The sequence below is a fragment of the Streptomyces alboniger genome, assembly GCF_008704395.1.
Lineage (GTDB): Bacteria > Actinomycetota > Actinomycetes > Streptomycetales > Streptomycetaceae > Streptomyces > Streptomyces alboniger.
On the sequence record NZ_CP023695.1, the window covers coordinates 457962 to 514321 of the forward strand.

The 56360-nt window shown below is 72.4% G+C and carries 49 protein-coding genes (1 of these 49 only partly in view); 28 read left to right on the plus strand and 21 right to left on the minus strand.

Annotation, left to right across the window (positions count from 1 at the left end; genetic code table 11):
- Positions 1 to 442 precede the first annotated feature (442 nt).
- Positions 443 to 1300: a SigB/SigF/SigG family RNA polymerase sigma factor gene (locus CP975_RS02000; protein ID WP_150476504.1), complete on the minus strand. Its 858-nt coding sequence runs from the start codon at positions 1298 to 1300 to the stop codon at positions 443 to 445.
- Positions 1301 to 1414: 114 nt separating this feature from the next.
- On the minus strand, positions 1415 to 1852 hold the full coding sequence (locus tag CP975_RS02005; RefSeq protein WP_070321155.1) for an ATP-binding protein: 438 nt from the start codon (positions 1850 to 1852) through the stop codon (positions 1415 to 1417).
- 266 nt (positions 1853 to 2118) lie between these two features.
- Here CP975_RS02005 and CP975_RS02010 point away from each other — a divergent pair, with 266 nt between their 5' ends.
- The 3 genes from CP975_RS02010 (at position 2119) to CP975_RS35635 (ending at position 3723) form a co-directional block, all read left to right on the plus strand.
- A complete protein-coding gene (locus tag CP975_RS02010; RefSeq protein ID WP_055528169.1) occupies positions 2119 to 3072 on the plus strand; it encodes a hypothetical protein in 954 nt (317 codons plus the stop codon).
- Positions 3073 to 3099: 27 nt separating this feature from the next.
- The gene (locus tag CP975_RS02015; protein ID WP_055528167.1) at positions 3100 to 3390 is read left to right on the plus strand and encodes a hypothetical protein; all 291 of its coding nucleotides are present in this window, start codon (positions 3100 to 3102) and stop codon (positions 3388 to 3390) included.
- Between the two features lie 195 nt (positions 3391 to 3585).
- The gene (locus CP975_RS35635; protein WP_246201371.1) at positions 3586 to 3723 is read left to right on the plus strand and encodes a hypothetical protein; all 138 of its coding nucleotides are present in this window, start codon (positions 3586 to 3588) and stop codon (positions 3721 to 3723) included.
- Positions 3724 to 3955: 232 nt separating this feature from the next.
- On the opposite strand, the gene CP975_RS02025 is transcribed toward CP975_RS35635, so the two are convergent.
- The 3 genes from CP975_RS02025 to CP975_RS02035 all read right to left on the minus strand — a co-directional run bounded on the left by CP975_RS02025 (position 3956) and on the right by CP975_RS02035 (position 8881).
- A complete protein-coding gene (locus CP975_RS02025; RefSeq protein WP_055528165.1) occupies positions 3956 to 7000 on the minus strand; it encodes an AAA family ATPase in 3045 nt (1014 codons plus the stop codon).
- Positions 6997 to 8160, minus strand: coding sequence for an exonuclease SbcCD subunit D (locus CP975_RS02030; protein ID WP_055528164.1), 1164 nt, complete (start codon positions 8158 to 8160; stop codon positions 6997 to 6999). Before CP975_RS02030 ends, CP975_RS02025 begins: the two co-directional genes overlap by 4 nt.
- 94 nt (positions 8161 to 8254) lie before the next feature.
- A complete protein-coding gene (locus tag CP975_RS02035; RefSeq protein WP_055528163.1) occupies positions 8255 to 8881 on the minus strand; it encodes a YigZ family protein in 627 nt (208 codons plus the stop codon).
- A 160-nt stretch (positions 8882 to 9041) separates the two neighbouring features.
- On the opposite strand from CP975_RS02035, the gene CP975_RS02040 reads away from it, so the two are divergent.
- The gene (locus CP975_RS02040; RefSeq protein WP_055528161.1) at positions 9042 to 9719 is read left to right on the plus strand and encodes a 4'-phosphopantetheinyl transferase family protein; all 678 of its coding nucleotides are present in this window, start codon (positions 9042 to 9044) and stop codon (positions 9717 to 9719) included.
- Here the strand turns inward: CP975_RS02040 and CP975_RS35640 are convergent.
- Positions 9694 to 12804 carry an amino acid permease gene (locus CP975_RS35640; RefSeq protein WP_246201372.1) on the minus strand — a complete coding sequence of 1037 codons (3111 nt, stop codon included), beginning with the start codon at positions 12802 to 12804 and terminating at the stop codon, positions 9694 to 9696. The two genes, CP975_RS02040 and CP975_RS35640, sit on opposite strands and share 26 nt — an antisense overlap.
- 282 nt (positions 12805 to 13086) lie before the next feature.
- Here CP975_RS35640 and CP975_RS02055 point away from each other — a divergent pair, with 282 nt between their 5' ends.
- The 7 genes from CP975_RS02055 (at position 13087) to CP975_RS02085 (ending at position 19189) form a co-directional block, all read left to right on the plus strand.
- A complete protein-coding gene (locus CP975_RS02055) occupies positions 13087 to 13689 on the plus strand; it encodes a TetR/AcrR family transcriptional regulator (RefSeq protein WP_070321308.1) in 603 nt (200 codons plus the stop codon).
- 412 nt (positions 13690 to 14101) lie between these two features.
- On the plus strand, positions 14102 to 14212 hold the full coding sequence (locus tag CP975_RS02060) for a keywimysin-related RiPP (protein WP_150476506.1): 111 nt from the start codon (positions 14102 to 14104) through the stop codon (positions 14210 to 14212).
- A gap of 26 nt (positions 14213 to 14238) precedes the next feature.
- Entirely contained in the window at positions 14239 to 16077 is a 1839-nt protein-coding gene (locus CP975_RS02065) for a lasso peptide isopeptide bond-forming cyclase (protein ID WP_055535820.1), read from the plus strand.
- 31 nt (positions 16078 to 16108) lie between these two features.
- Positions 16109 to 16363: a lasso peptide biosynthesis PqqD family chaperone gene (locus CP975_RS02070; RefSeq protein ID WP_055535818.1), complete on the plus strand. Its 255-nt coding sequence runs from the start codon at positions 16109 to 16111 to the stop codon at positions 16361 to 16363.
- Positions 16360 to 16812 carry a lasso peptide biosynthesis B2 protein gene (locus tag CP975_RS02075; RefSeq protein WP_055535816.1) on the plus strand — a complete coding sequence of 151 codons (453 nt, stop codon included), beginning with the start codon at positions 16360 to 16362 and terminating at the stop codon, positions 16810 to 16812. The genes CP975_RS02070 and CP975_RS02075 overlap by 4 nt, the downstream gene beginning before the upstream one ends.
- Positions 16809 to 18638: an ABC transporter ATP-binding protein gene (locus CP975_RS02080; RefSeq protein WP_055535814.1), complete on the plus strand. Its 1830-nt coding sequence runs from the start codon at positions 16809 to 16811 to the stop codon at positions 18636 to 18638. Before CP975_RS02075 ends, CP975_RS02080 begins: the two co-directional genes overlap by 4 nt.
- Positions 18639 to 18733: 95 nt before the next feature.
- Positions 18734 to 19189: a tellurite resistance TerB family protein gene (locus CP975_RS02085; RefSeq protein ID WP_030777064.1), complete on the plus strand. Its 456-nt coding sequence runs from the start codon at positions 18734 to 18736 to the stop codon at positions 19187 to 19189.
- A 20-nt stretch (positions 19190 to 19209) separates the two neighbouring features.
- Here CP975_RS02085 and CP975_RS02090 read toward each other — a convergent pair whose 3' ends face one another.
- Positions 19210 to 20142: a M56 family metallopeptidase gene (locus CP975_RS02090; protein WP_055535812.1), complete on the minus strand. Its 933-nt coding sequence runs from the start codon at positions 20140 to 20142 to the stop codon at positions 19210 to 19212.
- Positions 20143 to 20165: 23 nt separating this feature from the next.
- Positions 20166 to 20573, minus strand: a complete 408-nt coding sequence (locus tag CP975_RS02095; RefSeq protein WP_055535810.1) for a BlaI/MecI/CopY family transcriptional regulator — start codon at positions 20571 to 20573, stop codon at positions 20166 to 20168.
- Positions 20574 to 20723: 150 nt separating this feature from the next.
- Between CP975_RS02095 and CP975_RS02100 the strand changes: the two genes are divergently transcribed.
- Both CP975_RS02100 and CP975_RS02105 read left to right on the plus strand, forming a co-directional pair.
- Positions 20724 to 21299, plus strand: a complete 576-nt coding sequence (locus CP975_RS02100; RefSeq protein ID WP_030777057.1) for a TerD family protein — start codon at positions 20724 to 20726, stop codon at positions 21297 to 21299.
- Between the two features lie 48 nt (positions 21300 to 21347).
- Positions 21348 to 21755: a CoA-binding protein gene (locus CP975_RS02105; protein ID WP_055535808.1), complete on the plus strand. Its 408-nt coding sequence runs from the start codon at positions 21348 to 21350 to the stop codon at positions 21753 to 21755.
- Positions 21756 to 21775: 20 nt separating this feature from the next.
- On the opposite strand, the gene CP975_RS02110 is transcribed toward CP975_RS02105, so the two are convergent.
- Positions 21776 to 22837 carry a PucR family transcriptional regulator gene (locus tag CP975_RS02110; RefSeq protein WP_055535807.1) on the minus strand — a complete coding sequence of 354 codons (1062 nt, stop codon included), beginning with the start codon at positions 22835 to 22837 and terminating at the stop codon, positions 21776 to 21778.
- A 126-nt stretch (positions 22838 to 22963) separates the two neighbouring features.
- Between CP975_RS02110 and CP975_RS02115 the strand changes: the two genes are divergently transcribed.
- Complete coding sequence (locus tag CP975_RS02115; protein WP_055535805.1) at positions 22964 to 23404, plus strand: nitroreductase family deazaflavin-dependent oxidoreductase; 441 nt, start codon at positions 22964 to 22966, stop codon at positions 23402 to 23404.
- Positions 23405 to 23468: 64 nt separating this feature from the next.
- Here CP975_RS02115 and CP975_RS02120 read toward each other — a convergent pair whose 3' ends face one another.
- Positions 23469 to 24080, minus strand: a complete 612-nt coding sequence (locus tag CP975_RS02120) for a CGNR zinc finger domain-containing protein (RefSeq protein ID WP_150476507.1) — start codon at positions 24078 to 24080, stop codon at positions 23469 to 23471.
- Positions 24081 to 24143: 63 nt separating this feature from the next.
- Positions 24144 to 25277: an oxidoreductase gene (locus CP975_RS02125; protein WP_055536169.1), complete on the minus strand. Its 1134-nt coding sequence runs from the start codon at positions 25275 to 25277 to the stop codon at positions 24144 to 24146.
- Positions 25278 to 25452: 175 nt separating this feature from the next.
- Between CP975_RS02125 and CP975_RS02130 the strand changes: the two genes are divergently transcribed.
- Together CP975_RS02130 and CP975_RS02135 are read left to right on the plus strand one after the other, a co-directional pair.
- Entirely contained in the window at positions 25453 to 26322 is an 870-nt protein-coding gene (locus tag CP975_RS02130; protein WP_055536168.1) for an AAA family ATPase, read from the plus strand.
- Positions 26319 to 27761 (plus strand): VWA domain-containing protein, encoded by a 1443-nt coding sequence (locus tag CP975_RS02135; protein WP_055536167.1) that lies wholly within the window; start codon positions 26319 to 26321, stop codon positions 27759 to 27761. Before CP975_RS02130 ends, CP975_RS02135 begins: the two co-directional genes overlap by 4 nt.
- Positions 27762 to 27807: 46 nt before the next feature.
- On the opposite strand, the gene CP975_RS02140 is transcribed toward CP975_RS02135, so the two are convergent.
- Positions 27808 to 28473: an HhH-GDP family DNA glycosylase gene (locus CP975_RS02140; protein ID WP_055536166.1), complete on the minus strand. Its 666-nt coding sequence runs from the start codon at positions 28471 to 28473 to the stop codon at positions 27808 to 27810.
- Positions 28474 to 28630: 157 nt separating this feature from the next.
- Here CP975_RS02140 and CP975_RS02145 point away from each other — a divergent pair, with 157 nt between their 5' ends.
- The 4 genes from CP975_RS02145 to CP975_RS02160 all read left to right on the plus strand — a co-directional run bounded on the left by CP975_RS02145 (position 28631) and on the right by CP975_RS02160 (position 36148).
- On the plus strand, positions 28631 to 29944 hold the full coding sequence (locus tag CP975_RS02145) for an ATP-grasp domain-containing protein (RefSeq protein ID WP_055536165.1): 1314 nt from the start codon (positions 28631 to 28633) through the stop codon (positions 29942 to 29944).
- 114 nt (positions 29945 to 30058) lie between these two features.
- Positions 30059 to 32113 carry a CocE/NonD family hydrolase gene (locus tag CP975_RS02150; protein WP_055536164.1) on the plus strand — a complete coding sequence of 685 codons (2055 nt, stop codon included), beginning with the start codon at positions 30059 to 30061 and terminating at the stop codon, positions 32111 to 32113.
- A 125-nt stretch (positions 32114 to 32238) separates the two neighbouring features.
- Entirely contained in the window at positions 32239 to 33789 is a 1551-nt protein-coding gene (locus CP975_RS02155; RefSeq protein ID WP_055536163.1) for an FAD-dependent oxidoreductase, read from the plus strand.
- Positions 33790 to 33928: 139 nt separating this feature from the next.
- Positions 33929 to 36148: a WD40/YVTN/BNR-like repeat-containing protein gene (locus CP975_RS02160; protein WP_055536162.1), complete on the plus strand. Its 2220-nt coding sequence runs from the start codon at positions 33929 to 33931 to the stop codon at positions 36146 to 36148.
- On the opposite strand, the gene CP975_RS02165 is transcribed toward CP975_RS02160, so the two are convergent.
- The 4 genes from CP975_RS02165 to CP975_RS02180 are packed head-to-tail and all read right to left on the minus strand — an operon-like array spanning position 36127 to position 40949.
- Positions 36127 to 37275 (minus strand): XdhC family protein, encoded by a 1149-nt coding sequence (locus CP975_RS02165; RefSeq protein ID WP_150476508.1) that lies wholly within the window; start codon positions 37273 to 37275, stop codon positions 36127 to 36129. The genes CP975_RS02160 and CP975_RS02165 overlap by 22 nt on opposite strands.
- Complete coding sequence (locus CP975_RS02170; protein WP_055534491.1) at positions 37268 to 39421, minus strand: xanthine dehydrogenase family protein molybdopterin-binding subunit; 2154 nt, start codon at positions 39419 to 39421, stop codon at positions 37268 to 37270. The genes CP975_RS02165 and CP975_RS02170 overlap by 8 nt, the downstream gene beginning before the upstream one ends.
- Entirely contained in the window at positions 39418 to 40410 is a 993-nt protein-coding gene (locus CP975_RS02175; RefSeq protein WP_055534493.1) for an FAD binding domain-containing protein, read from the minus strand. Before CP975_RS02175 ends, CP975_RS02170 begins: the two co-directional genes overlap by 4 nt.
- The gene (locus CP975_RS02180; protein ID WP_055534496.1) at positions 40407 to 40949 is read right to left on the minus strand and encodes a (2Fe-2S)-binding protein; all 543 of its coding nucleotides are present in this window, start codon (positions 40947 to 40949) and stop codon (positions 40407 to 40409) included. Before CP975_RS02180 ends, CP975_RS02175 begins: the two co-directional genes overlap by 4 nt.
- Before the next feature lie 234 nt (positions 40950 to 41183).
- Here CP975_RS02180 and CP975_RS02185 point away from each other — a divergent pair, with 234 nt between their 5' ends.
- Positions 41184 to 41762 carry a TetR/AcrR family transcriptional regulator gene (locus CP975_RS02185; protein ID WP_055534498.1) on the plus strand — a complete coding sequence of 193 codons (579 nt, stop codon included), beginning with the start codon at positions 41184 to 41186 and terminating at the stop codon, positions 41760 to 41762.
- On the opposite strand, the gene CP975_RS02190 is transcribed toward CP975_RS02185, so the two are convergent.
- Entirely contained in the window at positions 41725 to 42687 is a 963-nt protein-coding gene (locus CP975_RS02190) for an NsdA family TPR-like regulatory protein (RefSeq protein WP_055534500.1), read from the minus strand. The two genes, CP975_RS02185 and CP975_RS02190, sit on opposite strands and share 38 nt — an antisense overlap.
- Before the next feature lie 194 nt (positions 42688 to 42881).
- Here CP975_RS02190 and CP975_RS02195 point away from each other — a divergent pair, with 194 nt between their 5' ends.
- The 3 genes from CP975_RS02195 to CP975_RS02205 are packed head-to-tail and all read left to right on the plus strand — an operon-like array spanning position 42882 to position 45544.
- Positions 42882 to 43577, plus strand: coding sequence for a type 1 glutamine amidotransferase domain-containing protein (locus tag CP975_RS02195; protein WP_055534502.1), 696 nt, complete (start codon positions 42882 to 42884; stop codon positions 43575 to 43577).
- A 3-nt stretch (positions 43578 to 43580) separates the two neighbouring features.
- Complete coding sequence (locus tag CP975_RS02200) at positions 43581 to 44183, plus strand: TetR/AcrR family transcriptional regulator (protein WP_055534503.1); 603 nt, start codon at positions 43581 to 43583, stop codon at positions 44181 to 44183.
- Entirely contained in the window at positions 44183 to 45544 is a 1362-nt protein-coding gene (locus tag CP975_RS02205) for an aldehyde dehydrogenase family protein (protein ID WP_055534505.1), read from the plus strand. The genes CP975_RS02200 and CP975_RS02205 overlap by 1 nt, the downstream gene beginning before the upstream one ends.
- Before the next feature lie 37 nt (positions 45545 to 45581).
- On the opposite strand, the gene CP975_RS02210 is transcribed toward CP975_RS02205, so the two are convergent.
- Together CP975_RS02210 and CP975_RS02215 are read right to left on the minus strand one after the other, a co-directional pair.
- A complete protein-coding gene (locus CP975_RS02210) occupies positions 45582 to 46265 on the minus strand; it encodes a M15 family metallopeptidase (RefSeq protein ID WP_150476509.1) in 684 nt (227 codons plus the stop codon).
- A 290-nt stretch (positions 46266 to 46555) separates the two neighbouring features.
- Positions 46556 to 49663: an AfsR/SARP family transcriptional regulator gene (locus CP975_RS02215; protein WP_246201373.1), complete on the minus strand. Its 3108-nt coding sequence runs from the start codon at positions 49661 to 49663 to the stop codon at positions 46556 to 46558.
- 188 nt (positions 49664 to 49851) lie between these two features.
- On the opposite strand from CP975_RS02215, the gene CP975_RS02220 reads away from it, so the two are divergent.
- Positions 49852 to 50478: a histidine phosphatase family protein gene (locus CP975_RS02220; protein ID WP_055534508.1), complete on the plus strand. Its 627-nt coding sequence runs from the start codon at positions 49852 to 49854 to the stop codon at positions 50476 to 50478.
- Between the two features lie 19 nt (positions 50479 to 50497).
- Here the strand turns inward: CP975_RS02220 and CP975_RS02225 are convergent, their stop codons facing one another.
- Complete coding sequence (locus tag CP975_RS02225) at positions 50498 to 51862, minus strand: FAD-dependent oxidoreductase (protein ID WP_055534510.1); 1365 nt, start codon at positions 51860 to 51862, stop codon at positions 50498 to 50500.
- 268 nt (positions 51863 to 52130) lie between these two features.
- Between CP975_RS02225 and CP975_RS02230 the strand changes: the two genes are divergently transcribed.
- From CP975_RS02230 to CP975_RS02240, 3 genes are all read left to right on the plus strand, one after another.
- Positions 52131 to 53474, plus strand: coding sequence for a hypothetical protein (locus tag CP975_RS02230; RefSeq protein ID WP_150476510.1), 1344 nt, complete (start codon positions 52131 to 52133; stop codon positions 53472 to 53474).
- Between the two features lie 103 nt (positions 53475 to 53577).
- Positions 53578 to 54843 (plus strand): AAA family ATPase, encoded by a 1266-nt coding sequence (locus CP975_RS02235; RefSeq protein ID WP_150476511.1) that lies wholly within the window; start codon positions 53578 to 53580, stop codon positions 54841 to 54843.
- Positions 54840 to 56096 carry a vWA domain-containing protein gene (locus CP975_RS02240; protein ID WP_150476512.1) on the plus strand — a complete coding sequence of 419 codons (1257 nt, stop codon included), beginning with the start codon at positions 54840 to 54842 and terminating at the stop codon, positions 56094 to 56096. The genes CP975_RS02235 and CP975_RS02240 overlap by 4 nt, the downstream gene beginning before the upstream one ends.
- Positions 56097 to 56141: 45 nt before the next feature.
- Here CP975_RS02240 and katG read toward each other — a convergent pair whose 3' ends face one another.
- Positions 56142 to 56360, minus strand: the 3' end of a protein-coding gene (katG, locus tag CP975_RS02245; RefSeq protein ID WP_055528594.1) for a catalase/peroxidase HPI. 2013 nt of this gene lie beyond the right edge of the window; 219 of the gene's 2232 nt are visible here — the last part of the coding sequence; its start codon lies beyond the right edge, outside the window; the stop codon is at positions 56142 to 56144.

The following is a 56360-nucleotide window of genomic DNA, read 5'->3' on the forward strand; positions in this document are numbered from 1 at the left end:
CGCGCGTCCCGGCTCCGACTCTCGCCGTTTCGCCGTCGACGCGCACGTCGTCCGTCGGCGTCACATCGACGATCACGCCGTCCGTGGACGAATTCCCGGCGAAGCAGTGGCCACCGCTGCGTATGGCTTGCGGACCCACTCGTACTGCTCATCGCCCGGGACCACCAACTGACCGTCGAGACTCGGGCTCAGGAGTTTCCAATTGACCTCTATGCCGAACACCCCCGTGTGGACGTACGCACGCCTCAGACCGTGTTCCCAGCATGACTGCCAGGTCCACCGCACTGCGGACGACGTACATTCGTGCGAGATGCCGGGGTGGGTCAATTGGCCGAACCCCAACGGTAGTTGGGCATGATCAGTTCGGTGGCAGGGGCCCGGATCACCGGAAGCCCGCCATAACCGAGCGGGTCGATGCAGCGGTCGAACAGGGCTCATGCTGTCAGTCGGTGGCCAGTCCGCTGCGGAGCTTGGCGACGATCCTGCTGATGAGGCGGGAGACGTGCATCTGCGAGCAGCCCAGGATCTCGCCGATCTGCGCCTGGGACTTCTCCTCGACGAAGCGCAGGTGGATGACCTGGCGGTCGCGGTCGTCCAGCTCGGCGATGAGGGGGGCCAGGGCGTGGAAGTTGTCCACCAGCTCGAAGCGGTCCTCCTCCACTCCGACGAAGTCGGCCAGGGCCGTGTCGGATTCATCGTCCTTTCCGCCGATGGCGGCGTCCAACGAGACAGAGGCATAGCCGTTGGACGCCCGCTGCGCTTCGGAGACCTCGGCCGGCGTCAGCTGCATCAGCTCGGCGAGTTCCGCCGTCGAGGGCCAGCGGCCCAGCCGCGTGCGCAGCTCCTCGGTCGCCTTCGACAGTTCGATGCGGGCTTCCTGTAGACGGCGCGGCACGTGGACGGCCCAGCTGGTGTCGCGGAAGAACCGTTTGATCTCACCGGTGATGTAAGGCACGGCGAACGAGGTGAACTCCACCTCGCGGCTCAGCTCGAACCGGTCGATCGCCTTGATCAGCCCGATCGTGCCGACCTGGACGATGTCCTCCATCTCCTGCGCACCACGGTGCTTGAAACGCGAGGCCGCGTACTGCACCAGGGACAGATTCATCTCGATCAGGCAGTTGCGCACGTACTGGTACTCGTGCGTGCCCTCCTCCAGCTCGCCCAGCCGGTCGAAGAACCGCTTGGAGATCGCCCGAGCGTCCTTGGGCGCGACCGATGCCGGATCCACGTACGCACGCTCATCAGCCTTCTCCGCAGCGCGCGCCTGCACCTGCTCTTCGAATGCCACCGTGATCATGCGTCGTCCCGTTCCCTCTCGGATTGCTGCGTGCCGCCCTCTGCGGGCATCGTCTGCCCTGCTTCCCACACCTCACACATAAAAAGTCGTCCGAATGCCGAACTTTCGGCGCAATCACCAAGGGAGGAAGGCGTGCACGGTCTTGCCCTCCTCTTCCGGCACGGTGATGGTCTGCTCGGCGAGGGCGTTGATCAGGTGCCACCCAATGCCGCCGCACCCCGTGAGATCGGCGAAACGGGGCTTCGGCGCCGTGGGGTTGGTATCGGTCAGGGCGATCTCGACGGTGTCGGCCACTGCGCACAGGCGGAGGCTGAACGGTCCGGGTGCGTAGGTGAAGGCGTTGGAGGCCAGCTCGGTGACCGCCAGCAGCACATCGTCGTGCGCCTCCGGTGAGGACTGCGGCTTCACACACGCCAGACCACGAAGGAAGACGGCCGCGCACTCGCGCGCCTCCGTCACGTCGCTCAGTTCACCCTCGAAATTCCAGGTCTGTTCGACGGCCAAGATGTTCAGGCCGGCTTCGCCTTGCAGGTGCTTGCGTTCGGCGTCCATGGCACTCTCCCTTTCGCTCTCGGATCTCCGGAGGGCTGCCATGCGGGTTTCCCGACCTCTGAGCGATCATGTCCGTCGTAGTTGTCCAGCTGTCGGGACCAAAGTCCCTCGCGAGGGTCTTTGGTCCCATTTCTTATGTAGATCCGATAAACACCGTTCATGTCGGCTGCGGCATATGACACAGTCCTTCAAGATCATCTCGGCGCGGGAGCTTCCACCCGGCTTCGCGCGCCGACGCATAGGAAACGTCGTACCGGAAGGGCATCATGAATCACCGTCAGCGCACCGCGACCGGCCTGGTCGCCGCAGCGACCGCCACCTCGCTCGTCATCGCGATCGCCCCGACGGCCTCTGCCGACACTCTGGACCAGCGCAGCCAGAAAGCAGCCGCAGGTATCGAGCGGATCACTGGCACGCAGGACTTGGCCGCCTCCTCCGCCGCACAGGGCGCAGCCGCGCGGAGCGTCACGAAGACCGAGAGCGGCGCTGTGACCGTGCAAGCCCCCGAAGACGCCACCGGAAACGTGAGAACCACGGCTCCTGACGGCACGGTATTCGGGCTCGGCCTGTCGCAGACGAAGAGCGTCGAGGGCGTCCGGGCGGGCTCCGGGACCATCGTCTATCCCGACGCCGCCGACTCCACCGACCTCGCCGTCCAGCCCACCACCGAGGGCGGTGCCCGTACGCTCGTCACGCTCAAGGACAAGAACGCTCCCACCGAGCAGCGTTTTGACCTCCAACTGCCGGCCGGGGCGCACCTGGCCGCCAACGACAGCGGCGGCTACGACATCTTCCAGGACAGCGGCGAGGGCTCCACCGTGCTCAAGGGCACCATCTCGGCACCCTGGGCCAAGGACGCCAACGGCAAGGACGTCGCCACCAGCTACAAGCTGGAAGGCGGCACCCTGGTGCAGCGCATTGACACCAACGGCACCACAGCCTTCCCCGTGGTCGCCGACCCCCACTACACCTGGGGCATCGTCAGCGGAACGGTCTACTTCAACAAGAGTGAGACCCGGAAGATCGCTCTTGGAGGCGGACTCGCCGCCACCATCATCGCGTCGATACCCGCCGGGTTCACCACCGCCGCCGGAATCACCGTTGCCGCGATCACCACGATGGCCAACATCGCTCAGTCCCACAAGAAGTGCCTGAAGATCAAGAGCTACGGAAAGCCCGGCGAATACTCGGGCAAGCAGGGCGACGGCTACTGCCGCTGACATTCCTGCGGAGAAAGGTGCATCTCGATGACGTTCCTCTGGCTCGCGCTCATCGCCGTCTTCGTCCTCGTCGAGATCTGGCTGACGAAGCGGTCCCATCGACGGTCCGCATGGCGCACTCTCAACGGTGACCGCGTCGCCCTGGCCGTCGGCGTGGCATGGTGCGCCGTCGCTGTCGCCGACTCGTGGGCCGATGACACCGACCCCGTCGGCGGCCTGCTCTTCGGAGGACTGACAGGCGCCGTCGTCGCCTGCGTCGTCGCCACGGCGCGACGCAAGAGCGCATACCTACGAGGCAAGAAGAACGCCTCCTACTGAGGAGTTCACCCACCGTCGGGCCGGGCCTCCTGGCCCGCCTGACCCGTGGGGTGATCCGCCCCCGTAGGCTCGTCTCGACCACAAGACAAGGGCAAGGGTGTTCATTCGATGGCGAAGCCGGTACGAGCAGCACTGGGGGAAACCTGGCTCTCCTGCCAGGTATGCAAGGGAGACATGTTCCGGGAACGGAGTGTCTTGCTCAACAGCACCGGTATGGAGTTCATGAAGCTCGCGTGGGCCGACGAGAGCGCCACCGGCCTGATCTGCTGGACGTGCGGCTACGTGCACCTGTTCGTGAACAAGAACATCAAGCTCTACCGGGCTGACAAGTAAGGGGCCCTCCGCGCCATTCCAGATCACCGCACCCAACCAGAACGGGAACCAAGAGACCCGCTCCGGCAGGACGGGGGCGGCGACCAGCCAGACGACCGGCAGGACCAGGACAGCGAAAAGCAGGCAGCAGGCCGGCCCCCTACTGCCGGAAGTGTGCGACTTCGCAGGCGTATCGCGAAGGTAGGCGGCGCTCACACATCGCGCATGAGTAGTCGTACTCAGTTCTTGGCCCTCAGATCCCACCTCGCTGCCGTACGGATGATCCGGCGCGCCCCTTCACCACCTCCAGCTGCGCGTGCACCCGTCGTCGCAGGTCAGCGACGTGGCTGACGATACCGACGCTGCGGTCCCGCTCGCGCAGGGAGTCCAGGACGTCCAGGACCTCGTCCAGGGTCTGGTCGTCCAGGCTGCCGAAGCCCTCGTCGATGAAGAGCGTGTCGAGGCGTACGCCGCCCGCCTCGTCTGTGACCACGTCCGCGAGGCCGAGCGCCAGGGCGAGCGAGGCGAAGAACGTCTCGCCGCCCGAGAGGGTCGCCGTGTCCCGCTCGCGGCCGGTCCACGCGTCGACCACGTGCAGGCCAAGGCCGGAACGGCCGCGTCCCGTACGGTCGTCGGAGTGCACGAGGGTGTACCGCCCGGACGACATCCGTCGCAGCCGGACCGTCGCGGCGGCCGCCACCTGTTCGAGGCGGGCGGCCAGTACGTACGACTCCAGGCGCATCCTGCGTTCGTTGTCCGCCGAGGTGCCCGCGGCGAGGCCGGCCATCCGAGCCACCCGGTCGTACGCGGCGCGCAGCGGGGCCAGTCTGCGCGTCCCCTCGATGGTGCGGGCGGAGAGCCGGTCGAGTTCGGCGCACCGCCGGGCCGCGGCGTCGCGCGCGGACGCGGCGGCCCGAAGGCGCCGCCCCGCGGTCTCGGCCTCCGCCCGCGCCGCCGGCAGGTCGGCGGGTGGCCGCTGCGCGGCGGCGGCCGTGTCCGGTTCGGCGAGGACGGCGCGCACCGCGGCCTCCTCGTTCCGCCAGGCGTCGATGCGGTGCTGGAGTTCGCGGTGCCTGGCGTCGTCGAGCAGGGCCTCGGCTGCGGCCACCGGCGTGTCGAACCCGGCGCGGAAAGCCGCGTCGGCGAGTCGCGCGTCCGCCGCCTTGAGGCGTTCGGCCGTCTCGTCCGCGGCGCGGGCGGCGTCCGCGGCCTCGGTGAGCAGGGCCGTCTGCCGCTCCAGCTGGGCGGCGCGGGCCGCGACGCTGCCGGCGGTCCCACGCGCGTGGGCCAACTCCGCCTCCAGGGACTCCTGTTCGCGCCCGAGGGCCTCGCGCAGGGTGGCCCTCGATGCCGCGCGGCGTTCGGCCTCCTGCTGCTCGGCGACCCTGCGGTCGTACTCCCGCTCGGCCCGCGCGAGGGCCTCGCGGGCGGCGTGCAGCCCGGAGGCACGGTCGCGTGCTTCGGCGTGGGACCGGCGCAACTCCTCTACCGCCGCGGAGAGTTCATCGACGGTCGGGTCGGTGCCCCCGGGCTGGTCCGCCCCCGTGCCACTGCCTCGTGCGGCCGCTGTCGCCGCCGCCAGCGAGGCCTGTACGTCGCTCAGTTCGCGCTCGGCGGCCGTGCGGGACTCCAGGGCCGCGCGGTGGGCGGCGAGCGCTTCCTCCTCCGCGCCGCGGTCCACGTGCCCGGCGGTCTTGCGGGTGGGGTCGGGGTGTTCCGTCGCCCCGCACACCGCGCACGGTTCGCCGTCCGTCAGGTGCGCGGCGAGTTCGGCCGCGATGCCGGTGAGGCGCTGTTCCTTGAGGGCGAGCCAGTGTTCGTGCGTACTGGTGGCGCGCTCGCGGGCGGTCAGGGCCCGGTCCTGTACCGCCGCCGCGTCCTGGACGAGCCTGTCGCGGCGGCGGGCCGCGTCCAGCCGGGTCCGGGCCGGTTCGAGGCGCCCCGCGAGCCGCTCGGCGTGGGTCGCGGCCTCCTGGGCGGATTCGATGCGCTCCTGGAGGGCGGCCCGCGTGGTGTCCCAGCTCTCCAGCCAGCCCGCCGCGTCTCGCGAGATCTCGTCGTCGGCGCGCTCCTGCCGGCCCAGGGCGGCGCGCTCGGCGGTGATATCGGCGAGCCGCTGCTCGGCGCGCCGGGCCGATCCCAGGCCGCCCAGCTCCTCGGCGGCCTTGCGCGCGGCGGCGGCGAGACCGGACGCCCCCGCGGACTCGAAGGTCTCGGGGAGGCTGCCACGCGCGCGTGCCTCCTCCTGCGCGGCCCTGCGGTGCTCCGACTCGGCGGCGTCACGCAGCCCGAGTGCGGGGGCGACCTTCTCGGCCTTGCGCGCCCGCTCCAGGCGCTGCTCGCACTCCCGCCGCTCCTCCTCGCGCGCGTGGAGCCGCGCGGCGCGCTCCTGTGCCTCGGCGAACCGGCTCTGGAGCCGGTCGAGTTCGCGTACGTCACCGAGTCGGCGCTCCGCGGCGGCCTGCGCTGACTCGGCCGCGGTGAGCGCGCAGTGCGCGATGTCGAGGCGTTCGCGGGCTCCCTCGCGGGCGACGGCGGCCCAGGTGAGGACCTCGGTGGCGAGGCCCGGGTCGCCGGGCGCGAGATCGGGAAGAGGCAGTTCGGCGTCCCGGCCGTCGTCCGCCGCGGCCTGCTGCATGCGGTGGGCGTCGGCGAGGAGCGCCGCGTCGCCGTCCTTGACCTCGGCCTCTGTGGTGCGCCGCTGCTCGGCGAGGCGCTGTTCGACGGCGGCGAACCTACGGGTGTCGAAGAGGCGCCCGAGCAGCTTGCCGCGCGCCTCCGCGTCCGCGCGCAGGAAGCGCGCGAAGTCGCCCTGGGGCAGCAGTACGACCTGGCAGAACTGCTCCTTGCTCATGCCGAGCAGTTGGCTGATTTCCTCGCCGATCTCCTGGTGGGAGCGGCTCAGGTCCTTCCAGCCGCCTTCCGGAGTGCTCTCGCGGAGCCAGCTCTGCGCCTTCTCCGTGGTCGTGCCCGTGCCGCGCTTCTTGGGGCGTGCCCAGGGCGGCTGGCGGGTGATCTCCAAACGGCGCCCGGCGACGGTCAGTTCGAGGCTCACCTCGGTGCGCGTGCCCTGCGGTGCGTGGTCGCTGCGGAGCGTCATGCCCTGCCCGCTGCCCTGGCGTGCGCCGGGCACCGATCCGTACAGGGCGTAGCAGACGGCGTCAAGGACGGAGGTCTTGCCCGCGCCGGTCGGGCCGTGCAGCAGGAAGATCCCGGCGGCGGAGAGGTCGTCGAAGTCGATGTCCTGGGTGGTGCCGAAGGGCCCGAAGGCGGTGATCCGGAGCCGGTGGAGTCTCATCGGGCGACCTCGTGCAGGGTGTCGTCGACGCGGACGGCGTCGAGGGCGGAGCGCAGCACCGCCTGCTCGTGCGCGTCGGGTCCGGCACCGCGCACATGGGTCACGAAGTCCTCGGCGACCTGCTGGTCGCTGCGGCCCTGGAGGCGCTGGGCGTACGAGACGTCCGGGTCCTCCGGTGCCCGGACCGGGTCGAAGACGAGGCTGAGCGTGTGCGGGAAGCGCTCGCAGAGGCGGGCCATGGGGTCGTCGGGGCGGACCGCGTCGGTGAGGGTGGCCTCGACCCACGCCTCCTCGTGGCGGGCGAGGCCGGGGTCGTCGAGGAGTTCGTCGAGGGTGCCGCGGATGCGGGCGAGCGCGCGCGGTACCGGGCAGTCGACGCGGTCGGCCTCGATCTGGCCCTCCGGACCGAGGTCGACGAGCCACATGCTCTTGCGGTGGTCGGCTTCGGAGAAGGAGTACGGCAGCGGGGAGCCGGAGTAGCGCACGCGCGCGGCGAGCGTCTGGCTGCCGTGCAGGTGACCGAGCGCGGCGTAGTCGACGCCCTCGAAGACCGCGGCGGGGACCGCGGCGACCCCGCCGACGGTGATGTCCCGCTCGCTGTCACTGATCTGTCCGCCGCTGACGAAGGCGTGGGCGAGGACGACGGAACGGGTGCCGCGCGCGCGGGTGGCGAGGTCGGCACGCACCCGGTCCATGGCGGCCCCGATGACCGCCTCGTGGCCCGCCTTGGCCACCGCGAACTCCTCCTTGACCAGAGCGGGTTCGAGGTAGGGCAGGCCGTAGAACGCCACGTCCCCGTGGTCGTCGGCGAGGATGACGGGCTCCGCGCAGGCGGCGGGGTCGGTGCGCAGGTGGATGCCCGCGCGGCCGATGAGGCCCGCGCCGACGCCGAGGCGGCGCGCCGAGTCGTGGTTCCCGGAGATCATCACCGTCGGCACGCCGAGGTCCGCGAGCCGGTGCAGCGCGTCGTCGAAGAGCTCGACCGCGGCGAGCGGCGGCACCGCCCTGTCGTACACGTCCCCGGCCACCAGGACGGCGTCGACCTCGCGCTCGCGCGCGGTCGCCACCAGGTGAGCGATGAACGCGGCCTGGGCGTCCAGCATGTTCACGCGGTGGAACGAGCGGCCCAGATGCCAGTCGGACGTGTGCAGCAGCCTCATGATCCCCGAGACTAACGGGCGGGTCGGACATCACGGGCGGCTACTTCCGTAACCGCCGCCGCCCTGGGCCCCGGCCGCGCGAGGGGGCCGCGCGTCAGGCGTCGCCGTACGCCTCTCCCCCGAGCTCCAACACCGCGCTGCCTGCGGTGGCGTCGGCCAGCCAGCCCCGGAAGGCGTCCACGTCGGCGTCCGGGAGGCCGATCTCAATGGTGACCGCGTCGCCGTAACGAACGTCACGCACCGCACGGCCGGCCGCCCGAAGATCGTTCTGGACCTTGCCCGCGCGCTGGTGGTCGACGGTGACGGTGGCGACGCGGAAGCGGCGGCGGGTGACGGTGCCGAGAGCGTCGAGTGCCTCGCCGACCGCGCCTCCGTACGCACGGATGAGTCCGCCCGCGCCGAGCTTGACGCCTCCGTAGTAGCGGGTCACGACCGCGGCGACGTACCGCATGTCGCGGCGGGTGAGCATCTGGAGCATCGGGACGCCCGCGGTGCCGCCGGGCTCGCCGTCGTCACCGGCCTTCTGGATCGCCGCGTCGGCCCCGATGACGTACGCGAAGCAGTTGTGGCTGGCCGTCGGGTGCTCCTTGCGGATGCGCGCGACGAAGTCCTGGGCCTCCCGCTCGGTGGCCGCGGGTGCCAGGGCGCACAGGAAGCGCGAGCGGTTGACCTCGGTCTCGTGCACGCCCTCGCGGGCCACTGTGCGGTATTCGTCCTGCATCTGACCAGCGTAGGCGCTGCGTGGGGGCCGTCCGCAGCCGGGAGCGGCGCCGGGTGGCGCAGGTCACTGTCCACGCGCGCGTGCCGTGCGCCGGGTACGGTGATCCCTCGTGACGTCACCCTCGATACCCGTGCCCGAAGTGCCGGAAGCCTCCGGCCCCTTGGCCTCCCTGCTGGCCGCCGCGCCGGTCACCGTCGTCGAGACCCATCACGACCCGGCCGACGCCGTGCTCTTCCCGGCGGAGGAGGCGGTGGTGGCGAACGCGGTGGCCAAGCGGCGCGACGAGTTCACCACCGTGCGGCACTGCGCCCGCGCCGCGCTGGGCCGCATCGGCGTACCGCCCGCCCCGATCCTGCCGGGCCAGCGGGGCGCGCCCCGCTGGCCGGCCGGCGTCGTCGGGAGCATGACGCACTGCGACGGGTACCGCGCGGCGGTCGTGGCGCGTGCCGGTGAGGTGACCTCGCTCGGCATCGACGCGGAGCCCGCCGCGCCGCTGCGCGACCCGGACGTCCTGAAGATGATCGCCGACGAGACGGAACGGGCGGCGCTCGCCGCACTCGGCGCCCGGTACCCGGACACGCCCTGGGACCGCCTGCTGTTCAGCGCCAAGGAGTCCGTCTACAAGACGTGGTTCCCGCTCACCGGACGCTGGCTCGGCTTCGAGGAGGCCCGGGTGGAGCTCGACCCGGACGGGACGTTCACCGCGCGGCTGCTCGTAGAGGGGCCCGTGGTGCAGGGCGTCGAACTGAAGGTGTTCTCGGGTCGGTGGATCGTGCGCGCGGGGGTAGCCGCCACGGCCATCGTCCTGCCGGTCACCGCGCCCGCGGCCCACGCGTAGCCGCCGCCCGGTACGTGGGGCGGCCTCCCAGCCAGGTGCCCAGCACGCGCGCGTGGCGGATCGCCATGGGGTCGACGGTGCGCGGGTCGGCGGAGAGCAGGACCAGGTCGGCGGGGGCGCCCGGCGAAAGGTGCAGCCGGTCGTCCGCACCCGCCTGGTGGGCGACCCCGGTGGTGGCCGCCGTAAGTGCCTGCTCGACGGTGAGCCGCTGGTGGGGGATCCAGCCCTCTTCCGGCTCCCCCGTGAACGTGCGCCTGGTGACGGCCACTTGGATCCCTTCCAGCGGTACGTGTGAGCTGACGGGCCAGTCGCTGCCGAAGGACAGGCGGACGCCGTCCCGCGCCAGCTCGCCCATGGGGTACTGGAGGGCCGCCCGGTGCGCGCCGATCCGCGGGAGGGACAGCTCAGTCTGGAGCGGGTCGGGCTGCGCCCAGAGGGGTTCGAAGTTGGCGACGACGCCGAGGGGTGCGAACCGGGGCAGGTCGGCGGGGTCGACCACCTGTACGTGGGTGATCACCGGGCGCCGGTCCCATGCGGGGTTGGCGTCGATCGCGGACTCGATCGCGTCGAGCGAGGCGCGTACGCCCGCGTCGCCGATCGCGTGGATGTGCGTCCGGAAGCCCACGGCGTCGAAGGCCCGCACCGCGTCGGCGAGCGCTCGGGGCTCCCACACGGGCATGCCGCAGCTGTGGGGCGCGTCCAGGTAGGGGGCGAGCATGGCGGCGGTGCCGCCCTCGATGACGCCGTCGCTGAAGAACTTCACCGTCCGCGCGGTCAGCAGCTCGCCGCCCTCCGCGGCCACCCGCGCGCGTGTCTCGGCGAACGGCTTGAGCTGCGCGCGCCAGCGGTCGGGGTCCGCGCGCTGGGCGAGGTCGACGCGGAAGGCCAGGGCGTCACGCCGGGCGGCGGCGAGATAGGCGTCCGCCATCTCCGGTTCGACCCAGGCGTCCTGGACCCAGGTGATGCCCGCGCGCGCGTACGCGTGCCCGGCGCGGCGCACCGCCTCGACGAGGTCGTCCGTCGCGCGCGAGGGGACCTGGTCGAGCACGAGGTCGCAGGCGTGCCATTCGCGCAGCGTCCCCAGAGGGGCGCCGTCGGGTCGGCGCACGATCCGGCCGAGGCGCGGCTCCGGGCTCCTCTCGCTCACCCCGGCCCTGCGCAGCGCCTCGGTGTTGCACCAGACGGTGTGGTAGTCGTGGGCGCGCAGCACGACGGGCCGGTCGGGTACCGCCGCGTCCAGCCAGCGGGCGTCGAACTCCCCGTCGGGCGCGAGCGCGGGGTCGTAGGAGGCGCCGACGATCCACTCGACCTCCGGGTGCTCCTCGGCCCATCGCCCGACTTCGGAGACGACCGCTTCGACGGAGGCGAGTTCCTTGATCTGTGGTCCGAAGCTCTCCAGACCGCCGAGGAGCGGGTGGGCGTGCCCGTCCCCGAAGGCGGCCATCAGCAGCCCGTCCCCGACGTCGACGACCTCGTCTGCGGTGGCGGCGAGCGCGCGGGCCTCGTCGCCGAGCGCGAGGACCCTGCCGTCGCGCACGGCGAGCGCCGTGGCGTCGTGGTCGGGGTGGCTCCCGGTGCGGGTGGGGCCGAGGAAGACCAGCGTCGTCACGTCTTCTCCTTGCTCGCGTTCGCTTGGGTCGGGTGGACCGGGGTGGGCCGGGGTGGGCCGGGGGTTCAGACGTGCTCGCCGTCCACCGTCGTCAGCCGCTCGTACGCGACCGGATCGCGCGCCTTGATACGGAGGGCGAGCACGGCGCCGATGACGAACAGCACCGGCAGCGGGAGGACCAAGGCCGCGTTCACGCCTGCGGAGGCGCCGGTGAGCAGGTCGAGGTGGGCGCAGACGAGGACGATCATGACGGCGAGGCCCGCGCAGGCGAGCAGCGGGGCGACGACCACCCGCCAAGCCGGCAGGGCGCGCCGGTCGCGGCGGAAGAACCCGTACACGGAGAGGGCGGCGAGGGCCTGCATGAGCATCACGCCGAGGATGCCGGAGCCGCTGCTCCACAGGAACGGCGTACGGATCGGCCCCGCTGATCATAGTCACGACGATCGCGGTAAGCGCCAGGGCCGACTGCGTGACGACCGCTGTGGCCGGGGCCCGTGTCCTCGCGGAGACGGTGCCGAGGCGGTCCGGGAGGAGACCCTCCCTGCCGAGTGCGTAGAAGTAGCGGGCGGCTCCGTTGTGGAAGGCGAGCGTGGCGGCGAAGGCGCTGGTGATGATCAGCACGTGCATGGAGTCGGCGGCCCAGGCTCCGCTGAAGCGTTCGGTGGCGGTGAACACCATGTCGGCGCCGCCCTTGCCGTCCGCGACCGCCTGGGCGCGATCGCTGCCGTACGCGTTGATGATCATCCAGACGCTGAAGGTGTAGAAGAGCGCGAGGAACGCCACGGCGATGTAGGTGGCGCGCGGCACGGTCCGCTCCGGTCGCCGCGCCTCCTCGGCGTAGATCGCGGTCGCCTCGAAGCCGACGAAGGCGCCGATGGCGAGGACGAACATGCCGCCGGCCCCGGACTCGCCGAGATGGGCGGGCGACAGCGCCCCGAGGTCGAGGCCGCGCGGACCGCCGCCGTGCGCGAGAACGCCCGCTTCGAAGACGAGCAGCACCAGCACTTCGAGGACCAGGGCGGCGCCGAGGACCTTGGCACTGAGGGTGACCTTGAGATAGCCGAGCACGCCGATGGCGCCCAGCCCGGCCAACGCCCAGATCCACCAGGGCACATGGACCCCGGTGAGGTCCTCGAAGCCCGATTCCGTGAACCATCCGAAGGCGGCGAGCAGGCCCACCTCGATCGCGTTGTACGAGAAGAGCGCGACGTACGCGGATCCGGCTCCCGCCGGGCGGCCGAGCCCCCTGCCGATGTACGCGTAGAAAGCGCCGGCGTTGCGCACGTACCGGCTCATGGCCGTGAACCCGGCGGCGAAGACGATCAGCAGCAGCCCCGAGAGGAGATAGCCGAGCGGCGCCGCGGGTCCCGCCATACCGATGGCCAGCGGGGCCACGCCCGCCATGACCGTCAGCGGGGCCGCGGCCGCCACGACGAAGAAGACCAGATCGCCGGTGCCGACCGCCCCGTCGCTCAATCCTTGGGGGGTGGCGGCGGGTGGCGGTACAGGGGAAGGGGGTGCGGTCACGCGCGTGCTCCCGGAGGTCGAAAACGCCGACGGGGGTGGAATCGCCGAGAAAACTAAACCCTTTAGTCCGAGCTGGCAGGACCGTACTCTGCGCAGGAAGTGCCTGGGAAGAGGGCACGGGAGTAGAGGGCATGGGCGGAGGGCATGGGAAGAGGCCGCGAAGGGGCGGGCAGGGGCCGCCCGAGCAGACCGGTGCTGAGCGCCGGCCTGATCGCGCGTGAGGCGCTTGCCATGATCGACACCGAGGGCGCAGACGCGTTCAGCCTGCCGCGGCTCGCCGGCCGGCTCGGTGTGAAGGCCGCCTCGCTGTACAACCACTTGGACGGCCGCGCCGCCGTCATCGAGAGCGTGCGACGCCTGGTCGTCGAGGAGATCGACGTCTCCGTGTTCGCCGTGCTGCCCTGGCCCGACGCTCTGGCCGCGTGGGCGCGTTCGTACCGCGACGCGTTCGCGCGCCACCCGCACGCCATCGATCTCCTCGTCACGACGACGATCGGTTCCCCGGCGATGCTCGCGATGTACGAGTCGGTGGTGGAGGCGCTGGCCCGCGGCGGCTGGCCGCCCGGGCGCCTGGTGACGGTCCTGACGAGCGTGGAGTCCTTCGTGCTCGGCTCCGCGCTCGACCTCGTCGCGCCCCCGCCGATGATCGACCCCTCGGGCCGCGCGCCGCGGGTGCCGGCCCTCGCCGCCGCGCTGCACGCCGCGCCCGAGCACGACAAGGCGGCGCGCGCGGAGCAGGCGTTCGCCTCCGGCCTCCAGGCGTTGGTGCGCGGGCTCGTGGCGCAGCTCGCGGAAGTTCGCACCTCCGATGCGGCGGGCCGGCAGCCCGGGTGACGAAGCAGACAGACCGGTGGCGAAAAAAGATGGAGCGCGGGGCGCCGTCGAGTGCGCCCCGTCGGCTCCCCCTCTGCCATGAGTCGAGCCGCCCTGCGCCACACCCCTCGCCGGACGACGGTTGACGCCCAGGTCGAAACGTTTCTTGACTTTGTTCGCACGCGAGCCGTCGATTTGAAAAGCTTTCGGCCAAACCCACAAGTAGCCATGCGCATACACCACCGCATATACGTTTTCCCTATTGTCATACTTTCTTTTGTGGTCTTGCCATGCCTTCCGGTTGTGCACCTATCTGGTTGCTGCGACCACGTCCTCACCCGGGGTTCCCGATGAGCCCCGGACCGGTTCGGCGGAGCCCTCGTGCGCCGTCGACCAGGGAAGTGGCCGTCCATCCTCTACCTGAGGAGAAGTCATGAAGAAGGCCTACGAAGCGCCGGCGCTCATCCGACTCGGGACGTTCCGGAAGAAGACCGGGCTGCTGGCGCGGAACGGAAACGACCGACTCATTTTCAGCAAGAACTGACGACCGGAGGTTTCTGACCGAACGTCATGACTGAACTGCACGAGAGTGCGGGGACGGGCCCCGGCGACGCGCACTTCACGGTCTTCAACGACCGTGCGGACGCGGCCGCCGTGGCCCGCTCCTTCGCCCACCCAGGAACACGTGTCCTCAACCATTCCTCGGGCCGGCCGTGGCTGGTCGGCCAGTGGGCCGACGAAGAGATCGTCACGGCGCGCGTCGGCCGCACCGCCCTGGCCGTCATCGGCTGCTGCCCCGTCACCGCCGCCGAACTGGAGGCCCGGGCAGGGCGGTTGCGCGATCTGGCGGAGCTGGACGTGTGGGCCCGCTCCCTGCCCGGCAGCTTCCACCTCGTCGCCGCCCTGGACCAGCGACTCAGGATGCAGGGCACCGCGTCCGGGCTCCGGCTGGTCTTCCACGCCATCGTGGACGGTGTGCCCGTGGCCGCCACCCGCGCCGATGTCCTCGCCGCCGCCCTGGGCCACGACCCCGACGAAGAACAGCTCGCGATCCGGCTGTTGTGGCCGGCCCCCTATCCCCTTTTCGAGACCTCCCTCTGGTACGGCGTCACCGCGGTGCCACCACAGGACGCGCTGATCGTCGGCGCGGACGGGCGGACCGTGCACCACTCACGGTGGTGGACCCCGCCGGAGCCGGTCCGCACCCTCGCCGACGGGGCGCCGCTGGTCCGCGAGGCCCTCGCCACAGCCATCGACGCCCGCACGCGCCAAGGCGGCGTGGTCAGCTGCGACCTGTCCGGCGGCCTGGACTCCACCTCCATCTGCTTCCTCGCGGACCGGTCCCCCGCCAAGGTGGTGGCCAGCACCTGGCCGGGACGCGACCCGGCCGACACCGACCTGCACTGGGCCGAGCAGGCGGTGAAACACCTGCCGGACGTCGAGCACGTGGTGTGGGACGCTCACGCCTCACCGCTGGTCTACGACGATCTGCTGAACATCGACGACCTGCTGGACGAACCGACCATCGGCGTCATGGACCGCTCAAGGGTGCTGAGCCATCTGCCGGACATGGCCCGGCGGGGCAGCCGAGTGCACATGACGGGCATCGGCGGCGATCACGTGGCCTGGTGCTCGGAGGCGTACTACCACCGACTGTCGCGCACCCGCCCGCTGTTCGCGCTGCGGCAACTGCGTGGCTTCCGGGCCCTGTGGCAGTGGCCGCTCGGTACGACGGCCCGTGCCCTGGCCGATTCCCGGCCATACGGCAGGTGTCTCGCCGACGCCGTCGGACACCTGCGCGACCCGCTCCCGGCATCGGCCACCACCAGTCTCGGCTGGGGCATGCCCCCACGTCTCTTCGAGTGGGTCACGCCCGACGCCACACGCATGGTCGAGCGGGCGCTGCGGGAGGCCGCTTCGACGGTCGTGCCCCTGCACCCCGACCGTGGCATGCACGCCGATCTGGAACAGATCCGCTCGTGCACGCGCATCATCCGCCAGTGGGACCGCATGGCGGCCCGCGTCGGTGTCCCGATGGCCTCGCCGTTCCTCGACGACCGCGTCATCGAGGCGTGCCTCGCGATCCGGCCCGAGGAACGCGTCACGCCCTGGGCGTACAAGCCCGTGCTCACCGCCGCGATGCACGGCATCGTGCCCGAGGCGTGTCTGCGGCGCACCACCAAGGCCGCGGCCGCCATGGACGCCGCCGACGGACTGCGCAGGCACCGCGCCGACCTGCTGGCCCTGTGGGAGGACTCCAGGCTGGAACAGCTCGGCCTGGTCGACGGTGAGGCGCTGCGCCGCCTCGCGCAGCGGCCCTCCGCGCCCGGGCTGCGCGACGGCATCCTCTACTCGACCATCGCCGCCGAGGTATGGCTTCGCGGCCTCTCCCCCGCCCCTACCCGATAGGCCCGCCACCGAAGAAAGGCAGTCACCCACCATGGCACTGCGGTTCGGCCCCGATGTCTCCACCACGGAGACCGACTACGGCACGGTTCTGCTGGACCAGCGCAGCGGAAACTACTGGGAACTCAATCCCACCGGGACCCTCGTCGTGAAGACCCTCCTCGACGGCGGCGAGGAGGCGGCGGCCGTCGACGCGCTCGTCACGGAGTTCGACATCGACCGGCCCCGCGCGGAGCAGGACGTCACGGCTCTCGTACGGGAACTGCGGGAGTCGGGGCTGGCCTCATGACGACACCGAGCGCCCTGGAACGGCCCTCGAACGTTCCCTTCACCCGGCGTCTGGCCGCCCGGCTCGTCCTGCTGCCCGCCGTCGTGCTCTCCTCGCTGTCGCCGCGCCGGATCCGCGCCGTCCTCGATGTCGTACGCCGCGGAGCCGCCCCGGCCACCGCCGCGCAGGCGAGAAACGCCCGGGACGCTATGTGCGCGACCAGCCTCCTCTGCGCCGGCCCGCAAGGCTGCCTGCCCCGCTCGCTGGGCGCCGCCCTGTTGTGCCGGCTGACGGGCAGTTGGCCCACGTGGTGCACGGGGGCGAGCGTGGTGCCTCCCTTCAACGCGCACGCGTGGATCGAGGCGGAGGGCCGGCCCATCGGCGAGGACGCGCCCGACGACTACTTCGCACGGCTGCTCACGGTGGAGCCCCGGACCGCGAACCGCCCGCCCCGCCAGCCCCGCCCATGACGGACTCCCGGACGCAGGAGCCGGACCGGTCACCACAGGAGTCGGACCGCTCGACCCGGGCGGCGGTCGCCACCATGTACCGGCTCACCACAGGACACCGGCCCTCCATCCTCGTGGCCACCGCGCTGACCCTCGTCGGCTCCGTGCTCGGGCTCGCCCAGCCCCTCGTCGCCAAGGAGATCGTGGACGCGGGCGACCGAGGACAGTCGTTCTGGCCCCTGCTGATCCTCCTGGCCGTGCTGTTCATCAGCGAAGCCGCCACCGGCGCGACCGGCCGCTTCGTCCTGGAACGCATGGGCGAAAGAGTCGTACGGCAACTCCGCCACGGCCTCGTCGCACGACTGCTGCGGCTGGAGATGCGGGAGTACGACCGCCATCGCACCGGCGACCTGATCTCCCGCGTGACCACCGACACCACCCTGCTCAGGGAAGTGGTCTCCCAAGCCCTGGTCGACCTCGTCACGGGAGCCCTCGTCGCAGCCGGAGCGATCGCCTTGATGATGTGGATCGACCCGCTGCTGCTCGTCCTGGTCGCCCTGACCGTGGCCACCGCCGCCGCCGTCGTGGCCTCCCTGCTGAAGGGCATCCGTGCCGCCTCCGAGCACATGCAGACTTCCGTCGGCGCGATCGCCGCCGACCTCGAGCGCGCGCTCGGAGCCCTGCCCATGGTCCGCGTCCACCGTGCCGAGGACCGCGAGGCACGGCGCGTCGGCGAACGGATCGACTCCGCCCACGACGCGGGGGTCCGGACCGCGAAGCTCGCGTCCGTGATGAGCCCGGCGGTCGAGCTGGCCGTCCAGGGTTCCTTCCTGCTCGTCCTGGTCATCGGCGGCCTGCGGGTCACCGGCCACGCCAACTCCCTCGGCGACCTCGTGGCCTTCCTGCTGTACGCCTCCTACCTCGTCCTGCCCCTGTCGTCGGTCTTCAACGCGGTCGGCCTGATCCAGCGTGGCATGGGTGCCTACCAGCGCATCGAACAAGCCCTGGACCTGCCCGTGGAGCCCACGCACCCCGGCCACCCGCAGGTGCGGGCGCGTACGTGCGAGGCGCCCCCGCAAGCCCCTTCGCACGAGGAGCCCGCCCTCGCCCTGCGGGACCTCACCTTCGGCTACGAACCCGGTCGGCCGGTGCTGAGCGGCGTCACCTTCCCTGTCCCCCACCGGAGCCAGACGGCCCTGGTCGGCCGGTCGGGTGCCGGGAAGAGCACAGTCTTCGCTCTGGTGGCCAGGTTCTACGAACCGGACTCCGGAGTGCTCCTTTTCGACGGGCGGCCCGCCACCGAACTGACCCGCGCGGAATGCCGCGAACGGATCGCCGTGGTCGATCAGAACACCCACGTCGTCCACGGCACCCTGCGCGACAACATCACCTACGCCGCGCCCGACGCCAGCGACGCCGAGGTGCGGCGCGTCATCGAACTCGCGCAACTCGACGATGTCGTACGGCGGTTGCCGGGCGGTCTGGCCGGTCTGCTCGGCGACCGCGGCAACACCCTCTCGGGGGGCGAGCGCCAGCGAGTCGCCCTGGCCCGCGCCCTGCTCGCCCGCCCCGGACTGCTCCTGCTCGACGAGCCGACCTCCCACCTCGACGCGATCAACGAGACCGCCCTCACCACGGTGATGAAGGACGTCGCGCGTGAATGCGCCCTGCTGGTGATCGCGCACCGGCTCTCCACCGTGCAGCACGCCGACCAGATCGTCGTCCTTGACGACGGTCGCGCCACCGCTCGCGGAGGTCACGAGGAACTGCTCGCCGGCAGCTCGCTGTACCGCGAACTGGCGGCGGGGCAGATGCTCCCCGGCCGCCGGCCAAGGGTGAACCCGTAGCCCGGGCCTGTCACTGCCCTGGTGTAGTTTCTACAGCAGTGTAGTTTCTACACTGCTGTAGAAACTGATTCATCGATACGTTTATGGAGTTCTCCATGGCCCTGTGGGACCGCGTCAAGGAATCCGCATCGACGATGCAGACCCAGCTGATGGCGAAGAAGAACGACCTCAAGAGCGGCGCTTTCCGCGACGCGAGCATGGCCATGTGTGCCTTGGTCGCGGCCGCCGACGGCACCGTGGACCCGTCCGAGCGCCACCGCGTGGCCCAGCTCATCGGCTCGAACGAGGTGTTGCAGAACTTCCCGGCGGACGACCTGCGCCGCCGCTTCGACGCCTATGTCGACAAGCTGACCGCCGACTTCGCCTTCGGCAAGGTGAGCGTCCTCCAGGAGGTCGCCAAGGCGAAGAAGAAGCCCGCGGAGGCCCGCGCGGTCATCCAGATAGGCATCGTCATCGGCGGCGCCGACGGCGACTTCGACAAGGACGAGCAGGCCGTGGTGCGCGAAGCGTGCTTCGCGCTCGAACTGCCCCCGCACGAGTTCGACCTCTAGGAGCCACTTCGCGGAACCGTTCAGAGCGGCGTGGCCGCGCGCAGGATGAGGACCATCGTGACCGCGGAGTTCGCCGAGGACATCGCGGACACGACGGTGCCGAACGCCGCGCACCACAGGGCGAGTCCCACCGCGGTGAACAGGGAGGGGCGCGTGCGGGCCGCGGGCGGCGGGGCGAGCAGCGCGGCGACGCGACGCGGCACGGGGCCCGGCGCGGCGAACCCCGCGAGGGCCGGCGCGGGCGCGCCCCGCGAGACGAGGGCGGCCTTGCCGATCGCGCGGGCGACGGTCCGCCGGTCCCGCACGGCCCGCGCCGCCTCCTCGTCGGCCCACCGTTCCGCGGTGAAGGCCACCGAGGTGCGCAGCGGCCGCAGGAACGGATTGGCGCGGGCCGCCAACCGCGTGACCAGCAGGTGCCGGTGGTGGCGCGCGGCCAGATGGGCCCGCTCGTGCGCGAACAGCGCGCGCCGCTCCGGGGCCGCGAGCCGGGCCAGCATGCCGGTGGTGACCACGACACGGCCGCCGCGGCGGGAGGGCAGGGCATAGGCGTACGACACGTCGTCGGGCAGCACGGCGACGGACGTGCCGGGCAGGCCCTCGAGGGCGCGGTGGCCCCGGCGCCGTACGCGCTCGTGCCGCCACAGGGTGCGCGCGCACGCGGCGCACACGGCGAGCAGCGCGGGAATGGCAGCCTTCCCCGCGATCTCGTCGTAGGGCACAGCGGCCCGCACCTCGGGATCGGACCAGCCGTCGGGCAGGGGGTTGCCCGGCAGTTGAGCGGTGCCGACGACCATGAGCAGCGCCAGGCAGAGCGTGCTGCACAGGGCCATCACCCCGGCGACGGCGGTGAGCACGCGCGTGGCGGTACGCGGATGGAGATGCTGTTCGGCGAGGCGGGCGACCGGCCAGGCGGTCAGCGGCAGCACGAGCGGCAGGAAGACGAAGACGCCCATCAGGCGGGAGCTCCCATCAGGTGTCAGTCGTCCGTCTCGGCGCCCGCCCGCCCGAGCAGCTCCCGCAGGAGCTGCTCGTCGTCGGCCGTGAGCGTCGTGACGAAGCTGGCGAGGACCGCCTCCCGGTCGCTCTCGCCGTCGAGCACCTTGCGCATGCGGAACGCGGCGAGCCCCGCCTCGTCCGAGGCCGGCGTCCACGCGAAGGACCGGCCCGCGCGCTCCCGGGTCACCACGTTCTTCGCGAGGAGGCGGGTCAGGATCGTCATCACGGTCGTGTAGGCGAGGTCACCGCCGATCCGCTCCTGCACCCAGGCGGCGCTGACCGGGCCGCGGGCGGCGTGCAGCGCGGCGAGCACCTGCTGCTCCAGCTCGCCCTGCGCGCGGCGGCGCAGCCTCGGCGGGCGCTCCTCGCGCTTGTCGTGATGCTCCATGCCGGGGCTCCCTCCAGCCTCTTCGCGCTCCTCGGCGGCCGGGAGCGCCATATCGTAACGGGCCCGGACCACCCCGCCAGCTTCTACATTCCTGTAGATTCTACGGGAGCCATCACCCGGAACGCGTAACTCGGACCTCAGGAGGACATCGTGGGAGTTTCCCTGGCCAAGGGCGGCAACGTCTCACTCAGCAAGGAGGCCCCGGGCCTGACCGCCGTACTGGTCGGTCTGGGCTGGGACGTGCGTACCACGACGGGCACGGACTACGACCTGGACGCCAGCGCGCTGCTCTGCGACGACTCCGGCAAGGTCGTCTCGGACCAGCACTTCATCTTCTACAACAACCTGACGAGTCCGGACGGTTCGGTCGAGCACACCGGTGACAACCTCACCGGTGAGGGCGAGGGCGACGACGAGGCCGTGAAGGTGAACCTCGCCCAGGTGCCCGCCCAGATCACGAAGATCGTCTTCCCGGTGTCGATCCACGACGCCGAGAACCGCGGCCAGAGCTTCGGCCAGGTCCGCAACGCCTTCATCCGCGTGGTGAACCAGGCGGACGGCGTCGAGATCGCGCGCTACGACCTCTCCGAGGACGCGTCGACGGAGACCGCCATGGTCTTCGGCGAGCTGTACCGCCATGGCGCCGAGTGGAAATTCCGCGCGGTCGGCCAGGGTTATGCCAGTGGACTGCGGGGCATCGCGACGGACTTCGGCGTGAACGTCTGACCCGCGGTCCCTGACGGCATCCGGCCGCGAACCCCGAGGAGGCAGGTCATGTACGACGACCAGGAGACGGTGCGCAAGATCCTGACGGAGCTGGGCGACACCTGGGCGGTCGTGGGCCTGTCCGGCAACCGCGACCGGCCGGCGTACGGCGTCGCGGCCGTCCTGCAAGGCTTCGGCAAGCGCGTCGTGCCGATCCATCCCAAGGCTGAGACGGTCCACGGCGAGCAGGGGTATCCCTCCCTGTCCGCCGTGCCGTTCGCGGTCGACGTGGTCGATGTGTTCGTCAACAGCGGCCTGGCGGGCCAGGTCGCCGACGAGGCGGTCGCGGCCGGCGCGCGGGCCGTGTGGTTCCAGCTCGGCGTCATCGACGAGGCGGCGTACGAACGGACGCGCGCGGCGGGCCTGGACATGGTCATGGACCGCTGCCCGGCCATCGAGATTCCACGGCTGGGCTGAGGTCGGGGCGGCCGCGCCCTTCAGAACCGCTTCGAGGGCCAGTCGAGCAGGCGCGCGCCGATCACCGCGGTCTGGAGGGTGTAACGGTGCACGGGGTCCGAGGGGTTGGCGCCGGTGAGCTTGTGGATGCGTTCCAGCCGGTAGGTCAGGGCGCGCACGCTCAGCGCGAGGCGGCGGGCGGCCTCCGCCGCCACACACCCCGAGTCGAAGTACGCGGCGAGCGTGTCGATGAGCGGCTGCGCTCCGCCGCGGGCCCGCTCCAGCGGGCCGAGCGTGTTGAGCACGAGGTCGGCCATGGCCTGGCGGTCGCGGGTCAGGACGGGGTAGACGAGCAGGTCGGCCGCGTGCAGCACGGGGTCGTCAAGCTCCAGGCGTTCCGCGAGGTCCAGGGCGTTGAGCGCTTCCTCGTACGACTGGACGACGCCGCCGGGGCCGGGCTGCGGGCGGCCGATGGCGACGCGGCCGCCGTCGGTGGCGGCGTGGGCACGCTTGGCGAAGAAGGCCAGGACCTCTCCCTGGTCGCCCGGGGCGATGCACACCAGGCGGCCGTCCTTGGTGGTGAGCAGGATGCTCCGGTCGCCGAACCGGCCGATCAGGGCCCGCTCGACCTCGCGGGGGACCGCGTGCCCCTCCTCGTATCCGTTCGGGCCCTCGGCGACGGCGACGGCGTGTTCGTAGGACAGGCGCAGCCCGAAGCGTTCCGCGCGTTCGGCGAGCAGGCCGAGGTCGCTGCGTCCGTAGAGCAGATCGTCGATGAACTCGCGCCGGGCCGCCTCCTCCTGGCGGACGGCCAGGCGCTGGGCGCGTTCGTAGCCCTCGGCGAAGGCGTCCATGGCCTGTTCGGCGGCGGCCAGTGCGCTGTCGACGCAGAGCGCCCGCTCGGCGGGCCAGTGGGCGCGGGTCGCCGCGAGGTGCGCGCCGACCAGGGCCCTGAGGCCGAGGCCGGCGTCGGCGGCCCGCTCCCCCAGCACGCGCCGCGACGCGAGTTCGTCGCGGGTGAGCCGCCGCCCCGTCGAGGAGGCGGCGGCGAGGATGTGGGCGTAGCCGTCGAGATACTCCTGCGGTATGTCCTGCCCCGCCATGCCGCCCCTGCCGCCTCGATGAACCTTGATACCGATGGACCGTTGATGCCTTTCTAACGCATGGCGGGTTTGGGCGACCCGGGCGGGGGCGGGAACAATCGGTCGGCACGCGTCGTTGTACAGGTCATGCCTCTGACTGGAGAGTACGAGCCCGGTACGTGGGATTGGTCGAGCAAGCAGGTCGATCTCTACGAGAGTTCCGGCGGCACGGACGGCACGACCCTGCGGGGCAAGCCCGTCATCGTGCTGACGTCGGTCGGCGCCAAGAGCGGGAAGCTCCGCAAGAACCCCCTGATGCGCGTCGAGCACGAAGGGGAGTACGCGGTGGTGGCGTCCAAGGGCGGCGACCCCGCGCACCCGTCCTGGTACCACAACCTCGTCGCCCAGCCGCATGTCGAGCTTCAGGACGGCCCGGTGAAGAAGGACTACCGTGCGCGGGTCGCCACCGGTGAGGAGCGGCGCGTCTGGTGGGAGCGGGCAGTCGCGGTATGGCCCGACTACGACGACTACCAGAAGAAGACGACCCGCGAGATCCCCCTCTTCGTCCTGACGCCCATCGAGTCCTGAGCGCCCGTAGGAGGCGTTTGTCGAGTCCTGAGCGCCCGCAGGAGGCCTCCTGCCGCAGGTCGCGTCAGGTCTCCTGTTCGCGGCGGCGGGCCCGGAAGGCCCGCAGGTTCGCCGCGTTCCCGCATGTCTTGACGTCGTGCCAGACGCCGCTGTTGTTGCGGGAGCGGTCGTAGAACGCGACCCGGCAGAGCGGGTTGCGGCAGGTCTTGAGGCGGCGCGCCGTGTCCGCGCGCTGCCCGTCGTACGCCGCCGCGAGGGCCAGTGCGACGAGGTGGCCCCAGCCGGTGCCGCACGGTTCCAGGCGTACGACACCGTCCTCACCGAGCCGCAGCGCCGCCTCACCGGAGTACGCCACGCCCGGCCCGAGCGCCCCGGCCCCCTCACCGCGCCCCTGCCCCTGCCTACGCCGCGCGACGAGCTTCCCCAGCGTCTCGCGGAACGTACGCAGTTCGCGCAGCCCCTTGGCGTCGAGGGTGATGTGCGGCGCGGGCAGTCCGGTCGCCGCCGCCCACTCGGAGGCGGCCTCGTGCGCCCACGTCCGCGCCTCGGCGAGGCCGTCGAGCAGGTCGGGGTGCGGGGGCGTACCGGCGGCGACGGTGTTGAGCAGGTCCTGGACGAGTCCGAGGCCGCCGGGCGCGGGCTCCAGGCGGTACCGCGCGGTCGCGGGCCAGGTCATGGGATCACTCTCCGGGGTTCGAAAGGGCCGACCCACTCTTTCACGGGGGGTCCCGCGCCCCTCTCACACCAGGGCGTCGAGGCGTGAGGCGTCGTACGGCACTGCCTCGGCCAACCGACCGGTAAGCGCCTTGGCGGGCCACTCGGGGTCGGCGACCAGCGCGCGGGCGACGGCGACGACGTCGAACTCGTCGCGCTCCAGCCGGTCCAGGAGCGGATCGATACCGGTGACGCCGGACCGCTGGGTGCGCCCGGGCGCCCCGGCGAACTGCTGGTCGAGACCGACGGAGCCCACGGTGACCGACGGCTTGCCGGTGAGCTTCTTCGCCCAGCCCGCGAGGTTCAGGTCGCTGCCGTCGAACTCGGGCAGCCAGTAGCGCCTCGTCGAGGCGTGGAAGGCGTCCACGCCCGCCGCCGCGAGGGGCGCGAGCAGGTGCTCCAGTTCGGCGGGGTTCTCGGCGACGCGGGCGTCGTAGTGGTCGGTCTTCCACTGCGAGAGGCGGAGGACGACCGGGAAGCCGGGTGAGACGGCCGCGCGTACGGCGGCGACGATCTCGGCGGCGAACCGGGCACGGGAGGCGTGGTCCCCGCCGTAGGCGTCGCCGCGGGTGTTGGTGCCGTGCCACAGGAAGGCGTCGATCAGATAGCCGTGGGCGCCGTGCAGTTCGACGCCGTCGAAGCCGATGCGCTCGGCGGTGGCGGCGGCCTCCGCGAAGGCCTCGACGACCGCGTCGATGTCGTCGAGCGTCATGGCCCTGCCGTGCGGGCGCCCGTCGAGGCCGATCCCCGAGGGACCCTCGGCGGGGACGCCGAGCGGCGGGACGGTGTCGGTGCGGACCACGCCCGTATGCCACAGCTGGGGCATGATGCGGCCGCCCGCCTCGTGCACCCGCTCGGCCACCCGCGCCCAGCCGGCCAGGGCCCTCTCGCCGTGGAAGTGCGGCACCCGGTCGTACGCCGCAGCCGCGTCCCGCCCTATGTAGGTGCCCTCCGTGACGATCAGGCCGGCGCCTCCCGCCGCCCGCCGCGCGTAGTACGCGGCGACGTCCTCGTCCGGCACGCCGCCCGGCGAGAAGCGTCGGGTCACCGCGGCCATCGCGATGCGGTTGGGCAGCGTCAGATCGCCGATGGTGAAGGGCCGCCCCAGAAGGCGTGCGGCACGGGACCGGTGACCGTGGGCTCTGTTCGGACGGGTCATGACAGGCTCCTCTGCTCTTGAGCACGAGATCTAGGAAATAAGCGTAACCCCTTTACCTCTGTCGTTCGCGAGAGGTCGGCGGCTTTTCCCGGACAGGCGCGGGCCCGGACGTGACGTGTGCCGCAAACCGCCTCCGCGTGTTGTGGGCGGCGGCCGGAACTGATCAGGTACCTCCATGACGACCGGGTACTTCACATCCGTCGACGATGTCGCGGCCCGCTTGGCCGAGACCGGGTATCTGGCCTCGCCCGCGGTCGCCACCACCGTCTTCCTGGCCGACCGGCTCGGCAAGCCGCTGCTGGTGGAGGGCCCCGCAGGTGTCGGAAAGACGGAGCTGGCGAAGGCCGTGGCCCAGGTCGCGGGCGCACGCCTCGTCCGGCTCCAGTGCTACGAGGGCGTCGACGAGTCCCGCGCGCTCTACGAGTGGAACCACGCCAAGCAGTTGCTCCGCATCACCGCCGGGCGCGACGAGTCGTGGGACGAGACGCGCACGGACATCTTCAGCGAGGAGTTCCTGCTCTCGCGCCCGCTGCTCACAGCGATCCGCGGCGGTGATCCGAAGGTGCTCCTGATCGACGAGACGGACAAGGCGGACGTCGAGGTGGAGGGCCTGCTCCTCGAAGTCCTCAGCGACTTCCAGGTCACGGTCCCGGAGCTGGGCACGATCAGCGCGGAGCGCCGCCCGTTCGTGGTCCTCACCTCCAACGCGAGCCGGGAACTGTCCGAGGCGCTGCGCCGCCGCTGCCTCTTCCTCCATATCGGCTTCCCCGAGGAGGAGTTGGAGCGCCGCATCGTCCGGATGAAGGTGCCGGGCCTGGACGAGGCGCTCGCCGAGTCGGTGGTGCGGGTGGTGGGCGCGTTGCGCGCCATGGACCTGCGGAAGGCACCCTCGGTCGCCGAGACCGTCGACTGGGCGCGCACCCTGCTCGCGCTCGGCGCCGACACCCTGGACGAGACGGTCGTACGCGACAGCCTCGGCGTCCTCCTCAAGCACCAGGACGATGTGCTGAAGGCGGTCGCCAAGCTGGATCTGGACGCCGTGTGACGGCGCTTCCGGGCCCCCGGGCGGTTGGCGCCGAGGGGATCACCGGCAGGCTCGCCGGGCTCGTCAAGGCGCTGCGCTCCCACGGCCTGCGCATCGGCCCCGGTGAGACCGTCGACGCGGCGGCCGCCCTGGAGGCGCTCGGTCTCACCGACCGCGAACGCGTCAGGGAGGGACTGGCCGCCGCGCTGCTCCACCAGGAGAGCCAGCGGGCGGTCTTCGACCCCGTCTTCGATCTCTACTTTCCGTTGGGCATGGGCGGGCCGGTGGACAGGAGCGCGTCGGCGGACAGGAGTACGTCAGCGGACAGGAGCGCCGTCGAGGCCGACCGGGAGGCACTGCGCGAGCGGTTGGTCGCCGCGCTCGCGGCCGACGACCGGGCGCTGCTCGGGCAGTTGGCGCGTGAAGCGGTGGACGGCTTCGGCCGGTACGGCTCGGGGCAGGGCTCGGACGGCTGGTCCTCCCACCAGACGCTCAGCAGGCTGCGGCCCGAGACGCTTCTGGCGCGTGTCCTCGCCGCTCTCCGCGCGGGCTCCACCGGCGAGGGCCCGGGAGCCGCCGCGTTCACGGACCGCCTGGAGCCCGATGAGATCCGGCGCCGCATCGAGGGGTTCCGCGAGCTGGTGCGGGCCGAGGCGCGCCGGCGGGTCGCCCAGCGGCGCGGCACGGAGGAGGTCGCCCGCCGGGCCGTCGCGACCACCGCCGACCGGGTCGACTTCCTGGTCGCGGGCCGCGCCCAGCTGGACGAACTCCGCAGGGCCGTTCATCCCCTGGCCCGCAAGCTCGCGACCCGGCTGGCCGCGCGCCGCAGGCGCGCCGCGCACGGCACCATCGACCTGCGGCGCACGCTGCGCGGCTCGCTGTCGACCGGTGGCGTGCCGATGCGGCCCGTGCTGCGTCGCCGCCGTCCCGCGCGGCTCGAACTGGTACTGCTGTGCGATGTGTCCGGCTCGGTCGCGGGCTTCGCGAACTTCACGATGCTGCTGGTGCAGGCGCTGCACGACCAGTTCAGCAAGGTGCGCGTGTTCGCTTTCGTCAACCGTGTCGACGAGGTGACCGGGCTGCTCGCGCACGGCTCCGCGGATCCGGCGGGCCTCGGCGCCCGCATCCTGGGCGAGGCGGCCGTGACGGACTGGCACGGCAGCAGTGACTACGGCACGTCCCTTGGCGAGTTCGCCGAGCGCCACCTCGACGCGGTCGGCCCGCGCACCGTGGTCCTCGTCCTCGGGGACGCCCGTACGAACATGAGCGACCCCAATCTCCCGGCGCTGCGACAGATCGCCGGGCGGGCCCGTCGCGTGCACTGGCTCAATCCCGAGCGGCGCGCGCAGTGGTCGACCGGCGACTCGGCGGCGTACGCGTACGCGGAACTGGTCGAGATGCACGAGTGCCGCAACGCCCGGCAGCTCGGCGAGCTGATCGCGCGGCTGCTGCCGGTGTGACGCGAGGCGATGTCCGCCCGCCGTCGGTCAGGACTGGCCCGCCAGTTCATCCGCTCGACAGGTCATCGCCCGTCAGTTCATCGGCCACGGACTTGTCCAGGGCGGCGCGGACGAGCGCCGCCGACAGGGCCGCCGGGTCCGCGTTCTCGGCGAGGCGCAGCAGTTCCTCCTCGTCGTCGGGCAGGCCGAGCCGGTGCGCGCCTTGCAGCGCCTTGTCGCCCAGGCGGGGTGCCACCTCCGGCCACACCCGCTGCACCTCGCGCAGAAAGATGTCCGCGCCCGTCGGGCCGAGGCCGGGCACCGTCTGGAGCAGGCGGCGCAGTGCGGCGTCGTTGTCCGCCGCGTCCCGCAGGCGGCGCAGGTCGCCCCCGTACTCCCGCAGAATCAGCTCGGCGCCGTCCCCCAGGCGGGTGGAGGTGCTCTCGTCGTAGCGGCGGTATCCGCCGCGGCCCAGCGCGTCGACCCGCTGCTGCCACGTCGCCCCGGCCATACGCCTCGGGTCGCGCAGACCGGCGTCGAACAGTTCTCTGGCGGCACCCACGGCCGCGGCGCTGCGAATGCGGGCGCTCAGCAGTACGGACAGGACGAGCAGCTGGTACAGCGGCTGCGGTGTGTCCCGCAGCCGGATGCCCGCCTCCTCGGCGTAGGTACGGCCGTGGGCGTCGAGCAGGGCCCGCAGGACGGCACGGTGGCGGCCGCGTCGGTCGGCCATGGTTCTCCTCCCGGGTCGGATCCTCTCCCCGACCTCATGACTCCCCGCCCCTCATGGCCGAAAACGTGTGCGTGTCCGACCTGCGGGTACACAGCCGCCCTGACGTCGGAAGAAGAGATCCGGACGAGAACCACCGGACAAGAACGAGGGAGCATCTGTGGCTGCACGCCAAAAGAACGTATTCGTGATCGGCCTGGACGAGGCCAATCTGCCCACACTTCACGCCATCCCGCACGCGCAGGACTATCGCTTCCATCCGCTGCTCACGGTCGACGAGCTCCAGGGCGGCGAGGTCTCCGTGCCGGACCTGCTCGCGAAGGCGCGGGAGGTCCTCGACGGGTTCGACGGCGAGATCGACGCGATCGTGAGCTACTGGGACTTCCCCGGGAGCACGCTCGTGCCGATGCTGGGCGCCCAGTACGGCACCCGCAGCACCAGCCTGGAGTCGGTCGTCAAGTGCGAGCACAAGTACTGGAGCCGCCTTGAGCAGCAGAAGGTGGTCGACGAGCACCCCCGTTTCGGCCGCGTCGATCTGGAGGCCGAATCCCCGCGGCCCCCCGAAGGCGTGCGCTTCCCGATGTGGCTCAAGCCCGCCCTGTCGTACTCCTCGAAGCTGGCCTACAGCGTGGAGGACCAGGACGAGTTCGACGAGGCCGTGGCGAGGATCAAGGAGGGGATCGGTACGGTCGGGCGCCCCTTCGAGCACATCCTCGACCAGATCGAGCTGCCCGCGGAGATGGACGGGATCGGCGCCCAGGTCTGTCTCGCCGAGGAAGCGCTGTCGGGGATCCAGGTCGCGGTCGAGGGATACGTCCACCGGGGCGAGGTGACCGTCTACGGCGTCCTCGACTCCATCAACTACCCGGACTCCTCGTGCTTCCTGCGCCACCAGTACCCCTCCACCCTGCCGGAACCGGTCGTGCGGCGGCTGCACGACGTCTCCGTGCGCGTGATGCGGCAGATAGGCATGGACAACGCGACCTTCAGCATCGAGTACTTCTACGATCCCGGTACCGACGAGCTGAACCTGCTGGAGATCAACCCTCGGCACTCGCAGTCGCACGCGGAGCTGTTCGAGTACGTCGACGGCGTACCGAACCACCACTGCATGGTCAGCCTCGCCTTCGACGAGGATCCGGCGATCCCCCACCGCGAAGGCACCTGCGCGACGGCCGCCAAGTGGTACTACCGGTGGTTCGCCGACGGCGTGGTGCACAACGTGCCCACGCGTGAGGACATCGACCGCATCGAGCGCGAGATCGGGAACGTGCGGATCGAGGTCAACGTCGAGGAGGGGCAGCGGCTGTCCGACTCCGGTCACCAGGACAGTTACAGCTTCGAGCTGGCCCACATCTACACCGGGGGCGACAGCGAGGAGGACCTGCGCCGCAAGTACGACCGGTGCGTGGCCGCGCTGGGGCTCACCTTCGACGGCACGGAGCCCGGCGGCCGCGACCAGACCAACGACTAGCCATACCAACGCTGGCCATACGACCGACTGGCCGTACCAGCGACTGGCACGAGCCGACACACTGAGATCCGCCTGTCCCGGCGGAGGAACCGACCGAGAGGATGGCACGGCCCCATGCGTTACGTGGGCAATCTCCCGTACGCGACCAAAGAGGAAGAACACGTCGTCGTACCGATGTCCGACGGCACCCGGCTCTCGGCGCGGATCTGGCGCCCGACGTCCTCGGACGACGCGCCCGTACCGGCCGTCCTGGAGTACATCCCGTACCGCAAGCGCGATCTGAGTTCCGTGCGCGACTCGATCCACCATCCCTACATCGCGGGGCACGGCTACGCGTGCGTGCGCGTGGACGTGCGCGGCACGGGCGAGTCCGAGGGCGTCCTGCGGGACGAGTACCTGGAGCAGGAGCAGACCGACGCCGAGGAAGTGCTCGCCTGGCTGGCCGAGCAGCCCTGGTGCGACGGCACGACCGGCATGATGGGCATCTCCTGGGGTGCGTTCGCCGCCCTTCAGGTGGCCGCTCGGCAGCCGCCGAGCCTGAAGGCCATCGTCATCTCCTCGTTCACGGACGACCGGTACGCCGACGACATGCACTACATGGGCGGCGCGATGCTGTCGGACAACCTCGCCGAGGCCGGCACCATGTTCGCCTACGCCACCTGTCCGCCCGACCCGGCCGTCGTCGGCGAGCGCTGGCGCGAGATGTGGCACGAGCGGATGGACCAGGCGCGGCCCTGGGTCCTGGAGTGGCTGCGCCACCAGCGCCGCGACGACTACTGGAAGCACGCCTCGGTCTGCGAGAACTACGAGGACGTCCGCTGCCCCGTCCTCGCCTCCAGCGGCTGGGCGGACGGCTACTCCAACGCCGTGACGCGGCTGCTCGGCCGTCTGGAGGTGCCGCGCAAGGGTCTGATCGGCCCCTGGTCGCACAAGTATCCGCACCTGGGTGAGCCCGGCCCCGCCATCGGCTATCTCCAGGAGGTGGTGCGCTGGTGGGACCACTGGCTCAAGGGCGAGGACAACGGCGTCATGGACGGCCCGATGCTGCGGGCCTGGATGCAGGACAGCGTGCCGCCGTCGACCTCCTATGAGGAGCGGCCGGGCCGCTGGGTCGGCGAGCCGGAGTGGCCTTCGCCGCACATCGAGGAGGTCTCGCACCCCCTGATGCGTCACCGCATCGCCTGGCAGGGTGACCCGGTGCAGGGTGAGCCGGTGGCGGAACAGGACGCCGCCGGTGAGGCCATGACCGTGCAGTCCCCGCTGTCGGTCGGCCAGTTCGCGGGGAAGTGGGCCTCCTACAACGCCCCGCCCGACCTGCCCTACGACCAGCGCGAGGAGGACGGTGGCTCCCTGGTCTTCGACTCCCCCGAGCTGACCGAGCCGGTCGAGATCCTCGGTTCCCCCTGCGTCGACCTGGACCTGTCGGTCAGCGAACCGGTGGCCACGGTCGCCGCCCGCATCTCCGACGTCGCCCCGGACGGGCGGGCCACCCGGGTGACGTACGGCGTACTCAACCTGACCCGCAGGGACGGCACCGGTGAGCCCGAACCGCTGGAGCCGGGGCGCCGCTACCGCGCGACCCTCCAGCTCAACGGCGTGGCCCAGTCCTTCCCGCCCGGCCACCGCATCCGGCTCTCGCTGTCCACGTCGTACTGGCCGCTCGCCTGGCCCCCGCCCCGGCCCGTCCTGCTCAGCGTGTACGAGGGCTCCAGCGCGCTGCGGCTGCCGGTGCGGCCGGTCGCCGAGCCGGACAACGCGCCGCAGCGCCCCTTCGACGAGCCCGAGGGCGCGGAACCGCTGGCCACCACCCGGCTCTCGCCGCCGGACCAGCGCTGGGAGGTCAGGCGTGACCTGGTCGGCTACAACTCCGCGCTGGAGATCGTCAAGGACCGCGGCACCGTCCGGTTCGAGGAGATCGGGCTCGACGTCGGCTGCCGCGCCTTCGAGCGGTACACCTCCACGGGTGACGACTTCACGTCGGTGGCCGGCGAGTCGGAGTGGACGATGCGGTTCGCGCGCGACGACTGGGAGGTGAGTGTGCGCACCCGCACGGTGCTGCGGTGCGACGAGGAGAACTTCCTCGTCGACGCGACCCTCGACGGCTACGAGGGTGAGCGCCGCGTCTTCTCCCGTACGTGGAACGAGACGCTGCCCCGCGACTGGCTGTAGGACCGGCCACCCCAGAAGCACGCTATGCCCCTTTTGCGTAGCCTGTGGGCAAGATCCCCACCGGGTTGACCCGGTGGGGCGGGGGAACCCGCACGACCCACGAACCCCGAGACCAGGGAGCCACCATGGCCGTCACACCTCGTACCGGGCCACTGCCGGGCCGGCCCGAGTCGTACTGGATGGACACCAGCGACCCGACGTCGTACCCACCCCTGGCACAGGACATCGAGGTGGACGTCGCCGTGGTGGGCGGCGGCATCGCGGGGCTCAGCACGGCGTGGGAGGTGGCCCGCACCGGGCGGACGGTCGCCGTCCTGGAAGCCGACCGCATCGCCGCGGGCGTGACGGGCTACACCACCGCCAAGCTGTCCTCCCTGCACACCCTCGTGTACGAGCGGCTGCGCCGCACCCGCGGCCCGGAGGCCGCCCACCTGTACGCGCGGTCCCAGCAGGAGGCGGTGGAGCACGTGGCGGCCGTGTGCGCCGAGATCGGCGCCGACTGCCAACTGGAGCGCGCGCCCGCCTACACGTACACCACCCGCGCGGACGGCACCGACGAACTGCGCGCGGAGGCCGACGCGGCCCGCGAGGCCGGTCTGCCCGCGCAGTACACGGAGGTCACCGATCTGCCCTTCGCGGTGGCGGGCGCGGTACGCGTCGAGGACCAGGCGCAGTTCCATCCCCGCGCCTATCTGCTGGCGCTCGCCGAGGACCTCCGGACGCGGGGCGGTGTCATTCACGAGCGAACCCGGGTGACCGGCCTGCGCGAGGGATCCCCGTGCAGGGTGACCGCGGAGTCCGGGCACACGGTCACCGCGAAGGCCGTCGTCGTCGCCACCCACTACCCCGTCTTCGACCGCGCCCTGCTCTTCGCCAGGCTGTCGGCCAACCGTGAACTCGTCGTCGCCGCACCGCTGGCCCCCGGGCAGGACCCCGGCGGCATGTACATCACACAAGAGGGGGGCAAGCGCTCGGTGCGCACCGCGCCGTACGGGGACGACGGCGGGCGTCTCCTCATCGTGACGGGCGAGGGGTTCACCCCCGGCACGGGCGACGCCGCCGCCGGATTCCGGGCACTGGACGCGTGGATGCGGGAGCACTTCGACGTCGCGGAGACGGCCTACCGGTGGGCTGCCCAGGACAACTCCGTGACCGACGGCGTCCCCATGGTCGGACCCTTCCATCCCGGGGCCCGCCACACCTATGTGGCCACGGGGTTCGGCGGCTGGGGCATGAGCGGCGGCGTCATGGCCGGGAGCCTGCTCGCCCGGCTGATCGGCGGACAGAAGTCCCCGTGGGCCGACCTGTACGACCCGCGCCGGCTGCTCAGCACCGTGCGCGAGGCTCCGGCCCTGCTGAGCCAGCAGGCCGAGGTCGCCAAGCACTTCGTCGGGGACCGGCTGCGCACCCACGTCGACTCGGTGGACGAGATCCCGGCAGGCTCGGGTGCGGTGGTGCGGATCGAGGGGCGTCGCTGCGCGGTGCACCGCGACGAGAGCGGCGCGCTCCACGCCGTCTCCGCCCGCTGCACGCACCTGGGGTGCCTGGTCGCCTTCAACGAGGCGGAGACCACGTGGGAATGCCCGTGCCACGGCTCGCGCTTCGGCACCGACGGGGAGGTTCTTCAGGGGCCGGCGACCTCTCCCCTGGAGCGGCGGGAGTTGCCCGGCTCGTAAGTGGGCCGGGGCCGAGGGCGCCGCCCGGCGCATAGCGCGCGCTCGGTCCACAACGGCCAACTTCCGCCCTACTGTTCCTCCGCCCCCTCTCGTAACGTCGGCACGGCTTGTTCTGGCCATGCCGAAGAAGAGGGTGCCCATGCGAAGACGCCTGCTTCATCTGGTCCTCGCCCCGCTCGCGGGCGTAGTCCTCCTGGCAACCGCACCGGCGAGCGCGGCGCCGCCGGGGCCGGGCGACGTGTACCGCCCCGTCCGCGGGCCCGCCGCACCGGCCGAGTACCGCTATCTGCAGAAGACCGTGCCGGGAGAGCCGATCCCCCGGCACGCCCACGAGAACGCCGCCGCACAGGCACGCGAACTGCCCACCACCGGCGGACGGTGGAAGACCCTCGGCCCCACCAACATCGGCGGCCGGATCGTGTCGCTGGCCCTCGACCCGAAGCGGGCCGACACTCTGTACGCCGCCGCTGCCAGCGGCGGGATCTGGCGCAGCACGGACGCGGGGCGGACGTTCAAGTCCGCCTGGCCCGACGGCTGGACCCAGGCCATGGGCGCGGTCGCCACCGGCCCGGACGGCGCCCTGTACGCGGGCACCGGCGAGCCCAACCCCGGCGGCGGCAGCATCACGTACGAAGGCACCGGCCTCTACCGCAGCGTCGACGGCGGCCGGCACTGGCGGCGGATCGGCCTGCGCGACTCCGGCGCCATCAGCGCGATCACGGTCGACCCCCGCAACCCGCGCCGCATCTACGTGGCCGCGGCCGGTTCGCTCTACAACGGGGGCGGCGACCGCGGCGTTTACCGCACGGAGAACGGCGGCAAGACCTGGCGGCGGATCCTTTCCGGCGCCAACGAGTTCACCGGCGCCACCGAGATCGTCGTCCGGGGCAAGCGGCTGTACGCCGTACTGTGGGACCACCGCCGCACGCCCGAGCTGCGCACCTACGGCGGTGTGGGCTCGGGGATCTTCCGCAGTGACGACGACGGCAGGTCCTGGCGGCGGCTCGGCGGCGGGCTTCCCGAGCGGGGCCCGGACGTGGGGCGCATCGGCCTCGCCGTCGCGGGCGAGAAGGCGTACGCGATCGTCAACAGGACCGGCGGGCCCTTCGAGGGCTTCTACGCGTCCACCGACGGCGGCGACAGCTGGCGGCGCACCCCGGCCGACCAGAAGCTGACCGAGTCGCAGTCGACGTTCGGCTGGTGGTTCGGAAAGGTGTGGACCGACCCGAAGGACGCGGACCACGTACAGGTCGCGGGCGTGCCCCTGATGACCACGAAGGACGGCGGCGCCACCTGGAGCGCCGACGACACCAGCATCCACGTCGACCAGCACGCGATGGTGTGGGACCCGCGCAGGCCGGGCCGCGTCTACCTCGGCAACGACGGCGGCGTCTACCGCTCCGACGCGAACGGCGACGGCGGCTGGGTCAAGGCCAGGCACGAGCCGTACACCCAGCTCTACAGCGTGGCCATCAGCCCGCAGGACACCGGACGGATATCCGGCGGCTCCCAGGACAACGGTTCGCTGCGCTCCTGGGGCGGGGAGCGCTTCAACGAGTACCTCGGCGGGGACGGCGAGGAGAACCTGATCAACCCCACCGACATCAACAACGTCTTCGCCTGCTACCAGTACGGCAACTGCTTCCGCTCCACCGACGGCGGCGACACCCTGACGTACTTCGCGGACAGAACGACGTACAAGCGCCGCAACTGGTTCACGCCCGTCGTCTTCGACCCGAAGGACACGAAGGTCCTCTACTACGGCTCCGAGGTGGTGAACCGGTCCACCGACGGGGGCGCGACCTGGCGGCCCATCAGCCCCGACCTGTCCGGCGGGCCCGGTCCCGACCCGCTCTACACCAACTACGGCACGATCACGTCGATCGCGCCGGCGGGTGACGGCCGCACGGTCTACGCGGGCACCGACGACGGCCGGGTCTGGGTGACCGAGGACCTGGGCGCGCACTGGACGAAGCTGGCCGAGGGCCGCTCCTGGGTGACCCGCGTGGTGGTCGACCCACGCGATCCCGACCGCGTGTACACCACCCACTCCGCCTACCGCTCCGGATCCAACAAGGCACATGTGTACGGCAGTTCGGACGGCGGCAGGAGCTGGCAGGACCTCTCGGGCAATCTGCCGGACGCGCCCGTGAACGACCTCGTCCTCGGGCACGGCGGGCGGCTGCACGTCGGCACCGACCAGGGCGTGTTCACGTCCCGGTCCGGCGGGCCGACGTGGTCGCGGCTCGGGCAGGGCATGCCCGCGGTCCCGGTCGACGACATCGAGTACGACGCGGGGCACGACCGCCTGGTGGCGGCCACGTTCGGCAGGGGCTTCTACGAGCTGGCCACCCGCTGAAGGCGGCTCGCGGGCGGCTCGTGGTGAATCGGCGTCCGTGAGCCGGTGAGCGGCAGGCCCGTGCCGCCCTGTCTGACCGCGACGATCTCCGCCGCGATCGACAGGGCGGTCTCCTCGGGCGTACGAGCGCCGAGGTCGAGGCCGATCGGCGAGTGCAGCCGGGCCAGTTCGTCCTCGGTGACCCCGATGTCGCGGAGCCTGCGGTCGCGGTCCTCGTAGGTGCGGCGGGACCCCATCGCGCCGACGAACGCGACGGGCAGCCGCAGCGCCGCGGCGAGCAGCGGCACGTCGAACCTGGCGTCGTGGGTGAGCACGCACAGGGCCGTGCGGCTGTCCGTGGCGGTGCGCTCCAGGTAGCGGTGCGGCCACTCGACCACGATGTCGTCCGCCTCGGGGAAGCGGACCGGCGTCGCGAAGACCGGGCGGGCGTCGCAGACCGTGACGTGGTAGCCGAGGAACTTCCCGGCGCGGACCAGGGCCGCGGCGAAGTCGATGGCCCCGAACACGATCATGCGGGGCGGTGGCACGCTCGACTCGACGAGGAACGTCAGGGCGCTCCCGCAGCGCGACCCGCGCTCCGAGACGACGAACTCACCGGTGCGGCCCGCCGCCAACAGGGCGCGGCTCTCCCCCGCCGCCGTGCGGTCCAGCTCCGGATGCCCGCCGAGGCTCCCCTCGGTCGTGCCGTCGCCGTGCACGACGATCGCCTTGCCGAGCAGGTCGGCGGGGCCCGCGGTGATCCGGGCGAGCGCGGCCGGCTCACCGCGGGCGGCGGCCGCGAGGGCGGTGGCGAGCAGCGCCCTGTCCGGCGCGTCCGCGGCCACCGGGGCGACCAGCACCTCGATGACACCGCCGCAGGTCAGGCCGACCGCGAAGGCGTCCTCGTCGCTGTACCCGAACCGCTCGACCGTCACCTCGCCCGTGTGGAGGGCCTGGACGCACAGGTCGTACACCGCCCCTTCCACGCAGCCGCCGGAGACCGAGCCGATGGCCGTGCCCTCACCGTCGACGGCGAGGGCCGCGCCGGGACCGCGCGGTGCGCTGCCGCCGACGTGCACGACGGTGGCGACCGCGAAGTCCCGGCCCTCCTGGACCCATCGGTTCAGGTCGTCGGCGATGTCAAGCACTGCCGCCGCCCGTCGCGGTCACCCGGCCCTCGGTCACACCGTCCTCGATGACGCGGTCGGGGCGGATCGGCAGGTTCCGGTGGCGGACGCCCGTCGCGTGCCAGACGGCGTTGGCGATCGCGGCCGCGGCGCCCACGATGCCGATCTCGCCGATGCCCTTGATCCCGACCGGGTCGTCGGGGTCCGGGTCGTCCACCCAGTCGGCCTCGATGTGCGGCACGTCGGCGTGCGCGGCGACGTGGTAGCCCGCGAGGTCGGGGCCCACCGGCGCGCCCGTGGCCTGGTCCCTGACCGCCTCCTCGTGCAGCGCCATGGAGAGGCCCCAGATCATGCCACCGGTCAGCTGGCTGCGCGCGGTCAGCGGGTTGATGATCCGGCCCGCGGCGAAGATGCCGAGCATGCGGCGTACGCGTACCTCGCCGGTGGCGACGTCCACGGCGACCTCGGCGAACTGCGCGCCGTAGGAGTGACGTTCCTTCTGCGCGAGTGTGCCGAGCAGGGCGCCGGTGTCGGCCTTCGCGGTGACGCCCTCGGCGGGGATGTCACCGCCGGGCACCAGCTTCTCCCGCAGTTCGCGCGCGGCGGCCATGACGGCCCAGCCCCAGGACCGGGTGCCCATCGAACCGCCCGCGATCATCGCGAAGCCGAAGTCGCTGTCGGCGACGCGGACCCGGATCCGCTCGGGCGCCACCTCCAGGGCGTCGGCCGCGATCAGCGCGAGCGCGGTCCGCGCGCCGGTGCCGACGTCCGCTGCGGCGATGCGGACGGTGAACGTCCCGTCCGCCTCGGCCGTCAGGCCCGCCGTGGCCGGGCCGACGAGCACCGGGAAGGTCGCGGCGGCCATGCCGGTGCCGAGCAGCCAGCGTCCCTCGCGGCGCACGCGGGGGCGCGGGTCGCGGTCCGCCCAGCCGAACCTGCGGGCCCCCTCCTCGAAACAGGCCACGAGGTTGCGGCTGCTGAACGGCAGCCCGGAGACGGGTCCGACGTCCGGTTCGTTACGGGCCCGCAGCGCGATGGGGTCCACACCGCACTTCTCGGCCAGTTCGTCGAGCGCGCACTCCAGCGCGAAGGACCCCGGGGCCTCGCCGGGGGCGCGCATCCACGTCGGCGTCGGCACGTCGAGGCGCACGACGCGGGTGTGGGTGCGGTGCGCGTCGGCGTCGTACATCGGGCGCCCGAACCCGGCGCTCGGCTCGACGAATTCATGGACGGTCGAGCTGAGGTTCAGCCCTTGGTGGTCGAGTGCGCGCAACCGCCCGTCGGGGTCCGCGCCGAGCCGGACGTGCTGCACGGTGGGGCTGCGGTAGCCGACGAGGGAGAACATCTGGCGGCGGGTCAGCACGACCCGGACGGGGCGGTCGAGCACGGTCGCCGCCATCGCGGCGAGGACCTGGGGGACCCGCAGCCCCTTGGAGCCGAAGGCCCCGCCGACGTGCTCGGAGCGGACCCGCACCGAGCCGGGGTCGAGGGAGAACACCTTCGTCAGCTCGTCGGCGATCCAGCTGCTGCCCTGGTTGGAGTCGACGACCTCAAGACGGCCGTTGTCCCAGCGCGCGGTCGCCGCGTGCGGTTCCAGCGGGCTGTGGTGCTCTTCGGGCGTGGTGTACTCGGCGTCCACGACGTGGGCGCTGGCGGCGAGTTGGGCCTCCAGGTCGCCCTTCTCCGTGTGCATGCCGTCGGCCTCGGGCGTGTAGCTGCCGGGGTGTCCCGCGGAGAACGCGATGTCGTGCGGCTCCTGGGCGTAGTGGACCACCAGGGTCTCGGCGGCCTCCCTGGCCTGCTCGGACGTCTCCGCGACGACGAGCGCCACGGGCCAGCCCACGAAGGGCACCCGGTCGTGCTGGAAGACCCCGACGACCGGGTCGGGGGAGCCCAGGAGCCCCTGGTAGTCCACGTCGATTCGCGGCGCGTTCCCGTGGTGCAGCACGGTCAGGACGCCGGGCATCGCGAGGGCGGGTTCGGCCTCGACGGAGGTGACGCGGCCGCGGGCGATCGTGGAGAGCACGAGCCAGCCGTGGGCGAGGTCGGTGAAGGGGATCTCGGCGGCGTAGCGCGCGGCGCCGGTGACCTTGTCACGGCCTTCGACGCGGGTGTGCGCGACGCCGACGGAGCCCGTCACCGCGGTGGGGCCGGTGGTCGTGGTCATCGGGTGGCCTCCTCGGCGAGTTCGGTCAGCAGGGCCACGACGAGGTTGCGCGTGAGCGTCACCTTGTACGCGTTGCCGGACAGCGGCTCGGCCGCGGCCAGTTCGGCGTCCGCCGCGGCGGCGAACGCCTCGGCGGTCGCCGGGCCCCCGGCCAGGGCCCGCTCGGCCGCCCGCGCCCGCCAGGGCCGGGACGCGACCGCCCCGAGGGCGACGCGCACCTCGTGCACGACACCGTCCCGGACGTCGAGCGCCCCGGCTATGGAGCCGATGGCGAACGCGTACGAGGCACGCTCGCGCACCTTGCGGTAGCGGGAGTGGGCCGCGACCGGTGCGGGCGGCAGCGTGATGCCGGTGATGAGCGCGCCGGGCGGCAGCGCGGTCTCCAGATGCGGGGTGTCCCCCACCGGCAGATAGAACTCGGCGAGCGGCAACTGGCCCGGCCCATCGACCGTTTCGTAGGTGACGACGGCGTCGAAGGCCGCGAGCGCTACCCCCATGTCGGAGGGGTGGATGGCCACGCAGTGCGCGGTGGCGCCGAGGATCGCGTGGTTGTGGTGCTCGCCCCGGACGGCGGAGCAACCACTGCCGGGGGTGCGCTTGTTGCACGGTTTGCTCAGGTCGGTGAAGTAGCCGCACCGGGTGCGCTGGAGCAGGTTCCCGCCGACGGTCGCCATGTTGCGCAGCTGGCCGGATGCGCCCGCGAGGACGGCCTCGGCCAACGCCGGGTAGCGGCACCGCACTTCGGGGTGGGCGGCGAGGTCGCTGTTGGTGACGGTCGCCCCGATGCGCAGTCCGCCGTCGTCGGTGGACTCGATGCCGTCCAGGGGCAGTTCGCGTACGTCGACGAGGAGCGCGGGCCGTTCGACGCCGGTCTTCATCAGGTCGACGAGGTTGGTGCCGCCGCCGAGGTAGCGGGCGTCGGGGTCGGCGCCGAGCAGGGCGACCGCCCCGGGCACGTCGTGCGCCCGCTGGTATCCGAAGTCCCTCATGCGCTCTCCTTCTCGGCGCGGGCCGCCTCCGCGACGGCCTGCACGATCGACACGTACGCGCCGCAGCGGCAGAGGTTTCCGCTCATCCGCTCGCGGATCTCCTCCGCGGTGAGTTCGGGCACGCCCGCTTCGGGCCGCACGTCGGTGGTGGCGGCGCTCGGCCAGCCCGCCGCGTGCTCCTCGATCACGCCGAGGGCGGAACAGATCTGGCCGGGTGTGCAGTAGCCGCACTGGAGGCCGTCGAGGTCGAGGAACGCCTGCTGCACGGGGTGCAGCCGGTCGCCGTCGGCGACGCCCTCGATGGTGGTGATCTCGCGCCCCTCGGCGGCGACCGCGAGTTGCAGACAGGACACGGCGCGGCGGCCGTCCATCAGCACCGTGCAGGCGCCGCACTGGCCCTGGTCGCAGCCCTTCTTGGTGCCGGTGAGGTCGAGCCGCTCGCGCAGCGCGTCGAGCAGGGTGGTGCGGTGGTCGACGGTCAGTGTGTGCTTCTCGCCGTTGATGTTGAGGGTGAGGGCACTGGACGTCGATGGGGCCATGAGCAGCCTTCTTTCGCGTATCGCGTCGAACGAGGCGGTCCCGGCGCGAGGTTCGGGAGAGGTGGCGCTGTACAGAGAGGAGAAGGGAGACCGGAGGCGGGAGATCGGCCCGCGCGGCCGTCTCCGGCGCTAGGGTGGCCCTAAGCGGACAGTTGTCCATGAGCCTTCGAACTTAGTGGACAGGTGTCCGCTTAGCAAGGCCGAATCGGGCCGTGAGGCGCGGGAGGAGAGCGAGTGGGGCAGCACAAGGACGCACCCTTGCGCTCGGACGCGCAGCGCAACCGCGAGCGCATCCTGGAAGTGGCCCTGGTGGAGCTGACGCGGGCGAGCGACGCGCCGTTGAGCACGATCGCGCGGAAGGCGGGCGTCGGGCAGGGGACGTTCTACCGCAACTTCCCCAATCGCGAGGCGCTCGTCCTGGAGGTCTACCGCTATGAGGTCCAGCAGGTCTGCGACGCCGCCTGCCAGCTGCTCCACACCCGGCCGCCCGACCAGGCCCTGCGGGAGTGGATGGACCGCCTCGTGCAGTACGCGATGGCCAAGGCGGGCCTCGCCGACGCCATACGCCGGGCGACCAGCGCGCTCGGCAGCCTGGCGGGGGTGGGCCGCGGCCCGTTGACGCACGCCGTGGCGGTCCTTTTGGAGGCGAACGAGAAAGCGGGCACCATCCGGCCCGGGGTGACCCCGGACGACTTCCTGCTCGCCATCGCCGGGCTGTGGCAGATCGATCCGCACGGCGAGTGGCAGACACGCGCGGGGCGCCTGATGGACCTCGTCATGGACGGGCTGAAAGCCGGCGCTCCGGGGCGCTGAGGACGTCGGGCGGCGGGGCGCCCAGCACCTCCAGGAGGTGCGCCGCCCCGTCGCGCAATGAGGGGGTGGCCGTCGTGCTGCCGCGCAGCAGGGTCGCCGTGGCGGCGAGCGAGCCGACCGTGCGAGCGGAGGCGATGCGGGCGGCGCGGGGTGCGAGGTCCGCGATGACGCCCTCGGCCTCCCGCCAGGCCCCGGCCCCCGCGAGCGCCGCGAGCAGTTCCGCGCCGAACAGGTCGCGGTAGGCGGGGCCGCCGGGGGTTGTCGCGGCCCGGCGCAGGAGCGGGATCGCCCGGTCCCAGCGGCCCAGCCGGGCCAGCACCCAGCCCTGGTGGCCGAGGAGTTCGGTGTCGTCGATCCACCAGGCCCAGGGCGGGTCGTGGCGGGAGACGCCGTCCAGGAAGCGGCCGCGGGCCCGGGAGACCAGCGCCTCGGGCTCGCGGTCGCCGCCGAGCAGGGCGATGGCGTGGGCCCGGCGTATCAGGACGAGGGCCTCGACCCTGGACGGGAGGGCACGGGCTCCGTACACCCGGGAAGCGGTCTCCAGAGCCGCGCGGGACCTGCCGGTGTGGGCCTGGAGCATGCTGTGGTTCAGGAACACGAGGCGTGCCGTCCAGCGGTCGCCGCACAGCTCCGCGAGGGCCAGCGCCCGTGCGTTCGCCCGGCGGGCGGGGCGGTGGAGTCCGGCGTCGAAGAGGATCCAGCCGATGACCTCGCACAACTCGGCCAGCGCCGCGAGCAGTTCACGGTCCAGGCCGTGCAGCCTCTCGGGGTCGGCGGACAGCTCGGGCACGGACCGCACGGCCTCGCGCACCGCGGGGACGGCCGCGCGGGCTCCCCGGGTGGCGTCCAGGGCGAGGAGGCGCTGGAGGGTGCCGGTCACGGAAGGAAGGGTCGAGACCCGCTGTTCATCGCTCCGACCTGGCATCGCGCGTTCCCCCTGTCACTCCGGCCGCACTCCGGCCCCGCCCCGACGCTATTCCGAATACCCCATCGGATTTCCGATGCCTCGTATTTATTTCCGCATTGGATACTTATGTCCGATCGGTCTACGGTCGAGACATCGCCACGCTGACGCTCTGCGCACAGAACGTCAGACCGCACTCCCCCGGAGACCCCACCATGTCGAAGATCCTTTTCGTTGTCACCGGCGCCGACCAGTGGACGCTGGCGGACGGCAGCAAGCACCCCACCGGTTTCTGGGCCGAGGAGGCCGTCGCCCCCTACGAGGCGTTCAAGGCCGCCGGCCACGAGATCGTCGTCGCCACCCCGGGCGGCGTGGTGCCCACCGTCGACCGCGGCTCCCTCGCCCCCGAGGCCAACGGCGGCCAGGAAGGCGCGGAGAAGGTCGCCGCCTCGCTCGCCGCGTTCACCGAGCTTCAGGGGCCGATCAGGCTGGAGGACGTGGACCTCGCCGACTACGCCGCCGTCTTCTATCCCGGCGGCCACGGCCCCATGGAGGACCTCGCCGTCAACGCCGACTCCGGCAGGCTCCTCACCCTTGCCCTGGAGATCGGCATGCCGCTGGGTGTGGTCTGCCACGCCCCGGCCGCCCTGCTCGCCGCCACGAAGGACGACGGTTCGAACGCCTTCGCCGGGTACCGCCTGACCGGTTTCACCAACGCCGAGGAGCGTCAGGCCGGTCTCGCCGAGCGGGCCAAGTGGCTGCTCCAGGACCGTCTCGTCGAGGCCGGAGCCGACTTCCAGGAGGGCGAGCCGTGGGCCCCGAAGGTGGTCGTCGACCGCAACCTCGTCACGGGCCAGAACCCCGCCTCCTCCGCCCCGCTCGCCACCGAGCTGCTGAAGAAGCTGGCCTGAGCCATGAGCACCGACCGGCTCGACGAGGTCCTCGACGCCGCCTACGACTGCCTCACGCGGTACGGCGCGCGACGCACCACGATGGACGACATCGCCTCCGCCATGGGCGTGTCCCGGTCAGCGGTCTACCAGTACGTACGCAGCAAGGACGACGCCTTCCGCCGGCTCGCCGGACGCCTTCACGAGCAGGCGCTCCGGCGGGCCCGGGAGGCGGCCGAGGCGGACGCCCCCTACGGGGAGCGGCTGCACGGCGTCCTGGCCGCCAAGCTCGACCTCGTACTCCAGCTGGCCGGGGACTCCCCGCACGCCACGGAGCTGCTCGACGGGAAGGCCCGGCTGTTCGGTGAGATCTGCGGGTCGTACACCTCGGATCTGCGCCGCCTCCTGATCGCCCTGTTCACCGAGGCGGGCACCGCGGACGGCATCGAGCCGCCCGAGGCCGCCGACATCTGCGTCGCGCTGGTCGTCGGCCTGGAGTCGATGCCCGGCGCCCGTGACCTGCTCGCCCCGGCGACCGCCGCCCTCGCCACCGGCCTGCTCGGTGAGGCCCGGTCCTCCCACCAGCACAGCACCGACCCTTCCAGCACCATCCGAGGAACATCCTGATGAACACCGCCGTCACACCCACCGACCGCTCTCAAAGCACTGAAGACGCCGAAGACACCCCCGCTCTCGTGGCCCGCCTGCGCGCCACCTTCGCCACCGGCCGCACCCGCCCCCTCGCCTGGCGCGAGGAGCAGCTGACGCGGCTGCGCGCACTGTTCACCGAGAACCGCGAGGCGATAGCAGACGCGCTCCACAGCGATCTGCGCAAGCCGCGCGCCGAGGCGTACGCCGCGGAGGTCGACCTCCCCGTACGCGAGATCGACCACACGCTGGCCCATCTGGCCCAGTGGCTCACCCCGACGTCGCTCGGCCAGGAATCCCTCGCCGGGCTGCCGCAGGGCTCCACCGCGGGTACGCAGTACGAGCCACTGGGCACCGTGCTGGTCATCGCGCCCTGGAACTATCCGGTCCAGCTCTCGCTCGTGCCGGTCGCGGGCGCGCTCGCCGCGGGCAACGCCGTCCTCCTCAAGCCGAGCGAGCTGGCCCCCGCCACCTCGGAGCTGATGGCCCGGCTCGTGCCCCAATACCTGGACCCGGAGGCGGTCGCCGTCGTCGAGGGCGGGGTCCCGGAGACCACCGAGCTGCTCGCCCAGCGCTTCGACCACATCTTCTACACCGGCAACGGCACGGTCGGCCGCATCGTGATGCGCGCCGCCGCCGAGCATCTGACGCCCGTCACGCTCGAACTGGGCGGCAAGTCACCGGTCTTCGTCGACTGGGACGCCGATGTCTCCGTGGTGGCCGCGCGCCTCGCGGACACCAAGTTCCGCAACGCCGGGCAGACGTGCGTCGCGCCCGACTACGTCCTGACCGATCCCGCCACCGCCCGCGCCCTCGAAGTCGCCCTCGCCGAGGCCGTGGAGGGCATGTTCGGCCCGGACCCGCAGTCCTCCGAGGCGTACGGGCGCATGGTGAACCAGCGGCACTTCGACCGCGTGTCCGCACTGCTCGGCTCGGGGACGACGGTGTTCGGCGGGCACACCGACCGCGAGGACGTCTACATCGCGCCGACCGTCCTGGCCGGGGTGAAGGGGGACGACCCCGTCATGCAGGAGGAGATCTTCGGTCCCGTCCTGCCCATCGTCGAGGTCGAGGATCTGGACGAGGCCATCACCTTCATCAACGACCGCGACAAGCCGCTCGCCCTCTACGGCTTCACGGAGAACGAGACCACCCGTCGGCGCCTCGCCGCGGAGACCTCCTCCGGCGGGCTCGGCTTCGGGCTGCCGATGGCCCATCTGCGCGTCCACGACCTGCCCTTCGGCGGCGTCGGCGAGAGCGGCATGGGCAGCTATCACGGCCCGCACTCCATCGCCGCGTTCAGCCACCGCCGCGCCCGCCTCGACGTGCCCCTCGGCTAGAGCGCGCCCCTCGGCCAGGGCCCGAGGGCCGGTACGCCTAGGGCGTCACGCCCTGCGGCCCCGTGCGCGCGCCGAAGGTCACGGGGCCGTAGTGGGCGGCGGGCGCACTGGTCGTATGGGCCCAGTAGCGGTCGCCGTAGGACCAGTGCCACCACTCCGTGGGGTAGTTGACCAGGCCCGCCGTTCTCAGCGCCGCGCCGAGGGTGCGGCGGTTGCGGCGGGCCGCGGCGGAGATGTGGTCGGTGTCGGTGTAGCAGGCGCCGTCGCTCTCCTCGGGGCTTGCGTTCACCGGTGTCCCGAGGTCGAGTTCGACGCCCGCGCTGGTGCACAGCGTCACGTCGACGGCGGCGCCCGCGACGTGCGGGCCCACCTCCGGCGGTGACAGGGAGCGGCTCGTCTGCCGGTGCAGGTGGTCGGCCGACCAGTCGGGGTGGGCGCGCCTCAGCTCGGCCGCGTACTCCTCGAAGTACTTGATCTGCAGGTCGAGCGGGCGGTAGCCCTCGGTGACCAGCAGCCGCAGCCCCTCCGGGAGCAGCCGGGCGGCGCGGGCCAGGCGCCATACGACGCCCTCGCGCAGCTGGGCGTAGGCCCCCACCGGGTCCGCGAGGCGTTCGTCGACGTCGATGAACGGCAGGTGGCGCAGGTCGACGAGGGCCTCGCCGCATTCGTGCACCGGGATGCCGACCACGCGGGGATCGCTCATGAGGATGATCGGCGGCACGCTCGGCCCCTTCTCGTGTCAGGAGTGACGGGCACAGGAGTGACGGGCACAGCTCCGGGGGGCGGGCTGCCGCCCGCCCCCCGGAGCCCCCCGCCTTGCAGTGGCCCGACGCGAAGGACGGCCCATACGGCCGACTGTCGCGGTCGTATGGGCCGTTCGAGGCAACAAAGGCCTTTCCCCCGTTAGATCCCCCGTTGCTGTCGACCCCTTGGTGCCGCCGACACGTAGAGCATCGCGCAGGCCGCTGCAAGTTCTCTGCAAAATCACGGCAAGTGCCCCCACCGTCGCGGTCAGGGCCGCGGCGATCGTATGCCCGGTTCATCCCGTTCCCGCGCCTCGTACGCGGTGAAGACCTCCCGTGCCTCGGCGCGCAGCGCGAGCGCCTGCGCGTGATCGCCCACGGCCTCGCGCGCCGCGGCGAGATCGCGCAGGGTCCGTGCCCGGGGCAGCGGCAGCTCCAGCGCGGCCCAGTGGGCGGCCGCCGCGGTCAAGTGCTTCTCCGCGGCGTCGGGACGGCCCGCGGCGAGTTCGCACTCGCCGAGGGTGCGCAGGGCGAGCGCTTCGCCGAAGCGGTCGTGGTGGTCGCGGCACGTCTCGAGGACCCCCCGCAGGTCTGCGGCCGCCTCGTCGCAATGGCCGAGGCGGAAGCGGCACTTGGCCCTCGCCTGCACCGCGTACGCCGACATGAGCGGGTCCCCGATGAGGCGCAGCAGGTCCACCGCTTGTCCCGCCAGCTCCTGTGCCTCCTCGTACGCGCCGAGCGCGCGGTGCACGAGGCTGAGCGAGCGCAGCGTGAGCGCCTCGCCGCGGCGGCTGCCGAGCCTGCGGTAGGCCCGCAGGGACTCGTCGAGGAGGGCGAACGCCTCTTCGTGCTCGCCCAGTTCGAGGTGGACCGTGCCGGCGAACCGGCAGGAGAGCCCGAGCCCCGGATCGTCGTGGAGCCCGCGGAAGCCCTCGACGGCCTGGGCGAGCACGTCGAGCGCGGAGCGCAGCCGGCCCGCCTCGCGCAGGGCGCTGCCGAGCCCGGCGAGGGCGGCGGCCCTGCCGCGCGCGTCACCGAGTTCGGCGCAGCGCCCGGCGGCCTGGCGGAAGTAGTCCTGCGACTCGTCGAACCGGTCCTGTTCGTAACGGAGCTGACCGAGCCCGATGAGCAGCAGGGCCTCTCCGGAGTGGTCCTCGGCGCGGCGGGCGGCGGCCAGGGCCGCGTCGTGGCTGCGCCACCAGGCCTCGAAACGGTTGCCCACCGCGTACGCGGACGAGCACAGGGCGGCGGCGGCCTCGCAGGCCAGGGTGTGCAGGTCGTAGGCGGCGGCCCGCTCGACGGCGGCGGCGAACGCGTCGGCCTCGGCCTCGAACCAGGCGGACGGGTCGGCGAGCGCCCGCCGGGTGGCCTCGGGGCCGACGGGCCGCACGAGGTGGCGCATGGCGTCCGACGCGGCGCCGACCGGGCCGCCGGAGTCCAGGAAGCCGCGGTGCAGTTCGACCGCGCCCGACGGGGTGGCGGAGGCGACGCGGCCGGTGAGCCAGAGCCCGGCGCCGAGCGCCCTGCCGACGGCGGCGGAGCGTTCGGCGGGTGTGTCCTCGGCCTCGGCGCGCTCGGCGGCGTACACCCGTACGAGGTCGTGGGGCCGGTACCGGGGCTGTCCGGCGCGGTCGACGACGGTGCAGTGCAGCAGCTGGGCGTCGATCAGCTGCTCCACGACGCGCTCCGCCTCGGTCTCCGTCACGTCGAGGAGGGCGGCGACCACCCAGGAGGCGACGTCGGGCGCGGCGAGCAGGCCGAGGCGGCGCAGCGCGGTGCGGGCCGGGGCGTCCAGGGCCCGGTAGCTCAGGCCGAGCCCGGCGCGGACCTCCAGGTCCCCGACGGAGAGTTCGTCCAGGCGGTGGTGTTCGTCGGCGAGCCTCTCGGCGAGTGTGCGGGCCGTCCAGTGTCTGCGGGTGGCGAGGCGGGCCCCGGCGATGCGCAGGGCCAGCGGCAGTCCGCCGCACAGCTCGACGATGCGGCGGACGGCGTCGGGCTCGTCGCGTACGCGTTCGGCGCCGGCGACCCGGGCGAGCAGGTCGGCGCCGGGCTGTGTGTCGAGCACGTCGAGGTCGGTGCGGTGGGTGCACGGCAGCGCGCCGAGCCGGGCGCGCGCGGTGATCAGCACGCCGCAGGTGGCGCTGCCCGGGAGCAGCGGGCGCACCTGGGACTCGCTGCCCGCGTCGTCGAGGACGAGCAGGACGCGGCGCCCCGCCACCAGACTCCGGAAGAGATCCCTCCGTTCGGCGTCGCCCTCGGGCGGGTTCGCCCCGAGGGCGCGCAGCAGGCGTCCGAGCACCTCGCCCGGGGCCACCGGGTCGGTGGCCCCGCGCAGTTCGGCGTAGAGCTGTCCGTCCGGGTAGGCGGCGGCGACGCGGTGGGCGGCGGTGACGCCGAGGACGGACTTGCCGATGCCGCCGGGCCCGGTCACGGCGACGACGGGCATGGTCTCGCGCGCACCGTCTCCCGTGAGCGCGGCTTGCACCGCACTGAGCTGCTCCTCGCGTCCGGTGAAGTCGCCGATGGCGGGCGGCAGAAGGGCCGGGGCGGGCGCGGGGGTCTCGTCGCGGGAGCGGGCGGCGGACACGCGTTCGCCGTCGGTGGGGCCCGGTGGGCTCGCCGCCGCGGGCAGCAGGTCCTCGTCCGCCCGCAGGATGGCCTCGTGCATCGCCCTCAGCCCCGGCCCGGGGTCGATGCCCAGCTCCTCGGCGAGTACGTCGCGGCCCTCCGCGTACACCGCGAGCGCGTCGGCCTGGCGGCCCAGCCGGTAGAGGGCGAGCATCAGTTGGCCGCGCAGCCGCTCGCGCGTGGGGTGGGTGGCGACGAGGGCGGTGAGTTCGCCGACCAGCTCCGTCTCGCGGCCCGCCTGGGCGAGGTCCGCAGAGATGCGCTCCTCCAGTGCCGCCTGCCGGGCCTCCTCCAGCTGGTCGGCCATGGCCCGCAGCGTCTCGCCTATGCCGCCGAGGGCGGGGCCGCGCCAGAGCGCGAGGGCCTCGCTCAGGAGCCGGGCGGCGCCGGCGTGATCACCCGCGGCCGCCGCCTGCCGTCCCTGTGCCGTGAGCCGCTCGAACGCGACGCGGTCGACGACTTCCGCGTCCGCGTGGATCAGATATCCGGGCGGTTGTGTCTCGATGACGTCGGCGGACAGCGCGCGGCGCAGCGCCGAGACGTACGACTGGATCAGGGACCGGGCCGTGTCCGGCGGCCGGTCGCCCCAGATCGCGTCGATCAGGGCGTCGGCGGAGACCACCCGGCCGGGCTCCAGGAGCAGCGCGGCGAGCAGCGCCCGCGGTTTGGGGCCGCCGAGCGCCAGGCGGCGCCCCTCGCGCCATGCCTCGACCGGTCCCAGCAAGCGGTAGTGCATGTCCGTGTCCACGCCCATCTCCATGGGTCCTTGCCCCGCACCGCCCCCGCTCCCTGATCCCCGCTCCTCGAACCCCTCGCCGTACCCCTGCCCCCGATCGACTGGTCATGGTACGTCCGCTCGGCGCCAACTCCCCTTCGAGCACAGGGAATCAGCCACCGATCACGCATAGTGGTCACTTACACGAAAGGCAGGCACCGATGCGCAGCTTGTACGTCATCGCCCACCCCGAGGCGACCCACCACGTCGAGCGTGTGGTGGGCGGCTGGCACGACTCGCACCTCACCGCGTCGGGCCGGACCGCGGCGGCCTCCATCGCCCGGGCGCTGCGGGAGCGGATCCCCGAGGGCGCGGACGTGGAGCTGATCTCATCGGATCTGCGGCGCGCGCGGCAGACGGCACAGGCGGCGGGGGAACTCCTCGGCGTGGAGCCGGTCCTGGACCGGCGGCTGCGGGAGAAGTCCTACGGGGAGGCCGAGGGGCGGCCGCAGGAGTGGCTCGACCGGCGGTTCGTCCCACCGCCGGCCGAGGGTGACCGGATGAACCACCATGAGGGCGTCACGGGTTCCGAGACCAGGGGCGAGTGCGCGCGACGTGTCTACGCGGTGATGGACGAGCTGCTGGGCCGCCCCGCCGCCCACCAGGTCGTGGTGACGCACGGGTTCGCCCTGACGTTCGTCGTGGCGGCCTGGATCAAGATGCCGTTCGAGTCGCTCCACTCGGTCAGCTTCCGGGCGCCCTCCGGCAGCATCACGGTGCTGCGCGAGGACGACTTCTTCCACAACCGACAGGTCGTCAGCCTCGGCGACGTCCGTCACCTCGGCTGACGGCCTGGAGTGAGGGGCGTTACGCGCCGCTCGCGTCGAGCATGTCCTCACGCTCCACGATCTTCACGCGCTCGCGGCCCTGCGGCTCGCCGAGCGCCTTCTCCGCGGCGTCGAGGCGGTACCAGCCCTCCCACGTGGTGAAGCGGACGTTCCGCTCGCCGAGGAAGGACTCGACGGCCTCCGGGGCGGGGGCCCCGGGGGTGTGCAGGCGGCCGTTCTCGTGGTCGTCGAGGAGGCTGGCGACCGTCTCGTTGGCGTCGCCCTTGGTGTGTCCGATGAGGCCCACGGGGCCGCGGCGGATCCAGCCGGTGACGTAGGTCGACTGAAGGTGCTCGCCGGTCTCCTCGATCACGCGGCCCGCCTGGTCGGGGACCGTGCCCGACGCGACGTCCCAGGGCAGCTTGGGCAGTTCGTCGGAGAGGTAGCCGACGGCGCGGTAGACGGCGCCGAGGTCCCAGTCCTTGAACTCGCCGGTGCCCTTGACGTTGCCGGTGCCGTCCAGGGCGGTGCGCTCGGTGCGCAGGCCGACGACCTTGCCGTCCTCGCCGAGGATCTCGACGGGCGACTCGAAGAAGTGCAGGAAGAGCTTGTGCGGGCGGTCGCCGACGTCGCGGATCGCCCAGTTCTCCAGAGTCTTGGCGACCATGTCGGCCTGCTTGTTGCCGCGCCGCGTGGCGATGGAGCCCTCGTCGTAGTCGATGTCCTCGGGGTCGACGATGACCTCGATGTTCGGGGAGTGGTCCAGCTCGCGCAGCTCCATCGGGCTGAACTTCGCCTGCGCGGGCCCGCGGCGGCCGAAGACGTGGACCTCCAGCGCCTTGTTGGCCTTCAGGCCCTCGTACACGTTGGCCGGGATCTCGGTCGGCAGCAGCTCGTCGGCGGTCTTGGCGAGGACGCGTGCCACGTCGAGCGCGACGTTCCCGACGCCGAGGACGGCGACCTTCTCGGCGTCCAGGGGCCAGGCCCGCGGCACGTCGGGGTGACCGTCGTACCAGGAGACGAAGTCGGCGGCGCCGTAGGAGCCGTCGAGGTCGATCCCCGGTATGTCCAGGGCCCGGTCGGCCGTCGCACCGGTGGAGAAGATCACCGCGTCGTAGAAGGTGCGCAGGTCGTCCAGGCTGATGTCGCCCGGGTAGTCGACGTTGCCGAAGAGGCGGACCTGGGGCTTGTCGAGCACCTGGTGCAGGGCCGTGATGATGCCCTTGATGCGCGGGTGGTCGGGCGCGACGCCGTAGCGGATCAGCCCGAACGGCGCCGGCATCCGCTCGAAGAGGTCGATCGACACACCGGGTTCGACGGCCACCGCGGACTTCAGCAGCGCGTCGGCAGCGTAGATCCCGGCAGGTCCGGCACCGACAATGGCTACCCGCAGAGGGCGAGGCATGTTCAGGTTCCCTTCGAGCGGTGATGGGGTACTTCCCGGGAAGCCTAAACTAAGGCAAACCTAAGTAAGTAGCCGGGTCGACTTTATGACCTCATAAGCCAGCCTTATGACCCCCCCACCGGGTCGGCTTATGCGTCCGGCCTCGCCGACCGCACCGCGAACTCGCCGAAATTATCTGGCAGATCGAACGGTGGAGCGATACGGTCGCCGCGATGACGACTCATTCTGATCACAGATTGGGGGACCCGTCCGCGCAAGGTGAGTGCTGATGCTCACCCACACCGCGCTCGGGGATTCCCGCCTCTCCTTCTGGCCGCGCGTGCGAGAGTTCGCCGTGCCGCTGCCCATGATCGAGTCTGCGACCGCCCGCCGTCTCGTCGGCGACTGGGCGGGGGCGTGCGCCGCCGCGGGCATCGACGTCGATTTCCCTCCGCGTTCCGTGGCGCGCACCCACGGCTCGGAACTCGCCGCCCGGCTCCGGGCCGACCTGCGCCATCTCGCCCCCGACCTCCTGCGCTGGCACATGCCGCGGATCGCCCCCGACGGGCTGCTCCGCCCCGGCCTGACCATCTCCCTGGCCCGCTATGCCGACGCGGGCCGCGATGGCCCCGGCCCGCTGCACCTGGTGGCCAGGACGGCACCGGCGTGGGCGGACTCCGGCCAGCGGATCAGCCTCGCCCTGTGGGACGGCTCTCCTGCCGACGCCGCCGCCTCGCGCCATCCGCACCCGCACCCCAGTCGGCGGTTCCGCCTCGATCTGCACCGCCACCTGTGGGACGTACGCAGGACCGACGAGTTGCGGACGCGGGGCGGGAACGGCACCCCGTGGGGGGTGGACCGGTGGGCGGCCGAGGCGGACCTCCTGCTGCGCGCCGACGGACGGCCGCCCGGACCCGTCGTCGTGCGGGTCGGCGCCCGACAGCGGCTCGTCCTGGAGCGGTACGGGGATGGCGTCGGCCCTCCCCATGTCACGCCCGCGCCCTTTGACGGCAGCGTTTCCGCGCTGCCGGTCCTGCCCGACGCGGCGACCTGGGTGCCGCCCGACGTGGAGCTTGTCCGCAGCGGCGCGATCGAGGTCGAACGGCTGCACCCCCTGGTCGCGTCGGCGCTGGCCCCGGGCTGCTCCGCGACCGGGCCGCCCCCGGCCGTGGACGGGGCGGGACGGCCGCGCCCGGTGCAGTGCCGTGGAGCCGAACACCGCATCGGCCTGGTGGAGGGGACGCTGACCGCCTTGGACCACGACCCGGCCGAGATCCGGCGCGAAGAGCTGCTGGCCGCGCTGGGCGGCACACCGCTCCCCTGCCTCCAGGCCATCGACACGGCACACCGCGATCCGGCCTGCCTCACCGATGTCCGCGAACGCCTGCGCCACGGTGACACCGCCGGTGCGCTGGCCGTCGTCGAGAACCTGCTCGGCCCCGCCGCGGTGCTGCGCGACGGCGCTCTGCGCGACGAGTTGGAGCGGGCCGCGCAGGGGCGGATCACCTACGGGCTGTACAGGGCCGGCCTGTCGGGTCCCGCACCCGAACGCGTCCCGCCGGCACGGGGCCACACCCCCGGCCGTCGGACGCGCCCGCGCCGCTCGGGCCCACGTCACTCAACCCTGCGCTGACCTCGGGCCGGAGGCCTTCAGGCCCTCCGCCATACCGCCCATGCCCCCCATGACACCGCACACCCCACACCGCACGCCACGTCGACCCCAAAGGTGATCACCTATGCCCACGTACACCCCGCCCCTCTCCCCCACCACCACTCCCTCCGGCTCCGGTGGCCCCGCCCAACTCGACGTCGCCGACGACCTGCTGACCCTGCTGCGGGACACCACCACCGAACCGCGCCCCGACACCCAACTGGAAGCCCTGACCCTGGCCGTCGCCGCTGACCTGCCCGTACTGCTGTGGGGCGAGCCGGGCATCGGCAAGACCGCCGCCCTGACGCAGCTCGCCGCGACCCTCGACCTGCCGCTGACCACGGTGATCGCCAGCGTCCACGAGCCGTCCGACTTCTCCGGGCTGCCCGTCGTCGGCGACGACCCCGCGGAGCACGGCGTCCCGATGGCCCCGCCGGACTGGGCCGTGCGCCTGGTGCGGGCCGGCCGCGGGCTGCTGTTCCTGGACGAGCTGTCCACCGCGCCCCCGGCCGTGCAGGCCGCCCTGCTCCGCCTCGTCCTCGAACGGCGGATCGGCGCCCTGCGCCTGCCGCCCGGCGTACGGATCGTGGCCGCCGCCAACCCCCGGTCGTCGGCGGCCGACGGCTGGGAGCTGAGCCCGCCCCTCGCCAACCGGTTCGTCCACCTCCAGTGGGTCCACGACCACGATGTCGTCGTACGCGGACTCGGCGGCACCTGGCCCCGGGCGGCCCTGCCCCGACTCGCCCCGGAGAAGCTGCCGGAGGCCGTGGCCTTCGCCCGGCGCGCGGTCTGCGGACTCCTCTCCGCCCGGCCCCGCCTCGTCCACCAGCTCCCCGGCAGCGAGACGCGCCGGGGCGGCGCCTGGCCCTCCCCCCGCAGCTGGGAGACAGCGCTGCGACTGATCGCCTTCGCGACCGCCGCCGACTCGTCCCGCGAGGTGCTCTCCCTGCTCGTCAGGGGCGCCGTGGGGGACGGCCCGGGGTTCGAACTCCTGGCGAGCCTGGACCGGATGGACCTCCCGGACCCCGAGACGCTCCTCGCCGACCCGGCGAACGCCGCCCTGCCCGAACGGGGGGACCTGCGCCAGGCCGTGCTCGACGGCGTGGTGGACGCGGTGCACCGCAAGCCGGACAAGTCCCGCTGGGAGGCGGCATGGGCCCTGCTGGTGCGGGCGGCGGAGACCGGGGCCCCGGACCTGGTCGTCGTCCCCGCGACGACGCTCGCCTCGCTGCGCCGCGCGGACTGGGACGTCCCGGAGGCGATCGAACGCCTCACCGGAACGGTCTCCCTGTCCCGGCGGGCCGACCGCGCCGCCGCCCGGGCCGCGGCGGCCACCCAGGCACGCCGATGACCACAGACGCGCCACAAGCGCCGGAACGCGACAAGCTCGACCTCGACAAGCTGTACGCCGCCCGGTTGCATGCCGCCCGCGCCCGGCCCTACCTGGCGACGGCCCTGTTCGCCCTGCATACCGTCGCGTCACGGCAGGTACCGACGATGGCCGTGGACCGGCACTGGCGGTGCTACGTCTCACCGGCGTTCGTGGACCGGACGCCGGTGGAAGAGCTGGCCGGGGTGTGGGTGCACGAGGTGTCCCATCTGCTGCGCGACCACCACGGGCGCGCTGACCGGGTCGCCCGGGAACGCGGGCCGAGCGGCCCGGGAGAACGGCTGCGGATGAACATCGCCGCCGATCTTGAGATCAACGACGACGTGTTCGGCGACGGTCTCGTCCGGCCCGAAGGGGTCGTCGTACCCCAGTCGTTGGGGCTGCCGGCGGGCGCGCTCATGGAGGAGTATCTGAGCTGGTTCCGGCTCGGCCCGCGCACGCAGCACCTGGCCTGGCTGGACTGCGGCAGCGGCGCCGACGGGCTGGCGCGGGAGTGGGAGCTGGGCTCGAAAGGCGCGCACGGGCTCAGCGAGCAGGAGCGCGACGCGGTCCGGTTCCGGGTGGCGCGGGGCATCACCGGCCGGCCCGGCAGCGCCCCCGAGGGCTGGCGGCGCTGGGCCGAAAAGGTGTTCCATCCGCCGCAGCCGTGGCGGGAGTTGCTGGGCGCGGCCCTGCGCTCGGCGGCCTCCGGTCCCGGTGCGGGTGAGGACTACACGTATGGCAGGCCGGCGCGGCGCTCGGCCGGGGTGCCCGGCGTCGTACTGCCGAGTCTGCGGCGCAGGCCTCCCCGGGTGTCCGTGGTCATCGACACCTCCGGATCGGTCAGTGACACCGAACTGGGCAGCGCGCTCCTCGAAGTCGCCGCGATCTCCCGGGCCGTGGGCGGCCGCCGGGACCTGGTCTCCGTGCTGCCGTGCGACGCGGCAGCCCGGCTGGTGCACCCGCTGTGCCGCGGCGAGGGGATCCCGCTGATGGGCGGCGGGGGCACGGATCTGCGTACGGGCTTCGCCAGGGCGCTGCGGTCCAACCCGCGCCCGGACGTGATCGTGGTCCTGACCGACGGCCAGACACCGTGGCCGACCGTACGGCCTCCGTGCCGGACCGTCGTGGGCCTCTTTCCCCGGCAGGGGTCCGACGGGTCGTGGGACGAGAACGACCCCGATTACGTGCCGGACCTGCCGCCCGACTGGGCACGCGTGGTCGAGATCGGATGACGTGCGGGCCGGCCCGCGTGGGCCGGCCCGCACGACGTACGCGGATCAGACCAGGTCGAACCGGTCGAGGTTCATGACCTTGTCCCACGCCGCGATGAAGTCCTTCACGAACTTCTCCTTGGCGTCATCGCTGGCGTAGACCTCCGCGAGCGCCCGCAGCTCGGAGTTCGAGCCGAAGACGAGGTCGGCGCGGGTGCCGGTCCACTTGACCTCGCCGGTGACGGCGTCGCGGCCCTCGAACATGTCCTGCGCCTCGGACGTGGA

Bases quoted from the DNA above. Each gene is read 5' to 3' on its own strand.
- CP975_RS02000 (WP_150476504.1), bottom strand. From the start codon at position 1,300: ATGATCACGGTGGCATTCGAAGAGCAGGTGCAGGCGCGCGCTGCGGAG.
- CP975_RS02005 (WP_070321155.1), bottom strand. From the start codon at position 1,852: ATGGACGCCGAACGCAAGCACCTGCAAGGCGAAGCCGGCCTGAACATC.
- CP975_RS02010 (WP_055528169.1), top strand. From the start codon at position 2,119: ATGAATCACCGTCAGCGCACCGCGACCGGCCTGGTCGCCGCAGCGACC.
- CP975_RS02015 (WP_055528167.1), top strand. From the start codon at position 3,100: ATGACGTTCCTCTGGCTCGCGCTCATCGCCGTCTTCGTCCTCGTCGAG.
- CP975_RS02025 (WP_055528165.1), bottom strand. From the start codon at position 7,000: ATGAGACTCCACCGGCTCCGGATCACCGCCTTCGGGCCCTTCGGCACC.
- CP975_RS02030 (WP_055528164.1), bottom strand. From the start codon at position 8,160: ATGAGGCTGCTGCACACGTCCGACTGGCATCTGGGCCGCTCGTTCCAC.
- CP975_RS02035 (WP_055528163.1), bottom strand. From the start codon at position 8,881: ATGCAGGACGAATACCGCACAGTGGCCCGCGAGGGCGTGCACGAGACC.
- CP975_RS02055 (WP_070321308.1), top strand. From the start codon at position 13,087: ATGATCGACACCGAGGGCGCAGACGCGTTCAGCCTGCCGCGGCTCGCC.
- CP975_RS02060 (WP_150476506.1), top strand. From the start codon at position 14,102: ATGAAGAAGGCCTACGAAGCGCCGGCGCTCATCCGACTCGGGACGTTC.
- CP975_RS02065 (WP_055535820.1), top strand. From the start codon at position 14,239: ATGACTGAACTGCACGAGAGTGCGGGGACGGGCCCCGGCGACGCGCAC.
- CP975_RS02070 (WP_055535818.1), top strand. From the start codon at position 16,109: ATGGCACTGCGGTTCGGCCCCGATGTCTCCACCACGGAGACCGACTAC.
- CP975_RS02075 (WP_055535816.1), top strand. From the start codon at position 16,360: ATGACGACACCGAGCGCCCTGGAACGGCCCTCGAACGTTCCCTTCACC.
- CP975_RS02080 (WP_055535814.1), top strand. From the start codon at position 16,809: ATGACGGACTCCCGGACGCAGGAGCCGGACCGGTCACCACAGGAGTCG.
- CP975_RS02085 (WP_030777064.1), top strand. From the start codon at position 18,734: ATGGCCCTGTGGGACCGCGTCAAGGAATCCGCATCGACGATGCAGACC.
- CP975_RS02090 (WP_055535812.1), bottom strand. From the start codon at position 20,142: ATGGGCGTCTTCGTCTTCCTGCCGCTCGTGCTGCCGCTGACCGCCTGG.
- CP975_RS02095 (WP_055535810.1), bottom strand. From the start codon at position 20,573: ATGGAGCATCACGACAAGCGCGAGGAGCGCCCGCCGAGGCTGCGCCGC.
- CP975_RS02105 (WP_055535808.1), top strand. From the start codon at position 21,348: ATGTACGACGACCAGGAGACGGTGCGCAAGATCCTGACGGAGCTGGGC.
- CP975_RS02110 (WP_055535807.1), bottom strand. From the start codon at position 22,837: ATGGCGGGGCAGGACATACCGCAGGAGTATCTCGACGGCTACGCCCAC.
- CP975_RS02115 (WP_055535805.1), top strand. From the start codon at position 22,964: ATGCCTCTGACTGGAGAGTACGAGCCCGGTACGTGGGATTGGTCGAGC.
- CP975_RS02120 (WP_150476507.1), bottom strand. From the start codon at position 24,080: ATGACCTGGCCCGCGACCGCGCGGTACCGCCTGGAGCCCGCGCCCGGC.
- CP975_RS02125 (WP_055536169.1), bottom strand. From the start codon at position 25,277: ATGACCCGTCCGAACAGAGCCCACGGTCACCGGTCCCGTGCCGCACGC.
- CP975_RS02130 (WP_055536168.1), top strand. From the start codon at position 25,453: ATGACGACCGGGTACTTCACATCCGTCGACGATGTCGCGGCCCGCTTG.
- CP975_RS02140 (WP_055536166.1), bottom strand. From the start codon at position 28,473: ATGGCCGACCGACGCGGCCGCCACCGTGCCGTCCTGCGGGCCCTGCTC.
- CP975_RS02150 (WP_055536164.1), top strand. From the start codon at position 30,059: ATGCGTTACGTGGGCAATCTCCCGTACGCGACCAAAGAGGAAGAACAC.
- CP975_RS02155 (WP_055536163.1), top strand. From the start codon at position 32,239: ATGGCCGTCACACCTCGTACCGGGCCACTGCCGGGCCGGCCCGAGTCG.
- CP975_RS02160 (WP_055536162.1), top strand. From the start codon at position 33,929: ATGCGAAGACGCCTGCTTCATCTGGTCCTCGCCCCGCTCGCGGGCGTA.
- CP975_RS02170 (WP_055534491.1), bottom strand. From the start codon at position 39,421: ATGACCACGACCACCGGCCCCACCGCGGTGACGGGCTCCGTCGGCGTC.
- CP975_RS02175 (WP_055534493.1), bottom strand. From the start codon at position 40,410: ATGAGGGACTTCGGATACCAGCGGGCGCACGACGTGCCCGGGGCGGTC.
- CP975_RS02180 (WP_055534496.1), bottom strand. From the start codon at position 40,949: ATGGCCCCATCGACGTCCAGTGCCCTCACCCTCAACATCAACGGCGAG.
- CP975_RS02190 (WP_055534500.1), bottom strand. From the start codon at position 42,687: ATGCCAGGTCGGAGCGATGAACAGCGGGTCTCGACCCTTCCTTCCGTG.
- CP975_RS02195 (WP_055534502.1), top strand. From the start codon at position 42,882: ATGTCGAAGATCCTTTTCGTTGTCACCGGCGCCGACCAGTGGACGCTG.
- CP975_RS02200 (WP_055534503.1), top strand. From the start codon at position 43,581: ATGAGCACCGACCGGCTCGACGAGGTCCTCGACGCCGCCTACGACTGC.
- CP975_RS02205 (WP_055534505.1), top strand. From the start codon at position 44,183: ATGAACACCGCCGTCACACCCACCGACCGCTCTCAAAGCACTGAAGAC.
- CP975_RS02220 (WP_055534508.1), top strand. From the start codon at position 49,852: ATGCGCAGCTTGTACGTCATCGCCCACCCCGAGGCGACCCACCACGTC.
- CP975_RS02225 (WP_055534510.1), bottom strand. From the start codon at position 51,862: ATGCCTCGCCCTCTGCGGGTAGCCATTGTCGGTGCCGGACCTGCCGGG.
- CP975_RS02230 (WP_150476510.1), top strand. From the start codon at position 52,131: ATGCTCACCCACACCGCGCTCGGGGATTCCCGCCTCTCCTTCTGGCCG.
- CP975_RS02235 (WP_150476511.1), top strand. From the start codon at position 53,578: ATGCCCACGTACACCCCGCCCCTCTCCCCCACCACCACTCCCTCCGGC.
- CP975_RS02240 (WP_150476512.1), top strand. From the start codon at position 54,840: ATGACCACAGACGCGCCACAAGCGCCGGAACGCGACAAGCTCGACCTC.